The sequence below is a fragment of the Verminephrobacter eiseniae EF01-2 genome (assembly GCF_000015565.1).
GTDB lineage: Bacteria > Pseudomonadota > Gammaproteobacteria > Burkholderiales > Burkholderiaceae_C > Acidovorax > Acidovorax eiseniae.
The window spans coordinates 4883709-4941379 of sequence record NC_008786.1 but is presented as its reverse complement, the minus strand read 5'-3'; the positions used below and the strand labels follow the sequence as shown (position 1 = coordinate 4941379).

General features: G+C 68.0%; 45 protein-coding genes (2 of these 45 cut by a window edge). 29 read left to right on the top strand and 16 right to left on the bottom strand.

Annotated elements, in window-relative coordinates:
* The 7 genes from VEIS_RS21625 to ligA form a co-directional block, all read left to right on the top strand.
* A protein-coding gene (locus VEIS_RS21625; RefSeq protein WP_011812155.1) for a branched-chain amino acid ABC transporter permease crosses the window boundary here: on the top strand, positions 1–622 show its 3' portion. Its footprint begins 266 nt before the window's first position; only the last 622 of its 888 coding nucleotides appear in the window; its start codon lies off the left edge, out of view; its stop codon occupies positions 620–622.
* Positions 619–1395 (top strand): ABC transporter ATP-binding protein, encoded by a 777-nt coding sequence (locus VEIS_RS21620; RefSeq protein WP_011812154.1) that lies wholly within the window; start codon positions 619–621, stop codon positions 1393–1395. The genes VEIS_RS21625 and VEIS_RS21620 overlap by 4 nt, the downstream gene beginning before the upstream one ends.
* Positions 1392–2120, top strand: a complete 729-nt coding sequence (locus VEIS_RS21615) for an ABC transporter ATP-binding protein (protein ID WP_011812153.1) — start codon at positions 1392–1394, stop codon at positions 2118–2120. Before VEIS_RS21620 ends, VEIS_RS21615 begins: the two co-directional genes overlap by 4 nt.
* A 25-nt stretch (positions 2121–2145) precedes the next feature.
* Complete coding sequence (locus VEIS_RS21610) at positions 2146–3468, top strand: NAD(P)/FAD-dependent oxidoreductase (RefSeq protein ID WP_011812152.1); 1323 nt, start codon at positions 2146–2148, stop codon at positions 3466–3468.
* 370 nt (positions 3469–3838) lie between these two features.
* Positions 3839–7366 (top strand): chromosome segregation protein SMC, encoded by a 3528-nt coding sequence (gene smc, locus VEIS_RS21605; protein WP_011812151.1) that lies wholly within the window; start codon positions 3839–3841, stop codon positions 7364–7366.
* Positions 7367–7385: 19 nt separating this feature from the next.
* The gene (locus VEIS_RS21600) at positions 7386–8450 is read left to right on the top strand and encodes a cell division protein FtsZ (RefSeq protein WP_011812150.1); all 1065 of its coding nucleotides are present in this window, start codon (positions 7386–7388) and stop codon (positions 8448–8450) included.
* 53 nt (positions 8451–8503) lie between these two features.
* Complete coding sequence (gene ligA, locus VEIS_RS21595) at positions 8504–10546, top strand: NAD-dependent DNA ligase LigA (RefSeq protein WP_049773994.1); 2043 nt, start codon at positions 8504–8506, stop codon at positions 10544–10546.
* Between the two features lie 190 nt (positions 10547–10736).
* On the opposite strand, the gene VEIS_RS30850 is transcribed toward ligA, so the two are convergent.
* From VEIS_RS30850 to tsaB, 3 genes are all read right to left on the bottom strand, one after another.
* Complete coding sequence (locus tag VEIS_RS30850) at positions 10737–11675, bottom strand: uracil-DNA glycosylase family protein (RefSeq protein ID WP_041950263.1); 939 nt, start codon at positions 11673–11675, stop codon at positions 10737–10739.
* Positions 11676–11810: 135 nt separating this feature from the next.
* Positions 11811–12317: a ribosomal protein S18-alanine N-acetyltransferase gene (gene rimI / locus VEIS_RS21585; protein WP_083758767.1), complete on the bottom strand. Its 507-nt coding sequence runs from the start codon at positions 12315–12317 to the stop codon at positions 11811–11813.
* A 21-nt stretch (positions 12318–12338) separates the two neighbouring features.
* Positions 12339–13049 carry a tRNA (adenosine(37)-N6)-threonylcarbamoyltransferase complex dimerization subunit type 1 TsaB gene (gene tsaB / locus VEIS_RS21580; RefSeq protein WP_011812146.1) on the bottom strand — a complete coding sequence of 237 codons (711 nt, stop codon included), beginning with the start codon at positions 13047–13049 and terminating at the stop codon, positions 12339–12341.
* Positions 13050–13357: 308 nt separating this feature from the next.
* Between tsaB and VEIS_RS21575 the strand changes: the two genes are divergently transcribed.
* The 7 genes from VEIS_RS21575 to hisG all read left to right on the top strand — a co-directional run bounded on the left by VEIS_RS21575 (position 13358) and on the right by hisG (position 20904).
* The gene (locus VEIS_RS21575) at positions 13358–14563 is read left to right on the top strand and encodes an acetyl-CoA C-acetyltransferase (protein WP_011812145.1); all 1206 of its coding nucleotides are present in this window, start codon (positions 13358–13360) and stop codon (positions 14561–14563) included.
* Positions 14564–14580: 17 nt separating this feature from the next.
* The gene (locus VEIS_RS21570) at positions 14581–16746 is read left to right on the top strand and encodes a 3-hydroxyacyl-CoA dehydrogenase NAD-binding domain-containing protein (protein ID WP_011812144.1); all 2166 of its coding nucleotides are present in this window, start codon (positions 14581–14583) and stop codon (positions 16744–16746) included.
* Positions 16747–16827: 81 nt separating this feature from the next.
* Positions 16828–17775 carry an ABC transporter ATP-binding protein gene (locus VEIS_RS21565; protein ID WP_041951153.1) on the top strand — a complete coding sequence of 316 codons (948 nt, stop codon included), beginning with the start codon at positions 16828–16830 and terminating at the stop codon, positions 17773–17775.
* Positions 17772–18527 carry an ABC transporter permease gene (locus VEIS_RS21560; RefSeq protein ID WP_011812142.1) on the top strand — a complete coding sequence of 252 codons (756 nt, stop codon included), beginning with the start codon at positions 17772–17774 and terminating at the stop codon, positions 18525–18527. Before VEIS_RS21565 ends, VEIS_RS21560 begins: the two co-directional genes overlap by 4 nt.
* 19 nt (positions 18528–18546) lie before the next feature.
* A complete protein-coding gene (locus VEIS_RS21555) occupies positions 18547–18795 on the top strand; it encodes a BolA family protein (RefSeq protein WP_011812141.1) in 249 nt (82 codons plus the stop codon).
* Positions 18796–18874: 79 nt separating this feature from the next.
* On the top strand, positions 18875–20149 hold the full coding sequence (murA, locus tag VEIS_RS21550; protein WP_011812140.1) for a UDP-N-acetylglucosamine 1-carboxyvinyltransferase: 1275 nt from the start codon (positions 18875–18877) through the stop codon (positions 20147–20149).
* Between the two features lie 65 nt (positions 20150–20214).
* On the top strand, positions 20215–20904 hold the full coding sequence (gene hisG, locus VEIS_RS21545; RefSeq protein WP_041950262.1) for an ATP phosphoribosyltransferase: 690 nt from the start codon (positions 20215–20217) through the stop codon (positions 20902–20904).
* 188 nt (positions 20905–21092) lie between these two features.
* Here the strand turns inward: hisG and prpC are convergent, their stop codons facing one another.
* Genes prpC through VEIS_RS29975 form a run of 3 tightly spaced genes read right to left on the bottom strand, consistent with a single transcriptional unit; the run spans position 21093 to position 22632 of the window.
* Positions 21093–22247 (bottom strand): bifunctional 2-methylcitrate synthase/citrate synthase, encoded by a 1155-nt coding sequence (gene prpC / locus VEIS_RS21540; protein ID WP_011812138.1) that lies wholly within the window; start codon positions 22245–22247, stop codon positions 21093–21095.
* Positions 22244–22480, bottom strand: coding sequence for a hypothetical protein (locus VEIS_RS29980; RefSeq protein WP_198137912.1), 237 nt, complete (start codon positions 22478–22480; stop codon positions 22244–22246). Before VEIS_RS29980 ends, prpC begins: the two co-directional genes overlap by 4 nt.
* Before the next feature lie 5 nt (positions 22481–22485).
* Positions 22486–22632, bottom strand: a complete 147-nt coding sequence (locus VEIS_RS29975) for a hypothetical protein (RefSeq protein WP_198137911.1) — start codon at positions 22630–22632, stop codon at positions 22486–22488.
* 217 nt (positions 22633–22849) lie between these two features.
* Between VEIS_RS29975 and VEIS_RS21530 the strand changes: the two genes are divergently transcribed.
* On the top strand, positions 22850–24340 hold the full coding sequence (locus VEIS_RS21530) for a short-chain fatty acyl-CoA regulator family protein (RefSeq protein ID WP_083758691.1): 1491 nt from the start codon (positions 22850–22852) through the stop codon (positions 24338–24340).
* A gap of 28 nt (positions 24341–24368) precedes the next feature.
* On the opposite strand, the gene VEIS_RS21525 is transcribed toward VEIS_RS21530, so the two are convergent.
* A complete protein-coding gene (locus VEIS_RS21525) occupies positions 24369–25304 on the bottom strand; it encodes a LysR family transcriptional regulator (protein ID WP_011812136.1) in 936 nt (311 codons plus the stop codon).
* A 70-nt stretch (positions 25305–25374) separates the two neighbouring features.
* On the opposite strand from VEIS_RS21525, the gene metE reads away from it, so the two are divergent.
* The 4 genes from metE (at position 25375) to VEIS_RS21505 (ending at position 30289) form a co-directional block, all read left to right on the top strand.
* On the top strand, positions 25375–27744 hold the full coding sequence (metE, locus tag VEIS_RS21520) for a 5-methyltetrahydropteroyltriglutamate--homocysteine S-methyltransferase (protein WP_011812135.1): 2370 nt from the start codon (positions 25375–25377) through the stop codon (positions 27742–27744).
* Between the two features lie 170 nt (positions 27745–27914).
* Positions 27915–28691, top strand: a complete 777-nt coding sequence (locus VEIS_RS21515; protein ID WP_011812134.1) for an exodeoxyribonuclease III — start codon at positions 27915–27917, stop codon at positions 28689–28691.
* A gap of 94 nt (positions 28692–28785) precedes the next feature.
* Positions 28786–29043, top strand: a complete 258-nt coding sequence (locus VEIS_RS21510; RefSeq protein WP_049773992.1) for a tautomerase family protein — start codon at positions 28786–28788, stop codon at positions 29041–29043.
* Entirely contained in the window at positions 29036–30289 is a 1254-nt protein-coding gene (locus tag VEIS_RS21505) for an MFS transporter (protein ID WP_011812133.1), read from the top strand. Before VEIS_RS21510 ends, VEIS_RS21505 begins: the two co-directional genes overlap by 8 nt.
* A 335-nt stretch (positions 30290–30624) precedes the next feature.
* Here the strand turns inward: VEIS_RS21505 and VEIS_RS27110 are convergent, their stop codons facing one another.
* Positions 30625–30777 (bottom strand): hypothetical protein, encoded by a 153-nt coding sequence (locus VEIS_RS27110; protein WP_157048456.1) that lies wholly within the window; start codon positions 30775–30777, stop codon positions 30625–30627.
* 111 nt (positions 30778–30888) lie between these two features.
* Positions 30889–31362 (bottom strand): Lrp/AsnC ligand binding domain-containing protein, encoded by a 474-nt coding sequence (locus tag VEIS_RS21500; protein WP_011812131.1) that lies wholly within the window; start codon positions 31360–31362, stop codon positions 30889–30891.
* A 96-nt stretch (positions 31363–31458) separates the two neighbouring features.
* Between VEIS_RS21500 and putA the strand changes: the two genes are divergently transcribed.
* Entirely contained in the window at positions 31459–35391 is a 3933-nt protein-coding gene (gene putA, locus VEIS_RS21495) for a trifunctional transcriptional regulator/proline dehydrogenase/L-glutamate gamma-semialdehyde dehydrogenase (RefSeq protein ID WP_011812130.1), read from the top strand.
* A 149-nt stretch (positions 35392–35540) separates the two neighbouring features.
* Here putA and VEIS_RS30845 read toward each other — a convergent pair whose 3' ends face one another.
* From VEIS_RS30845 to VEIS_RS21475, 5 genes are all read right to left on the bottom strand, one after another.
* Positions 35541–36698: a Bug family tripartite tricarboxylate transporter substrate binding protein gene (locus VEIS_RS30845; protein ID WP_011812129.1), complete on the bottom strand. Its 1158-nt coding sequence runs from the start codon at positions 36696–36698 to the stop codon at positions 35541–35543.
* A gap of 85 nt (positions 36699–36783) precedes the next feature.
* Positions 36784–37572, bottom strand: a complete 789-nt coding sequence (locus VEIS_RS21485) for a class II aldolase/adducin family protein (protein WP_011812128.1) — start codon at positions 37570–37572, stop codon at positions 36784–36786.
* A 355-nt stretch (positions 37573–37927) separates the two neighbouring features.
* Positions 37928–39448: a CoA-acylating methylmalonate-semialdehyde dehydrogenase gene (locus VEIS_RS21480; RefSeq protein WP_041950261.1), complete on the bottom strand. Its 1521-nt coding sequence runs from the start codon at positions 39446–39448 to the stop codon at positions 37928–37930.
* Between the two features lie 63 nt (positions 39449–39511).
* A complete protein-coding gene (locus tag VEIS_RS29970) occupies positions 39512–39670 on the bottom strand; it encodes a hypothetical protein (RefSeq protein WP_198137910.1) in 159 nt (52 codons plus the stop codon).
* Complete coding sequence (locus VEIS_RS21475) at positions 39667–41028, bottom strand: aspartate aminotransferase family protein (RefSeq protein ID WP_011812125.1); 1362 nt, start codon at positions 41026–41028, stop codon at positions 39667–39669. Before VEIS_RS21475 ends, VEIS_RS29970 begins: the two co-directional genes overlap by 4 nt.
* An 80-nt stretch (positions 41029–41108) precedes the next feature.
* Between VEIS_RS21475 and VEIS_RS27105 the strand changes: the two genes are divergently transcribed.
* Together VEIS_RS27105 and VEIS_RS21470 are read left to right on the top strand one after the other, a co-directional pair.
* Complete coding sequence (locus VEIS_RS27105; protein ID WP_232287775.1) at positions 41109–41261, top strand: hypothetical protein; 153 nt, start codon at positions 41109–41111, stop codon at positions 41259–41261.
* 113 nt (positions 41262–41374) lie between these two features.
* Complete coding sequence (locus VEIS_RS21470) at positions 41375–42394, top strand: LysR family transcriptional regulator (RefSeq protein ID WP_232287774.1); 1020 nt, start codon at positions 41375–41377, stop codon at positions 42392–42394.
* Between the two features lie 7 nt (positions 42395–42401).
* On the opposite strand, the gene VEIS_RS27885 is transcribed toward VEIS_RS21470, so the two are convergent.
* Positions 42402–42698 (bottom strand): hypothetical protein, encoded by a 297-nt coding sequence (locus VEIS_RS27885; RefSeq protein WP_157048627.1) that lies wholly within the window; start codon positions 42696–42698, stop codon positions 42402–42404.
* Positions 42699–43015: 317 nt separating this feature from the next.
* Here VEIS_RS27885 and VEIS_RS21465 point away from each other — a divergent pair, with 317 nt between their 5' ends.
* From VEIS_RS21465 to VEIS_RS27880, 3 genes are all read left to right on the top strand, one after another.
* Complete coding sequence (locus VEIS_RS21465; RefSeq protein ID WP_011812123.1) at positions 43016–43459, top strand: helix-turn-helix domain-containing protein; 444 nt, start codon at positions 43016–43018, stop codon at positions 43457–43459.
* Between the two features lie 70 nt (positions 43460–43529).
* On the top strand, positions 43530–43682 hold the full coding sequence (locus VEIS_RS27100) for a hypothetical protein (protein WP_157048626.1): 153 nt from the start codon (positions 43530–43532) through the stop codon (positions 43680–43682).
* Positions 43648–44040: a hypothetical protein gene (locus VEIS_RS27880; protein ID WP_157048625.1), complete on the top strand. Its 393-nt coding sequence runs from the start codon at positions 43648–43650 to the stop codon at positions 44038–44040. The genes VEIS_RS27100 and VEIS_RS27880 overlap by 35 nt, the downstream gene beginning before the upstream one ends.
* Here the strand turns inward: VEIS_RS27880 and VEIS_RS21460 are convergent.
* Positions 43998–44255 (bottom strand): hypothetical protein, encoded by a 258-nt coding sequence (locus tag VEIS_RS21460; RefSeq protein WP_041950260.1) that lies wholly within the window; start codon positions 44253–44255, stop codon positions 43998–44000. The two genes, VEIS_RS27880 and VEIS_RS21460, sit on opposite strands and share 43 nt — an antisense overlap.
* Positions 44256–44390: 135 nt before the next feature.
* Between VEIS_RS21460 and VEIS_RS21455 the strand changes: the two genes are divergently transcribed.
* The 4 genes from VEIS_RS21455 to VEIS_RS21440 all read left to right on the top strand — a co-directional run.
* Positions 44391–45104 (top strand): riboflavin synthase, encoded by a 714-nt coding sequence (locus tag VEIS_RS21455; protein ID WP_011812122.1) that lies wholly within the window; start codon positions 44391–44393, stop codon positions 45102–45104.
* A gap of 629 nt (positions 45105–45733) precedes the next feature.
* Complete coding sequence (locus VEIS_RS31750; protein WP_011812121.1) at positions 45734–49033, top strand: SwmB domain-containing protein; 3300 nt, start codon at positions 45734–45736, stop codon at positions 49031–49033.
* 52 nt (positions 49034–49085) lie between these two features.
* The gene (locus VEIS_RS21445; protein ID WP_011812120.1) at positions 49086–49937 is read left to right on the top strand and encodes a hypothetical protein; all 852 of its coding nucleotides are present in this window, start codon (positions 49086–49088) and stop codon (positions 49935–49937) included.
* A gap of 592 nt (positions 49938–50529) precedes the next feature.
* Positions 50530–57671, top strand: the 5' portion of a protein-coding gene (locus tag VEIS_RS21440; protein WP_011812119.1) for a SwmB domain-containing protein. Its footprint extends 1249 nt past the window's final position; only the first 7142 of its 8391 coding nucleotides appear in the window; its start codon is at positions 50530–50532; its stop codon lies off the right edge, out of view.

The window sequence follows — 57671 nt, the reverse complement described above, 5'->3', positions numbered from 1 at the left end:
TGCCACGCTGGCGGTGGCCGAAATCCTGCGCACCGTGGCCCTCAACGAGGACTGGCTGACCGGCGGCGCCAATGGCATCAGCGCCATCCCGGGGCTGTTCGAGAACCAGCCGCGCCCGTGGAACGAACTGCTGTTCATGGCGCTGGTGCTGGGCCTCGTGGCGCTGCTGGCGTGGCTGTCGGCGCGGCTGGGCGATGGGCGTTTCGGCCGGGCCATCCGCCTGATGCGCGAGCAGCCGCAACTGGCCGCGTGCATGGGCTACGACCTGCAGTCGCTCAAGACGCGCACCGTCATGAGCGGCGCCGCCGTGACGGCGCTGGCCGGCAGCCTGTATGCGCTGCAAATGAACTTCGCCGGCCCCGAGTTCCTGCTGGCCGCCGAAACCTTCGTGCTGTGGACGATGCTGATGGTAGGCGGCATCGGCCGAACGGCGGGGGTGTTGCTGGGCGTGGTGCTGCTGCAGGCGGTCCATGCCTTCGTGCCGTTTGCGAAAGACATGCTGGGCTTCGATTCCGATCGCGCCGGCGCGCTGCGCCTGGGAATGATCGGCCTGATCCTGTTGGCTTGCCTGCTGCTGCGCCGCGAGGGCTTGCTGCCGGAAAAGCTCAGGGCCAGCGCATGAAGCCCCCCTTGCTGCAAGTGAGCGGCCTGGCCAAAGCCTTCGATGCCAACCAGGTGTTGCACGATCTGCAGTTCGCGATTGCCCCCGGCGAGATCGTCGGCCTGCTCGGGCCCAACGGCTCGGGCAAGAGCACGCTGCTCAACATCGTCAGCGGTTTCGAGCGGCCCGATGCCGGCGACATCCGGCTGGACGGCCGCTCCATCGCTGCGCTGCCGACCGACCGCATCGTCGCGCTGGGCATGGTGCGCACCTTCCAGTTGCCGGCCATGCCGCAAAAAATGTCGGTGCTGGAAGTGGCCATGGCGGCCGCCACCGGCGCGCATGGCGTGCTGGCGACGCTGCTGCGCAGTCCGGCAGCGCGCCGGGCCGAGCGCCAAGGCCACGACAAGGCCGTCGAACTTCTGGCCGCGCTGCTGCTGGCGCCGGTCAGCCATTTGCCGGCGGCAGCCATCTCGGGCGGCCAGAAAAAGCTGCTCGGCATCGTTTGCGCGCTGATGGCCGGGCCCCGCCTGCTGATGCTCGACGAACCGACGGCCGGGGTGCATCCCGATCTGCGCCGCGACATCGTGCAGGCGCTGCAAGGACTCCATGCGCGCGGCATGACCCTGGTCATCGTCGAGCATGACATGCACTTCATCCGCGAACTGTGCACACGCTGCATCGTTCTCGACCAAGGCCGCATCGTGGCCAGTTGCCGGCCCGACGAACTGGCGTCGAACGAGCGGGTGGTGCAAGCCTATCTGGGTGCCAGCGCCAAGGAGCCCGGCCGATGAACCGGGCCATCACCGTCGATCGGCTCAGAGCCGGCTACACCCGGGAGGTGGACATCCTCGACGGCATTTCGCTGCAAGTGCAGCGGGCGGAAATCGTCAGCTTGCTCGGCCCCAATGGCTGCGGCAAATCGACCCTGCTCAAAGCCATCGCCGGCTTTGTCCAGCCGCGCAGCGGCCAGGTGCTGCTGGAACGCAGGGATGTCTCGGCACTGCCGGCGCACGAGAAGATGCGCTCGTGCAGCCTGGGCTTCGTGCCGCAGACGGAGAACATCTTCAGCGCGCTGAGCGTGCGCGAGAACCTGCAGATCGGCGGCCATTACCTGGCCCCGGCAGCGCGGCTCGGGCGCATCGAGCGGCTGTGCTCGCTCTACCCGGTGCTGGCGCGCAAGCTCCGGGCGCCGGCGGCCTCCTTGTCCGGGGGCGAGCGGCAGATTCTGGCGCTGGCGCGCGCCCTGATGCCAAGCCCGAAAGTGCTGCTGCTCGACGAACCCTCCGCAGGGCTGGCGCCGATGGTCCTGCGCCAGGTGTTCGATGCCATCGTCGAGATCCGCGATGAGGAGCAGGTCAGCATCCTGATGGTCGAACAAAATGCGGTCGAGGCCCTGCGCATCTCGGACCGGGCCTACATCCTGGCGCTGGGCGCCGTGGCGCTCAGCGGCCGCGCAGATGAACTGCTGCACGACCCCAAGGTGCGCGACTTGTACCTCGGCGGGCGTGCCGCATGAGCCGCCAGCAAAAAGGATCGAACCCATGCCCACCGCCGCACCGATGCCCGCGCAGATAGCCGCCATGTCGCATGGCCTGTGGGGCCACAGCGCGGCGCCAGCGCCTGAAACACAGCCGCTGCAGCGCGACATCGCGGTCGATGTCGCCGTGGTCGGGGCGGGGTTCACCGGCTTGTCGACGGCACTGCATCTGCGCGAAGAAGGGGCCGCTGGCGTTGCCGTCCTCGAAGCGGCGGACATCGGCTTCGGCGCCTCCGGCCGCAACGTCGGGCTGGTCAACGCCGGCGCCTGGATTCCGCCCGACGAACTGCCGCGCCGGCTCGGCCAGACCTACGGTCGGCGCCTGTTGCAGACCCTGGGCGCCGGCCCCGATCTGGTGTTCGACATCATCGGGCGCCACCGCATCGACTGCGCCGCCGTGCGCCATGGGAACCTGCACTGCGCGCTCGGCGCCGGCGGCCTGGCCAACATCCGGGAACGCGCCCGCCAATGGACCGCCCATGGCGTGGCCGTGCGCCTGATCGATGCCGCCGAAACGGCCCGCCTGGTAGGCAGCGATGTGTACAGCGGCGCGCTGCTCGACCCCCGGACCGGCACCATCGAGCCGCTGGGCTATGTGCGCGGCCTGGCCCGCGCGGCCATCGCCAGCGGCGCCGCCGTCTACACGCAGACCGCCGTGACCGGGGCCAGGGCCGATGGCGCGCTCTGGCGCCTGTCCACCGCGCGCGGCCACAGCGTGACGGCGCGCCAAGTGGTCGTGGCCACCAATACCGCGCAGAGCCTGGCCCCCGATGCCTGGCCGCAGTTGCAGCAGGAACTGGCGCGCCTGCCCTATTTCAACGTCGCCACCGAGCCGCTGCCTCCGGCCAGCCGGCAAAAGATACTGCCCGGTGGCCATGGCGTCTGGGACACCGCCACCATCTTGTCCTCCTGGCGGCTCGACGCCGGCGGCCGCCTGGTCTGCGGCAGCGTCGGCGCGCTCACGCCGGGCGCCCGGAACGCCCATCTGCAATGGGCCCGGCGCGCCATCGCCCGGCAGTTTCCGGCGCTCGGCGGCATTGCCATCGAACACCAGTGGTACGGCTGGATCGACACCACGGCGCACCACCTGCCGCACCTGCACCGGCTGGCCGGCAATGTCTGGTCCTTGAGCGGCTACAACGGCCGGGGCATTGCGCCGGGAACCATCCTGGGGCGTGAACTGGCCTGGATGCTGCGCGGGAAAATACAGCCGCAAGACATGTCGCTGCCGGTGACGGCGCTCGGGCCGATCCGGTTCAAGCGCTTGCGCGAAACCTTCTACCAGAGCGGCGCTGCGGCGGCACATGCCGTGGGCCAGCGATGGTGACGCCGTGCAGCGACGCCGGACCTGGGCCGATGGCTGGGTGGCGCGCCTGCCGGCACCGGGGCCGATCGGCTGCAAGGCGCCCGGGCACCGGCTGGCCTCTTGGCACACGGCCCGGGGCGCGCTGGCACGCCGGCGGGTCTGCCAAGGGCCGCCGCAGCCCGGGCGTTGCTATCCAAATTGATAGCATCAAGTAAAGCAGGAACATGCGCCCGTGCGTGGTGTCAGCCATTTTCCGAAGCGCTGGCGGCGCACCCGGCTGCGCCGGGCGCAGGGGGCCGGCGCGGTATCATCCGAGCTTTGCCGTCCAACCCCCACCGGCGCCCCCGCCGGGGCGCTGCGCCTGTCCGGCGCCACCTCTGTCCGCTGACCCGTGCGTCTTACCTCGATCAAGCTGTCCGGATTCAAGTCGTTTGCCGAACCGACCACCTTCATGCTGCCCGGGCAGTTGGTGGGCGTGGTCGGGCCCAACGGCTGCGGCAAGTCCAACATCATGGACGCGGTGCGCTGGGTGCTGGGCGAGAGCAAGGCCAGCGAATTGCGCGGCGAGTCGATGCAGGACGTGATCTTCAACGGCACCACCACGCGCAAGCAGGCCAGCCGCGCCAGCGTCGAACTGGTGTTCGACAACTCCGACCACCGGGCCGGCGGCCAGTGGGGCCAGTACGGCGAGGTGGCCGTGCGCCGCGTGCTCACGCGGGACGGCGCCAGCAGCTATTACCTGAACAATCAGCCCGTGCGCCGCCGCGATGTGCAGGATGTGTTCCTGGGCACCGGCCTCGGGCCTCGGGCCTACGCCATCATTGGCCAGGGCACGATCAGCCGCATCATCGAATCGCGCCCGGAAGAACTGCGCTTGTTCCTCGAAGAGGCCGCCGGCGTGTCCAAGTACAAGGAGCGCCGGCGCGAGACGGAAAACCGCCTGGCAGACACGCGCGAGAACCTGACCCGCGTCGAGGACATCCTGCGCGAGTTGAACAGCAACCTGGACAAGCTGGAAAAACAGGCCGAGGTGGCCGCCAAGTACCAACGGCTGCAAACCCAGGCCCAGCTCCGGCAGCACCAGCAATGGTTTTTGAAGCGCGCCGAGGCCCAGGCCGAGCAGGCCAAGCTGCACCAGGACGGCTTGCAGGCCGCGAACGATCTGCAAGCGCGCATCGCCGAACTGCGCGCGGTCGAGTCCGATCTGGAGACGATCCGGCAGGCGCACTATGCCGCCGGCGACCAGGTCAACCAGGCCCAGGGGCGGCTGTATGAGGCCACGGCCGAAGTCGGGCGGCTCGAAGCCGAGATCCGCTACGTGGTCGAAGGCCGCCAGCGCGTGGAGCAGCGCCTGCTCACGCTGGCCGGGCAGATCGACCAATGGGCGGCACGCCGGCAGGAGAGCGAGACCGGACTGGAGCAACTCGCCGGCGCCGGCGCGGCGGCCCAGGAGCAGGCCGAACTGCTGGCCGCCCAACTCGAAGAGCAGGCCCTGCAGTTGCCCGGCCTGCAAGAAGCGCTGCACCAGGCGCAAAGCCGCGCCAGCGCGCAGCGCAGCGCCGTGGTGCAGGTGCAGCAGCAGATACAGGTGCTGGCCGCCGAGCAGCGCAGCATTGCCGAGCAAAGCCGCCAGCAGCAGGCCCGGCTCGAACGCCTGGGCGCCGACCGCAACGCCCTGGCCGTGCCCGACGAGGCGCGCCTGGGCAGCCTGCGCGCGCAACTGGAACAAGCCCGGGAACTGGCCGCCGCCAGCGAAGCCCGGCTGGCCGAACTGCAAGAGTGCGCGCCCCGGCTCGACGATGAGCGGCGCAGCCGCCAGCAGGCGGTGAACGGCGAGAACGCGCGCCAGGCCGAACTCTCGGCGCGCCTTTCGGCGCTGCAAGCGCTACAGGAAAAACTGATGACCGATGGCAAGCTGCGCCCCTGGCTGGCCAAGCATGGCCTGGACGGCCTGCCCGGCCTGTGGCGCCGCATCCACATCGAACCCGGCTGGGAAAACGCGCTCGAAGCCGCGCTGCGCGAGCGCCTGGGCGCGCTCGAAGTAGGGCGCCTGGACCTGGTGCGCGGCTTTCTGGGCGCCGGCGGCAGCGATGCGCCGCCGGCGCGCCTGGCCTTCTACAGCCCGCCGCCGGCAGGCGTGCCAGAACCGGACGCCGGGCAGCCACCGCGCCTGTCCGACCTGCTGCGCCTGTCCGACCCCGGCCTGCGCGCCGTGCTGGCCGGCTGGCTCCAGGGCTGCTACACCGCCGGCACGCTCGACGAAGCCCTGGCCCGGCGCAGCCAGCTACGACCGGGCGAGGCGGTTTTCGTGCCCGCAGGCCATGCCGTCAGCGCCCATAGCCTGGGCTTTTACGCGCCCGACACCGAGCAGTCCGGCCTGCTGGCCCGCGCGCAGGACATCGAGCAGTTGGACAAAGCGCTGCGCGCCCAGACGCTGATGGCCGAAGAAGCGCGCAGCGCGCTGGCGCGCGCCGAAGCCGCCTGCGCCGACACCGCGCAGCGCCTGGTGGCGGCGCGGCGCGAGGCCTCCGAAGCCCAGAGCCGGGCGCATGGGCTACAGGTCGAAACCCTGCACCTGGCCCAACGGGCCGAGCAGGCGCGCGCGCGCAGCGCGCAGATCGACGCCGATCTGGCCGAGGTCCAGGCCCGGCAGGCCGAACTGCAAGAGCGCAGCGCGAGCGCCGAGGCCCGCTTCGAGGAACTGGACATGCAATTGGCCGACAGCCAGGAGCGCGAGGCGCAACTGGGCGAGCGCGTGCTCGACGCCGAGCGCCAGCTTGGCGCCTGCCGCGAGCAGCAGCGCCAGCTCGAACGCCAGGCGCAAGAGGCCGGCTTCGCGCAGCGCAGCCTGGCGGCGCGGCGCGCCGAACTGAGCCGCGCCATCGACACGGCCGCGCAACAGGCCGCCAGCCTGAGCGACGAGCAGCACCGCGCCCAGGCCGAACTGGCGCAGTTGTCCGACGCCGCCGCCCGAGGCGGCCTGCAACAGGCGCTGGCCATGAAAATCGAGCGCGAACAAGCCTTGCTCACGCAACGCAGCACATATGACGAACTCACCCACCGGCTGCGTGCCAGCGACGAACGCCGGATGCAGCTCGAACACGCGCTGGCGCCGCTGCGCGAGCGCATCACCGAATTGCAACTCAAGGAACAGGCCGCGCGCCTGGGACTGGAGCAATACACCGCCTTGCTCGCCGACGCCCGGGCCGACCTGCAAGCCGTGGCCGCGTCGATCGCCGACGGCGCTGTGCGCCCGGGCGGCCTGCAAGGCGACATCGAGCGCCTGCAGCGCGAGATCGCCGCGCTCGGGGCGGTGAACCTGGCCGCGCTCGACGAGTTGCGCCTGGCGCACGAGCGCAAGAGCTTTCTCGACGCGCAGACGGCCGACCTGGGCGAGGCCATGCACACGCTGCAAGACGCGATTCGCAAGATCGACGGCGAAACGCGCCAACTGCTGTCGGGCACCTTCGACACCGTCAACGCCCACTTTGGCCGCATGTTTCCCGAACTGTTCGGCGGCGGGCAGGCCAGGCTGATCATCACCGGCGACGAAATCCTCGACTCGGGCGTGCAAGTGATGGCGCAGCCGCCCGGCAAAAAAAACCAGACCATCCACCTGCTGTCCGGCGGCGAAAAGGCATTGACCGCGATCGCACTGGTGTTTGCGATTTTTCAACTCAACCCGGCGCCGTTTTGCCTGCTCGACGAAGTCGACGCGCCGCTGGACGACGCCAACACCGAGCGCTATGCCAAACTGGTCACCCGCATGGGCCGTGAAACCCAGTTCCTGTTCATCAGCCACAACAAAATCGCCATGGAAATGGCCGAGCAACTGATCGGCGTGACCATGCAGGAACAGGGCGTATCGCGCATCGTGGCGGTGGACATGGAATCGGCGCTGTCACTGGCCGAGGTTTGAACCCGACGGAGCCCCTGCGATGAGCACATTGCAACTGAGTCTGAGCATCCTCGGCGCCCTGGTGCTGGCCCTGATCGTGGCCTACAACGCCTGGACCACGCGCCGCCACACCCCCCGGCGCGCGCAGGACGAGGCGCACGGCGGGCGCCGCGAACCCGGCTTCGCCGCCGGCGCCATGCCGCCTGCCGACCCCCTGGATGACCCTGCCGCCGATGCCCAAGCGGCCCGGCAATGGCCCGTGCCGGCCTTGCCCCCGGAGCGCCGCTACGGGCTCGACCCGTTGATCGACGTGATCGCGCCGCTACAGCCCGAGCACCCGGTCTCGGGCGCGGCCGCGCTGGCCGCGCTGCCGCCGACACGCCGCGCAGGCAGCAAGCCCTTTGCCATCGAGGGCCTGAACCAAACCACGCAGCAATGGGAGACCCCGGCGCCCGGCCAGCGCTACCAGAGCTTTCAGGCCGGGGTGCAGTTGACCAACCGCATGGGCGCGCTCAACGAAATCGAATTCTCGGAATTCGTGGTCAAGACCCAAGCCTTTGCCGACGCCATCAACGCCGCGCCCGACTTTCCCGACATGCTGCACGAAGTGGCGCGCGCGCGCGAACTCGACCAATTCGCCAGCGAGCATGACGCGCAACTGACCTTCATGCTGCGCGCGCGCGAAGCCGCCTGGAGCCCCGGCTACGTGCAGCAAAACGCCGCGCGCCTGGGCTTCGTGCCCGGCGCCATGCCGGGCCGGCTGGTGCTGCCCGCCAGCCAGCCGGGCGCGCCGCCCATGCTCACGCTCAGCTATGACACCCAGGCCGCGCTGGCCGACGACCCCGACCAGTCCGCCCTGCGCGACATCAGCCTGGGCCTGGACGTGGCCCAGATCGACCGCACCGAACAAGCCTTTGCACGCCTGCGCGACGTGGCCGCCGCGCTGTGCGAAGCCATGGACGGCGCACTGTGCGACCAGCATGGCCAGCCGCTGCCGGCAATGGCCATGGAGCCTATCGCCGCCGACCTGGAGCGGCTGTACGACCAACTCGACGGGCGCGATCTGTCCGCCGGCTCGGCACTGGCCCGGCGCCTGTTCAGTTGACACCGGAGGCGCCCGTGGCCGACCCCCTGGATCATTGCCCGGACCCGGCGCAGATGGACCCCGCGCAGGCGGACGCCAGGATCCGCGCACTGCGCGAGCAACTGGTTCACTGGGCCCACCAATACCATGTGCTGGACGCGCCCAGCGTGCCCGATGCCGAATACGACCGCGCATTCCAGGCCCTGCAGGCCCTGGAGGCCGCCCACCCGGCGCTGATCACCCCGGACTCGCCGACCCGGCGCGTGCAGGGCGCGGTGCTGCAAGGACTGACCCCGGTGCGCCACGCGCTGCCCATGCTCAGCATCCAGACCGAAACCGACACCGGGGCCGGCGGCGCGCAAGCCTTCGACGCCCGCGTGCGGCGCGAACTGGGACTGACCGACGCCGACCCGGCCATCGAATACGTGGTCGAACCCAAGTTCGACGGCCTGGCGATGGGCCTGCGCTACGAAAACCGCCGCCTGGTGCAGGCCGCCACCCGTGGCGATGGCGAGATCGGCGAAGACGTGACGCACAACATCCGCACCATCCGGCAGATACCGCTGGGCCTGCCCGACGACGCCCCTGCGCTGCTGGAAGTGCGCGGCGAGGTCTACATGCGCCGCGCCGACTTCGACGCGCTCAACCAGCGCCAGCGCGCGCAAAGCGGCAAAACCTTTGTCAACCCGCGCAACGCCGCGGCCGGCGCAGTGCGCCAGCTCGACGCCAACATCACCGCCCAGCGCCCGCTGCGCTTTTTTGCCTACGGCCTGGGCGCCGTCACCGCGCCGGGCGAAGGCGGCCCGGCATGGCGCACCCACTACGCGCTGCTGCAAACCCTCAAATCCTGGGGCTTCCCGGTCGCAGAGCAGGTCGGCATCGCGCATGGAGCAAGCCAACTGGCGGCATTGCATGAGCAGATCGGCGCCCGCCGCGACGCGCTGCCCTACGACATCGACGGCGTGGTCTACAAAGTCAACGCGCTGCAACTGCAACGCGACCTGGGCTTCAAAACCCGCGAACCGCGCTGGGCCGTGGCGCACAAATACCCGGCGCAAGAGATGCCCACGCGCGTCGAAGGCATAGAACTGCAAGTCGGCCGCACCGGCAAACTCACCCCCGTGGCCCGGCTCGCGCCGGTATTCGTCGGCGGGGTCACGGTGACCAACGCCACCTTGCACAACCTGTTCGAGATCCGCAAAAAACAGGTGCGCGTGGGCGACACCGTGACCGTGCGGCGGGCCGGCGACGTCATCCCCGAGGTGGTCGGCGTGCTGCCCGGCCAGCGGTCGGCCTACGTCGCCAACTTCCGCATGCCCGCCCACTGCCCCGTCTGCGGCAGCGCCGTGGTGCGCGAAAAAGGCGAGGCCAACCACCGCTGCACCGGCGGCCTGTTCTGCGCCGCCCAGCGCAAAGAAGCCCTGTTGCACTTTGCCGCGCGCCGCGCGCTGGACATCGAAGGGCTGGGCGACAAACTGGTAGACCAACTGGTCGACGCCGAACTGGTGCGCGGCCTGCCCGACCTGTACCGGCTGGACCTGGTCGCCCTCAGCGCGCTCGATCGCATGGCCGAAAAATCGGCGCAAAACCTGCTCGACGCACTGGAAAAATCGCGGCAAACCACCTTGCCGCGCTTCCTGTTCGGCCTGGGGCTGCGCCATGTCGGCGAAGCCACGGCCAAAGACCTGGCGCGCCACTTCGGCACGCTCGACGCCATCATGAACGCCAGCGTCGAGCAACTGCTGCAAGTCAGCGACATCGGCCCGGTGGTCGCGCAAAGCCTGCACTGCTTCTTCCAGCAGCCGCACAACCGCGAAGTGGTGGCGCAGCTACGCGCCTGCGGCCTGCGCTGGCCCGAAGGCGCGCCCCCCGAGCGCCCCGCCCAACGGCTGGCCGGCAAGAGCGTGGTTCTGACCGGCACCTTGCCCACCCTGGGCCGCGACGCCGCGCGCGACCTGCTCGAAGCCGCCGGCGCCAAAGTCACCGGCTCGGTCAGCAAAAAAACCAGCTACCTGATCGCCGGCGCCGAAGCCGGCAGCAAACTGGCCAAGGCCCGGGAACTGGGCATCCCCGTGCTGGACGAGGCCGGCATGCTGGCCTTGCTGGCCGGCGAGTGAAGCGCCACGGCGCGTTCGCGCCGGCAAAGCCCGCAGCGCAGCCGTCCGCCGGCTTGCCGGAGCACCCGCGCAGGATGCGGATGTGCCGTGCCAGCCCGGGCAAAGCCATGGGGGCGCCGCAGCCTTCGATCAGGTGCGGATGCAGAAACGGCGTGGCAGAGACGGCGTGGCAGAGACGGCGCCTGAAGCGTCAGCGCGCTGCGCCAGCGTTGCGCACCATGGCCAGGGCGCGGCACAGGTCGGCCCAGGCGGCGGCCTTGGTGTCCGGCGAGCGCAGCAGGAAGGCCGGGTCGTAGCTCACCACTGCCGGGCAAGCCGCCAACTGGTGCGGCCCGGCGCGCAAGCGCCCCAGCGGCTCGGTGCAGCCCAGCGCCGCGCGCGCCGCCACATGGCCCAGTACCAGCACCAGCGCCGGCTGCAGCGCTGCCACGGTGTCGGCCAGGGCGGCCGGGATGTCGGCGCTAGCCAGTGTCGCGTCACCGATCATCTGTCGGTCTGCGCTGGCCATCGAAGCGCATCGCGGCGTTGCATCGCTTGCCAATACGCTCGGTATGGGCTGCGCGATGTGCCTTGCGCTGCGCTCCGATGGCTGCGCGCAGCCTACGACATCTGATCGGTGACGCGACACTGGCTGGCCAGGCCCCGGGCGCTCCAGCGCCGCCAGGAACACGCGCGGGTGCCGGTGCAATTGCATGGCGCGCAGCATGTTGTCCAGCAGCCGTCCGGCAGCACCGCCCAGGGGTTCGGCGGGCGTCAGGCTTTCGGCCACGATCAGCCAGCCGCTGCCCAGGCCGGCAGGCGTTTGTGCCGGGTCCGCAGCGGGGTAGAGCGCTTGCGCGGCGTGCAGTTTCAGTGCCCCGAAGGTCAGTGCCACGGGGGTGGCACCTGCCGCAGGCGGGGCCGCTGCGTCGCCGTGCCGTGCCGGCGCCGGGGAAGTCCTGCGCCCGGCGCGGGGGCGTTCCGCCACCGGCGTGGCGGCTGCGGGGGGCTGCGCCGGCGCCGGCGCGGATGCAGCAGCGGTTGCGGCGACGGTCGCGGGCGCAGCCGCAGCTACTTGCGGCGGGTCCCAGACGGTGATCCCCATTTCTTGCAGCATGGCGCGCTGTCGCGCATCGAGGTGAAGGCTCATACGGACGGGCAAATGGTGGTGCGAACGGTGGTGCGAAGGAGGGTGGCGCTCGGGCGGATGGGGGTCGGGACGAGGGAGGGTCGAAGAAGGAGCCAGGGCGGATCGAAGGCGGAACACAGGCGGATCACAGGCAGATCACAGGGCCAGACTCATGATCATCGCATCCTCGCGCCAGCCGCCCTGGGCTGCCGGGTAGTAGCGCTTGCGCTCGCCGACGCAGCGAAACCCTTGTGCCTGGTAGACATGCTGGGCGCGCAGGTTGCTCACGCGCACCTCCAGCCAGAGCCACTGCGCGCCGCGTCTGCGCGCCCACAGGGTCAGCGCGTCGAGCAGCACCCGGGCCCAGCCCTGGCGCTGGAATGCGGGGGCGACGGTGATGTTCAGCAGATGCACCTCGTCGACCCCCATCATGGCCACGAAGTAGCCCAGCAGATGCTCGCCTGCCATCAGCACCTGGGCCTGGTAGCCCGAGGCGATGGCGTCGGTGAAGTTGCCGCGCGTCCAGGGGTTCGGGTAGGCGCTCTGTTCCACGGCCAGCACGGCATCGAGCCGGGCCAGCGTGAGCGCTTCGAAGCGCACTTCCAAACGCGCTTGCCGGCGCGCTGGCCGGGCGTTGGCAGGGGGTGTCGGCAGAGCGCTCATGCTTTCGTCCATGCGCCATCGTCATATGCCGTCCTGGTGGGCGGCACGCAGGGCGGCCCGTTCGGCCGTGGTGTGCGCCACTTTATCGCGGATATAGCGCGGCAGGGCGGCGCTGGCGGGCACGCCGCCACCGGCCGCGATCGCGCCGGGCGCCAGGCGCAGCAGGGCCGGGGCCGTGGGCAACGCCAGCACATGGCAGGCGGCGGGCGCCAGCCGTTGGCCATAGCGCTCGCGCGCATTGCCGGCCACGGTCCAGCCGGCGGGCGGCTGCACGGATTCGGGCGCGCCCAGGCCGAAGTCGGGTTCGGCGCGCCAGCGGCCGTCGCCGGGCAGCCACTCGCAGCGCGCATGGTAGACCTCGTCCATGCGCGCATCGAGCACCGCCACCACCCGGGTGCAGCCGTATCGTTGGCGCGCTTCTTCGGCCACGGCAAGCAGGGTGTCCACGGGCAGCACGGGCAGGCCCAGGCCCCCGCGTGCGCCATACGCCAGCCCTTGGGCCACGGCGCAGGCGGTGCGCAGGCCGGTGAACGAACCGGGGCCACGGCCAAAGACCAGCGCGTCGAGCCTGTCGAACGACAGTCCCGCTTGCGCCATCAGGCGGAGCACCTGCGGAATCAGCAAGACCGAGGCCCGCGCACCGCCGGGGCCGGTGTGCTGCCAGACATCTGCGCCATGCTGCACGGCGATGGAAAGGGTGTCGGTGCTGGTGTCGAAGGCGAGCAGATTCATGGGGCCTGGGTGTTTGCACGGGTTGCACGGCGGCATGCGAGGACGAGGGGCGCTGGCGGCCCCCGGCTTGGGCGCCGCCAGCCCGACAGGATACCGGCGATCGGTTGCCGCCCGCCGCCCGCCGCCCGTCGTCATGGTGCCCGTCGCCATGGTGCCCGGCCTCGATGCACGACCGCCGGTGCCGGCGCTGCACCGGATCGGCTGATTCGACGCCTGCGCGCACCGCAGAAAAGCGCAGCGTCCCGGTGGGGGCGCCGGACAGCGGCGGTGTGTATGGGTACCATAGCGGCTCAAAAGGAGACGAAGCGATGACGCAAGCCTATGTGTTCGACGCCCTGCGCACCCCGCGCGGCAAGGGCAAGAAGGACGGCCGCCTGCACGAAGTCAAACCCATCGATCTGCTCGCGGGTCTGTTGCACGCGCTGCAGGCGCGCCAGCGCTTCGATACGGCGGCGGTCGACGATGTGGTCATGGGCATCGTCTCGCCGGTGGGCGAACAAGGGTCCGTGCTGCCCAAGGTGGCTGCGCTCAAGGCCGGCTGGGATTTTCGCTGCGCCGGCGTGCAGATCAACCGCTTTTGCGCATCGGGCCTGGAAGCCGTGAATCTGGCCGCGCAAAAAGTGCGCTCGGGCTGGGAAGACCTGGTGGTGGCCGGCGGCGTGGAATGCATGAGCCGCGTGCCGCTAGGCTCGGACGGCGGCGCCTGGGCGCAGGACCCCGAGACCAACCTGGCCACGCTGTTCGTGCCCCAGGGCATCGGCGCCGATCTGATCGCCACGCTCGACGGCTTGCGCCGCGCCGATGTCGATGCCTTTGCGCTCGAGTCGCAGCGCCGCGCCAGCGCCGCGCGCGCGGCCGGGTATTTCGCGCATTCGGTGGTGCCGGTGCGCGACTTCCTGGGCCAGACCATCCTGGACGAAGACGAATTCATCAAGCCCCAGACCACGCTCGAAGGTCTGGCCGCGCTCAAACCCTCGTTCGAGATCCTGGGCGGCATGGGCTTCGACGCCGTGGCGCTGCAACGCTACCCGCAGGTCGAGCGCATCGCGCATGTGCACCACGCGGGCAACTCCTCGGGCATCGTCGATGGCGCGGCCGCCGTGCTGATCGGCAACGAGGCCGCCGCCAAGGCGCATGGCCTGACGCCGCGCGCGCGCATCGTCGCCACGGCGCTCAGCGGTGCCGACCCCAGCATCATGCTCACCGGCCCGATGCCGGCCACGCGCAAGGTGCTGGCGCGCGCCGGCATGACGCTGGCGCAGATCGACCTGTTCGAGGTCAACGAAGCCTTTGCCGCCGTGCCCATGCGCTTCATGCGCGAGTTGGGCGTGCCGCACGACAAGCTCAACGTGAACGGCGGCGCGATCGCCATGGGCCACCCGCTGGGCGCCACCGGCGCGATGCTGCTGGGCACCCTGATCGACGAGTTGCACCGCCGCAGCCAACGCTACGGCCTGGTCACCCTGTGCGTGGGTGGCGGCATGGGCATTGCCACCATCGTCGAACGCCTGTGAACCGGAGACAAAAAGACATGCAAACCATACGCTACGAACTGATCGCCGCCGCCGGCGGCCAAGTCGCGCAAATCACCTTCGACCAGGCCGGCTCCAGTGTCAACACCATGTGCCGCCAGTGGCAGGAAGAACTGGGCCAGGTCACGGCCTTGGTGCTGGCCGACCGTGATCGCCTGGGCGCCGCGCTCAAGGGCCTGGTGCTGGCATCGGCCAAATCCAGCTTCTTTGCCGGGGCCGACCTGAAGGCGACGATGCGCCTGACCCCGGCCGATGCGCCCGCCGCCTTTGGCGAGATCGAGCGCATGAAAAAACACTTCCGCACCCTGGAGACGCTGGGCATTCCGGTCGTCGCCTGCCTGAACGGCGCCGCGCTCGGCGGCGGTTGGGAAGTGGCGCTGATCGCGCATTACCGCATCGCCGTGGACGACGCCAACATCCGCCTGGGCCTGCCCGAGGTCACGCTCGGCCTGATGCCTGGCGCCACCGGCGTGACCAAGATGACGCGCCTGCTGGGCCTGATGGGCGCGCAGCCCTATCTGCTCGAAGGCCGGCTCCTGTCCCCCGCCGAGGCGCTGCAACTGCAGTTGGTGCATGAGCTCGTGGCCACGCCCGAGCAACTCTTGCCCGCCGCGCTGGCCTGCATCGCCGCCCACCCGCAGTCGGCGCAACCGTGGGACGGCAAGAACTACGCAATGCCCGGCGGCAGCCCCGCCAGCCCGGCGCTGGCCAACGCGCTGGCCGTGGCGCCGGCGCAGTTGAAAAAGACCACGCGCGGCCGCCACCCCGCGCCCGAGGCCGTGCTGGCCGCGATGGTCGAAGGCGCCCTGGTGGACTACGACACGGCGTTGCGCATCGAAAGCCGCTATCTGGCCCGGCTGATGACCGGGCCTGTGGCGCGCAACATGATCAACACCTTCTTCTTCGACCTGAACGCGATCCGCAGCGGCAAGTCGCGCCCCGCAGGCAGCCCGCGCTTCCAGCCCGCCAAGGTCGGCATCCTTGGCGCCGGCATGATGGGCGCGGGCATCGCCTGGGCCCAGGCCAGCCGTGGCATTGCCACCGTCTTGCAAGACCTGAGCCTGGAAAAGGCCGACGGCGGCAAAGCCTACAGCGCCCGGCTCGCGCAGGCGCGCGTCGGCCAGGGCCGCATGACGCCGCAGGCACAGCAGGCCCTGCTGGCGCGCATCACCGCCACGGCCGATGTGGCCGACCTGGCCGGCTGCGAACTGATCATCGAAGCCGTGTTCGAGAACCGCGCGCTCAAGGCCCAGGTCACGCGCGCGGCCGAGCCGCAGCTCGCACCCGGCGGTTTTTTCGCCAGCAACACCTCGACCCTGCCGATCACCGGCCTGGCCCAGGCCAGCGCCCGGCCCGGGAAGTTCATCGGCATCCACTTCTTCAGCCCGGTGGACAAGATGAAACTGGTCGAAATCATCCGCGGCCAGGCCACCGACGACGACACCGTGGCGCGCGCGTTCGACTATGTGCAGGCCCTGGGCAAGGTGCCGATCGTGGTCAACGACGCGCGCGGCTTCTACACCAGCCGCACCTTCGGCACGATGGTCATGGAAGGCGCGGCCATGCTCGGCGAGGGCCTGCCCGCCCCGGTGATCGAAAACGCCGCGCTGCAAGCCGGCCTGCCGGTAGGCCCGCTGGCCCTGCTCGACGAAACCGCGCTCACGCTCAGCGTCCATGTCCTCGAGCAGACCCGCGCCGACCACGCCGCCGCAGGCACGGGCTACAGCGCCACGCCCGGCGAGTCGTTGGTCGAACGCATGGTCAAGGAACTGCGGCGCCCCGGCCGCGCCGGTGGCGGCGGCTTCTACGACTACCCCGCAGGCGCGAAAAAGCAGCTCTGGCCCGAGTTGCGCCGTTTGTTCGAGAAACCGGGCCTGGCCTGGAGCGTGCCGGAGATTCAAGACCGCCTGCTCTACCGCCAGGCCATCGAGACCGCGCGCTGCCTGGCCGAAGGCGTGCTCACCAGCGTGTCCGACGCCAACATCGGCTCGATCTTCGGCATCGGTTTTCCGGCCTGGACCGGCGGGGCCATGCAATTCATCTACGGCACCGGCATCGAGCCTTTCCTGCGCCGCGCGCAGGAACTGGCGCAGCGGCATGGGGCCGGGTTTGCGGTGGATGCGCCACTGCGGCAGGTCATCGAGAGGCACCAACCGGTGTATTGACGCGGCGCAGCCGGGGCCCCGGGTCGAATGGGCACCGGCGCGCGGCGGCCCGTGGGTCATGGCTTTAGAATGGCAGGCTTCATGCCCGCAGTTTCATTTCAAGGCGTCTCCAAAACCTTTGCCACGCCCAAAGGGCCTTTTCAGGCACTGAGCCAGGTCAGCCTGGACATAGGGCAAGGCGAATTCTTCGGATTGTTGGGCCCGAACGGGGCCGGCAAAACCACCCTCATCAGCATTCTGGCAGGGCTGGCGCGCGCCAGCAGTGGCCGGGTGCTGGTGCAGGGCCTGGATGTGCAGGCCGACTTCGCCGAGGCCCGGCGCCGGCTGGGCGTGGTGCCGCAGGAACTGGTGTTCGACCCGTTCTTCAATGTGCGCGAATCGCTGCGCATACAGTCGGGGTACTTTGGCGTCAAGAACAACGAGGCCTGGATCGACGAACTGCTGGTCAGCCTGGGCTTGGCCGACCGGGCCGACGCCAATATGCGGCAGTTGTCCGGCGGCATGAAGCGGCGCGTGCTGGTGGCCCAGGCCCTGGTGCACAAGCCGCCCATCATCGTGCTCGACGAGCCTACGGCCGGCGTCGATGTGGAACTGCGCCAGACGCTGTGGCAGTTCATCGCCCGGCTGAACCGGCAAGGGCATACCGTGCTGCTGACCACCCATTACCTGGAAGAGGCCGAAGCCCTGTGCGGCCGCATCGCCATGCTCAAGGCCGGGCAGGTGGTGGCGTTGGACAGCACTTCGCAATTGCTCACGGCGGCCTCGGGCAGCATGCTGCAATTCAAGACCGACATCGCGTTGCCGCCGGCGCTGGCCCGCCTGGCGCGGGTGACCGGGCGCGTCGTGCAGTTGCCCGCGCAGGATGCGGCCGACATCGAAAGCCATCTGGCGGCGCTGCGCCTGGCGGAGGTGGCGCTGCAAGACCTGGAGATCCGCCGCCCGGACCTGGAAGATGTGTTCCTGCAGGTGATGGCCGGCCACTCCCGATCCAACCTGACTGGCCTGGCCGGCACGGGAGCGCCGCAATGACCGGCTGGCAAACCCTTTTCTGCAAGGAAGTGCTGCGCTTTTGGAAGGTCAGCTTCCAGACCGTGGCCGCGCCGGTGCTGACCGCCGTGCTGTACCTGCTGATCTTTGGCCATGTGCTCGAAGATCATGTGAAGGTCTACCAGCGCATCAGCTACACCGCCTTCCTGGTGCCCGGCCTGGTGATGATGAGCGTGCTGCAAAACGCTTTTGCCAATAGTTCGTCGAGCCTCGTCCAGAGCAAGATCATGGGCAGCCTGGTGTTCTTGCTGCTCACGCCGCTGTCGCACCGGGCCTGGTTCGTGGCCTATGTGGGCTCGTCGATCGTGCGCGGGCTGGTGGTCGGGCTGGGGGTGTTCATCGTCACGCTGGCGTTTGCGGTTCCCGAATTCGCCGCGCCGCTGTGGATCATCGTTTTTGCGTTGCTCGGGGCGGCGCTGCTGGCCACCCTGGGGCTGATCGCCGGCCTGTGGGCGGACAAGTTCGACCAGATGGCGGCGTTCCAGAACTTCATCATCATGCCGATGACCTTTTTGTCGGGCGTGTTCTATTCGATACAGTCGCTGCCGCCGTTCTGGCAGACGGTCAGCCACCTGAACCCGTTCTTCTACATGATCGACGGCTTTCGTTACGGCTTTTTTGGCCAGAGCGACGTTTCGCCCTGGCTCAGTCTGGCCATCGTCGGCGCAGCCTGGCTGGCCGTGGCTGCATTGGCCATGCAGTTGCTGCGCACCGGCTACAAAATCCGCCACTGACCCATCGCCCACCACCACCATGACCGCTGAAGAACTGCGCCAGCGCATCGCCGCAGGCTTGGCCTGCACGCACATCACGCTCACCGGCGATGGCCGCCACTGGTATGCCAGCATCGTCTCGCCCGAGTTCGAGGGCCTGCGCGCCATCGCGCGCCACCAGCGCGTCTACGCCACGCTGGGCACGAGCATGCAGACCGACGAAGTGCATGCGCTGTCGATGAAAACCTATACCCCGGCGGAATGGGCCGTCCAGGGGCAGCAGCCATGATCGGCCGCCCGTTGCCGGCCGGTGGCGCAAGCAGGACATGCGCCGGCGGCGCAGTCCTGCCGGTTTGCGGGGGCGCGGCATGGACCGGCTCCTGATCCGTGGCGGGCGCCGCCTGCATGGCGAGGTGCCGGTTTCCGGCGCCAAGAACGCGGCCCTGCCGCAACTGTGCGCCGCGCTGCTCAGCGCCGAGCCGGTGACCCTGCTGAACATGCCCCGGTTGCAGGATGTGAGCACCATGCTGCGCCTGCTGCACCACATGGGCGTGGGGGTCGAGCGCTCGGACGACGGCCCGCTGCGCATCGATGCCGGCGCGCTCCATACCCCCGAAGCCCCCTACGAGTTGGTCAAGACCATGCGCGCCTCGGTGCTGGTCCTGGGCCCGCTGCTGGCGCGCCGGGGCGCGGCCAAGGTGTCGCTGCCCGGTGGCTGCGCGATCGGCTCGCGCCCGGTGGACCAGCATATCAAGGGCCTGACCGCCATGGGGGCGGACATCGTGGTCGAGCATGGCGACATGATCGCCAGGCTGTCCGCAGGCCGCAGGCGCCTGAAGGGCGCCCATATCGCCACCGACATGATCACCGTCACCGGCACGGAAAACTTCCTGATGGCCGCCACGCTGGCCGAGGGCGAGACGGTGCTGGAGAACGCGGCCCAGGAGCCCGAGATCGCCGACCTGGCCGAGATGCTGATCGCCATGGGGGCGCAGATCGAAGGCCACGGCAGCAGCCGCATCCGCATCCAGGGCGTGGACCGGCTGCACGGCTGCAGCCACCGCGTGGTGGCCGACCGTATCGAGGCCGGCACCTTTTTGTGCGCCGTGGCGGCCACCGGCGGCGATGTGCTGCTGCGCCATGGCCGCGCCGACCACCTGGACGCGGTGATCGAAAAGCTGCGCGCCGCCGGCGCCGATGTGCAGGCGCTCGCGGACGGCATCCGCGTGCAAAGCCCGGGCGGCGCCAAGCTCAAGGCCCAGGGCTTTCGCACCACCGAATACCCGGGCTTTCCCACCGACATGCAGGCCCAGTTCATGGCCCTCGATTGCATCGCCCAAGGCACGGCCACGGTGACCGAGACGATTTTCGAAAACCGCTTCATGCATGTCGATGAACTGCTGCGCCTGGGCGCCCGGATCCAGGTGGACGGCAAGGTGGCGGTGATCGAAGGCCAGCCCCGCCTGTCCGGCGCCACGGTGATGGCCACCGACCTGCGCGCATCGGCCTGCCTGGTGATTGCCGGCTTGGTGGCCGAGGGCCAGACGGCGGTCGAGCGCATCTACCACCTGGACCGGGGCTACGACTGCATGGAGGCGAAACTGCACGGCATAGGCGCCGATATCGAAAGAGTGCCGGCATGAGAGCCGCCCGGCCGCCCGAGGGCGCTCCTACCGCAGCCGAAGACGCAGGTGTTCCAGTGCGCGGCATGATCACCCTGGCGCTGTCCAAGGGCCGCATCTTCGACGAGACCCGGCCCCTGCTGGCAGCGGCCGGCATCGAGGTGCAGGGCGATCCGGACCGATCGCGCAAGCTCATCTTGCCCACCAACCGGCCCGATGTGCGCGTGGTGCTGGTGCGCGCCACCGATGTGCCCACCTATGTGCAATACGGCGGCGCCGACATCGGCGTGGCGGGCAAGGACCAGTTGATCGAGCATGGCGGCCAGGGCCTGTACCAGCCGCTCGACCTGGGCATCGCCCGGTGCCGCGTCAGCGTCGCGGTGCGCCAGGACTTTGACTACGCGCTGGCCGTCCGGCAGGGCGCGCGCCTGAAGTTGGCCACCAAGTACAGCAACATCGCGCGCGATTTTTTTGCCGGCAAGGGCGTGCATGTGGACATGGTCAAGCTCTACGGCAGCATGGAACTGGCCCCGCTCACCGGGCTGGCCGATGCCATCGTCGATCTGGTCTCCAGCGGCAACACCCTCCGGGCCAACCAGTTGCTGGAGGTCGAGCGCATCATGGACATCAGCGCCTGCCTGGTGGTCAACCAGGCCGCGCTCAAGCTCCGGCAGGCGGCGCTGCGCCAGATCATCGATGCGTTCGCTGCGGCACTCGTGACCACGGCGGCGACTGCGGGGCAAAGCCGTGCCGCAACGTCGCAAGAAGCGCCGTAGAAAGCGCCGTAAAAAGCGCTGCAAGAAGCACCACAAAAAGCGCCGGGGCAGGGCGGGTGAGCGCCCGATGCCGCTGCTCATGGCCGTCGTTTTCCGCCGGCTTTTGTGTGCAGCCGGGGCCTGGCCCGCGACGCGCGATCGGCCGGCGCCCGGTGTGCACGGAGCCGGCCCGGGGCCTGCCTGGCGGCTCACTTGCGCTCCTGGATGGGCAGGAACGCCAGGTTCTCTGGCCCGGTGTAGTGGGCGCCGGGGCGGATGATCTTGTCGTCGATGCGCTGCTCGATGATGTGGGCCGCCCAGCCGCTGGTGCGCGCGATCACGAACAAGGGCGTGAACATGGCCGTCGGCACGCCCATCATGTGGTAGCTGACGGCGCTGAACCAGTCGAGGTTGGGGAACATCTTCCTGGCCTGCCACATCACCGACTCCAGCCGCTCGGCAATGTCGAACATCCTGGTCGAGCCGGCCCGTTGCGCCAGCGCCCGGGCCACGCCTTTGATGACCGCGCTGCGCGGGTCGCTGACGGTGTAGACCGGGTGGCCGAAGCCGGTCACCACTTCCTTGGCCGCCACGCGGCGGCGGATGTCGGCCTCGGCCTGATCGGGGTCGTCGTAGCGCTTTTGGATCTCGAACGCCATCTCGTTGGCGCCGCCGTGCTTGGGGCCGCGCAGTGCGCCGATGGCGCCGACGATGGCCGAGTGCATGTCGCTGCCGGTGCCGGCGATCACGCGCGCGGCGAAGGTCGAGGCGTTGAACTCGTGCTCGGCGTACAGGTTCAGCGAGGTGTGCATCGCGCGTTCCCACGCGGCACAGGGCTTGCTGCCGTGCAGCAGGTGCAGGAAATGCGCGCCGATGGAGTCGTCGTCGGTCTCCGGCTCGATGCGCCTGCCCTGGGTGGACCAGTGGTACCAGTACAGCAGCATGGAGCCGAGCGAGGCCAGCAGCCGGTCGGCGATGTCGCGCGCGCCCGGCGCGTGGTGCCCGTCCTTTTCCGGCAGCGCGCAGCCCAGCGCCGACACGCCGCTGCGCAGCACGTCCATCGGGTGCGCGCTGGCAGGGATTTGTTCCAGCGCCGACTTGACGCTGGCGGGCACGCCGCGCATGGCCCGGAGCCTGGCTTTGTAGGTGCGCAACCCGGCAACGGTGGGCAGCTTGCCGTGCACCAGCAGGTGGGCGATCTCCTCGAATTCGCAGACCTCGGCGATGTCCAGGATGTCGTAGCCGCGGTAGTGCAGGTCGCAGCCGGTGCGGCCCACGCTGCACAGCGCGGTGTTGCCGGCGGTGACGCCCGAAAGGGCGACGGATTTTTTCGGCTTCGCGCCGGCGCGGGTCATGTCGTTCATCGTGGCTCCTTGAAAGTCGTGTGGCGCCTGGGCCGCCCGTGGGCATCCAGCGCCAGCATCCCGAAACGGGCGTCCAGGGCCTGCCTCGTGGCACCCCTGGCCAGGGTCTCGGCCCGGCCCTGGAACGGCACCGTCATGGAACTGCGGCCGCAGCGCTCGATGCATGCCGTCGGCTCCAGCGCTGCGCCCAGGCGCACCGGGCTGCGCACCGGGCTGCGAGCGGCCATGGCCATGGCCATCACCACCGCGCCGCGCCACGCCACCCCACCCCACGCGCATGCCGGCGGGCGGCCACGAAGGCGGCTTCGGACAGCAGGTTCAGCGCATGGCCCGCGAACCGCGGGCCGTAATGGTGGGCCTGGTCGGGCAAGATCACTTCCAGCATCTGCGCCAGCGTTGCGCTGGCCGGATGCGCTGGCCGGATGCGCTGCGCGGCAAAGGCCGATCGGTGCGGTGGGTGGCGTCATGCTTTGCAATGTACGCAGCAAGAGCGCCCGGTGGAAGGACTGAATTGGCGAATGAAAGCAAGGCCAATGGGGCCAGTTTGCAAATCCTGCAAATCGCCTGGGGCGCGGCCAGGGCGCCGTTGTACAGTCTGCGCGATGAGAAAAACCTTCATCGGCGTTCGTTTGCGGCGCCTGCGCGAAGAGCGCGGGATGAACCAGGCCGCGCTGGCGCATGCGCTGGAACTGTCGCCCAGCTACCTCAACCAGTTGGAGCAGAACCAGCGGCCGCTGACGGTCGCGGTCTTGCTCAAGATCAACCGCATGTTCGGGCTGGACGTGCAGATGTTTTCAGACGATGACGAGGCGCGCCTGATATCCGATCTGCGCGAGGTGCTGGCACATGCCGCCGCGCCCGACACCGTGTCGCTGGCCGAGGTCAGGGAGCTGGCCGCAGGCATGCCCGCCGTGGCCCGCACCCTGATCCGCATGCATGGGCGCCAGCGCGAAGCGCTGGCGCGGATCGAGGACATGGCCCTGCGGCTGGGCGACGAGCGCAGCGGCCTGCCCGGCATCCCGCCGATGCCCTACGAAGAAGTGCGCGACTTTTTCACGGCGCGGCAGAACCATATCGGCGAACTGGACGAGGCCGCCGAACGCATGGCGGCCGAGTGGGCCGGCAGCGAATCAGTCGCCCAAGGGCTGGAGCGCCGGTTGCAGCAGCGCCATGCCGTGCGCGTGGTGCAGACCGACCCGGACAGCGGGGACACCGTGCAGCGCTGCTACGACCCGCAGCGCCGGCTGCTGCAACTGTCGGCCAGCCTGGATGCCGGGCAGGCCGCTTTCCAGATGGCCACGCAACTGGCCTTTCTGGAAATGAGCGACATGCTGCACCGACTTTCAGCCAGCGCAGACCTGTCGTGCGAGCCGGCGCGCGCGCTGGCGCGCATAGGGCTGGCGAACTATTTCGCCGGCGCCCTGTTGCTGCCGTACACCCGCTTTCTGGAGGCGGCCGAGGCGTGGCGCTACGACATCGATCGGCTGGGCCGGCGCTTCGGGGTCGGCTTTGAGACCGTGTGCCACCGCCTGAGCACCTTGCAGCGCCCGTCAGCGCGCGCCGTGCCGTTTTTTTTCGTCCGGGTGGACCGTGCCGGCAATATCTCCAAGCGCCAGTCGGCCACGCATTTCCACTTTTCCAGGGCGGGCGGCACCTGTCCGCTGTGGAACGTCTACGAGGCTTTCGCACAGCCGGGCCGCATCCTGACCCAGTTGGCGCGCATGCCCGATGGCCGCGCCTACCTGTGGGTGGCGCGCAGCGTGTCGAGCGCGCAAGAAGGCTACGGCCAACCGGGCAAGACCTTTGCCATCGGCCTGGGTTGCGATATCCAACATGCGCCGCGCCTGGTCTACGCCAAGGGCCTGGACCTGAAGGACCCGCAGGTGCCCACGCCGATCGGCATGGGCTGCAAGGTCTGTGAACGCGAGGCCTGCCCGCAGCGGGCCTTTCCGTTCATCGGCCGGCAGATCGACATCGATGAGAACCGGCGGACGCTGACGCCCTACCCGGTGCAGAACCGGGCGGGGAGTGGCGCCAATGGCGTAAGTAGCGCCAATGGCCCGAGTGGCCCGAGTGGCGCCAATGGCCCGTGACCCGGCATGAAAAACCGCGCTGGCGCCACTACAGCAATTCGATCTCCGGCAGGCTGGTAAAGCAGCTGTGCCGGGTGCTGTGCACAAAGTCCGCCAGCCAGCTCTGGCCTGATGTGGCGGCGCTGCAGGCCAGGTGCAACTCGCCGGTAAGCCTTGCGCTGCCCGTGGTCCTTATCGGTCTGGCGCTGACATAGCCGCGCTCCAGATAGCCTTGAACCGCCCACAGCGGCAGCGCGGCAATGCCGCGTCCGCTGGCCACCAGTTGCAGCATCGCAATGGTCAGTTCGGTGGTGCGCCGCTGTGCCGGCTGCACGCCCGCAGGCTGCAACACCTGGCGCACGATGTCCAGCATTTCGTCAGGCACCGGGTAGGTGATCAGGGTCTGATCGGCAAAGTGCTCTGCCGCGAGGTGGCTGTGCCTGGTCAGCGCATGGCCGTTGGCCAGCAGCGCCACGATCTCGAAGCGAAACAGCGCGTGGTAGTCCACCGTCTCGGCCGGGTCCCGTTCGGAGACGATCGCGACCTCGGCACGGCCTTGCAGCACCAGCGCAATCGGGTCGGCATGAAAGCCCGAGACGATGTCCAGTTCGACCTCGGGCCAGCGCTGGCGAAAAGCATCCATCGCCGGCATCAGCCAGTCAAAGCAGGTGTGGCATTCGACGACGATGCGCAACTGCCCCGACTTGCCCGAGGACAGCCGCGCCAGGTCGCGCTCGGCAGCCTCGACCAGGGGCAGCGCAGCGTCGGCCAGTTCGAGCAGGCGCAGGCCCGCATGGCTGAACTGCGGCGGCACGGACTTGCGCTCGAACAACGCGGCGCCGAAATGATCTTCCAGCAGCTTGATCTGGTGCGATAGCGCCGATTGCGTGAGGTTGAGCAGTTGCGCCGCGCGCACCAGGCTTCCCGTGGCGCGCAAAGCGGCCAGCGTGCGCAGATGGCGCATTTCCAGTACCGATAAAACCATGAATACTATTCAAGTTGAAAGGCAAAATATTTCGTTTGAATAATAACAGGGCAGCCGGGATCATCGGGCAATGACCTGCACACATATCCTTGGCTTTCCGCGCATCGGCGCGCGGCGCGAACTCAAGTTCGCTCTTGAAAAACACTGGCGCGGCGAGATCGATGCGTCTGCGCTGGAGGCCACGGGCGCAGACCTGCGCGCGCGCCATTGGCAGGCCCAGCGCGCGGCGGGCCTGGACTTCGTGACGGTGGGCGACTTTGCCTACTACGACCATGTGGCCAACCACATACAGCTTCTGGGCTGCGAGCCTGCGCGCTTCGGGTTCGAGGCCGGCGCGGCGGAACTGTCGCGGTATTTCACGATGGCGCGCGGCGTTGCGGCACAGGCCGGCCAGGCCCATGGCGCCCATGGCGCCCATCGCGTGCACGGCGCCGAAGGCACGCGCGCCCTCGAAATGACCAAGTGGTTCGACACCAACTACCACTATCTCGTCCCCGAGTTCGACGCGGCGACGCAGTTTCACCTGAACTCCACGCGCCTGTTCGATGAAGTGGCGCAGGCCCTGGCCCTGGGCCACCCGGTCAAGGCCGTGTTGCTCGGGCCGCTGAGCTTCCTCTGGCTGGGCAAGGAAAAGCAGGCCGGCCGGGACCGGTTCACGCGGCTCGAAGCGCTGCTGCCCGTGTATGGGCAGGTGCTGGCCCGTCTGAAGGCGCAGGGCGTGGCCTGGGTGCAGATGGACGAGCCGGTGCTGGGCCTGGATCTGCCCGATGTCTGGCGCCATGCGTTCGAGCGCGCCTACTGGCAACTGGCCCGCAGCGCACCCCGGTTGATGCTGGCAACCTACTTTTCGCCGCTCGCCGAAAACCTGCGCATGGCGTGCCAATTGCCCGTCGCCGGACTGCATGTCGATGCGGTGCGCGCCCCGGAGGAACTACCGGGCGTCGTCGATTGGTTGCCGGCGCACAAAGTGCTGTCCGTCGGCATCGTCGATGGCCGCAACATCTGGCGCAACGACCTGGACGCGGCGCTCGAGCGCCTGCGGACGGTGCGCGACAAACACCAGGGCGAACTCTGGATAGCGCCGTCGTGCTCGCTGCTGCATGTGCCATCGAGCCTGGACGCAGAGCCGCAGTTGGACGCCGAGATCAAGTCCTGGCTCGCCTGCGCCAGCGAAAAACTCGACGAACTGCGCGTGCTGCGCGCGGCCCTGGACACCGGCGCCGCGTCGGTGCAGGCCGAACTGCGGGCCGCCCGCGCCGCGCTGGCAGCGCGCCGGGCCAGCCCCCGGGTGAACCGCGCGGATGTGGCCCTGCGCGTGGCCCGGACGGCGCGCGGCGATGACCAGCGCAGATCGCCCTTTGCCCGGCGGCAAGCCGTGCAGCGCGCCCGCCATGCGCTGCCGGCGCTGCCCACCACCACCATCGGCTCCTTCCCGCAAACCGCTGACATCCGTGCCGCGCGCGCGGCCTTCAAACGCGGCGACCTGGACATCGGCAGCTACCGCGCGAAGATGCGCGCGGCCATCGCCTTGGCCGTTCGCAAGCAGGAAGAACTGGGCATCGACGTATTGGTGCACGGCGAAGCCGAGCGCAACGACATGGTCGAGTACTTCGGCGAGCAACTCGATGGCTTCGCGTTCACGGCCAACGGCTGGGTTCAGTCTTACGGCTCACGCTGCGTCAAGCCGCCGGTGATCTACGGCGACGTGGCGCGGCCGGCGCCGATGACGCTCGAATGGACGAGCTACGCCCAAAGCCTGACCCAACGGCCGATGAAGGGCATGTTGACCGGCCCGAACACCCTTCTCCAATGGTCCTTCGTGCGCGACGACCAGCCGCGCAGCGTGACGGCAGAGCAGATTGCCTGGGCCATGCGCGACGAGGTGCTGGACCTGGAAGCGGCCGGCATCGGCATCATCCAGATCGACGAGCCGGCCCTGCGCGAGGGCCTGCCGCTGCGCCGCTCGGGCTGGAAGACCTACCTGGCCGGAGCGGCCCGCGCCTTCCGGATCAGCGCCAGCGGGGTCGGCGACCAGACGCAGATTCACACGCACATGTGCTACTGCGAGTTCAACGACATCCTGCCCGAGATCGCCGCGCTGGATGCCGACGTGATCACCATCGAAACCAGCCGCTCGGACATGGAACTGCTGCGCGGCTTCGGGGATTTCAAATACCCCAACGAGATCGGGCCGGGCGTCTACGACATCCATTCGCCGCGCGTGCCCGGCACCGACGAGATGCTGCGGCTGATGCGCAAGGCGGCTGCGGCAATACCGGTTCGGAACCTCTGGATCAACCCTGACTGCGGACTGAAAACCCGCACCTGGCCGGAGACCGAGGCGGCGTTGGCGCACATGGTCGCGGCGGCCCGCATCCTGCGTGCCGAAACGGCGCCCAAGGAGCCGGCGGACCGACGTGGAGACGGTCGAACCGGCTGAGCCTGTCGAGCCTGGCCGGGCAGCGGGTCATTCGGGCCAGCGACCATCGGGATGGAACCGGCAAAATGCGGCCTGCATGTGTCGGGCTGGCCGGTGCAGGCCCCGGAAGTCCCTGCCGGGGGCCGCATCTGCAACCGGCAATCAACGCCACCCGAACCGTCAGGCCCGTCATGAAAATCGCCACCTGGAATGTCAACTCCCTGTCCGTGCGCCTGCCCCAGGTGCTGGCCTGGCTGGCCGCCAACCCGGTGGACGCGCTGTGCTTGCAGGAGCTCAAGCTCAGCGACGACAAATTTCCGCACGCGGCGCTGCAAGCGGCCGGCTACGACGCGGTTGCGCTGGGCCAGAAAACCTACAACGGCGTCGCCATCCTGAGCCGCCACCGGCTGAACGCAGTGGTGCGCAACATCCCGGACTTCGGCGACGAGCAGGCCCGCGTCATCGCCGCCACGCTGGACAGCCCCCTGGGGCCATTGCGCCTGCTCAACGGCTATTTCGTGAACGGGCAGGAGCCAGGCTCGGAAAAATTCGCCTACAAACTGCGCTGGCTGCAAGCGCTGCAAGACATGGTGCGCGCCGAACTGGCCGCGCACCCGCGCCTGGTGCTGGCAGGCGACTTCAATGTCGCGCCGCAAGACCGCGACTCCTACGACCCCGAGGGCCTGCGCGAAACCATCCACCACACCAGCGCAGAGCGCGCGCATTTCCAGGCGCTGCTGGCGCTGGGGCTGGCGGACGCGTTCCGCATGTTCGAGCAGCCGGGAAAAAGCTACTCCTGGTGGGACTACCGCATGTTGGGATTTCAGAAAAACCGGGGGCTGCGCATCGACCACATCCTGGTCAGCGCAGCGCTACGCCCGGCCGTGAGCGCCTGCATGATCGACCGCGCCCCGCGCAAAAACCCGCAACCGAGCGACCACGCGCCGGTGGTGCTCACGGTGGGCTGATGGCCGGGTGCGCCGCCGGTAAATCACGGTCCATGCTGCGGTGTTCATGACCTCTGGCTGGCACCCGAGAAACCCTTTCCCTGGGAAAATCACCATGCCACATGTGAATATCAAGCATTTTCCCTTGCCATCGAGCGAACCAGGTAAGGTCACATCGACACGCACCATCACCGATGCCGTGCAACAAGCGTTCGGATGCAGCGAGGGCGCCATCTCCATCGCACTCGAAGCGGTGTCCCCGGACGTCCGGGATGAGCGAGTCCATCGCCCGGAGATCGATGGCCGCAGGCAACTGCTCTGCGAAATTCCGGACTACGACACCTTGAATCAGGAAGGCCGCGATCATGCGTGAGACCTGTACAGCCGCCGCGCCAAGCGCTGCCGCCGACCGGCTTCCAATGGGGGGCCTGTTGGCCCTCGCGATGACCGGCTTCATCGCGGTACTTACCGAAAACATGCCGGCCGGACTACTGCCAGAGATCAGTCGTGGGATGGGAGTGTCGGAGGCACTCGCCGGCCAATTGGTGACGCTCTACGCATTGGGGGCTGTGGTTGCGGCGATTCCCCTCATGGTGGCGACTCGCGGGTGGTCGCGAAGGTCGCTGCTGCTGCTGGCCATTGGCGGCTTCTTCGTTTTCAATACGGTGACGGCGTTGTCCGATCACTACGTCTTGACGCTGGCCGCACGTTTCGTCGCAGGTATCGCAGCAGGCCTGGCCTGGGGTCTGCTGGCAAGTTATGCGCGTCGCATGGTCAAGCACAGCTTGCAAGGACGTGCACTTGCCGTCGCGATGGTCGGGCCACCCTTGGCGCTCTGCCTCGGCGTGCCTTTGGGCACTTGGCTCGGGACCGTGATGCAGTGGCGGTTCATCTTCGGGATCATATCGGGGCTGGCACTGTTGCTGATGGTGTGGGTCGTGGCGGTGGTGCCGAACTACCCTGGGCAATCTGCCCAGCAGCGCCAATCCGTGCGGGCAATCTTTGTGACGCCGGGATTGCGTCCGATCCTGTTTACGATTCTCGCATGGGTGCTGGCGCACAATGTTCTGTACACCTACATCGCCCCGTTCCTTGCCAGCGTCGCAATGGGCGATCGTGTCGACATCGTGCTTCTGGTGTTTGGCATCTCGGCCATGCTTGGAATTTGGCTCATCGGGATGTTCATCGACCGCTATCTACGCGCTCTGGTCTTGCTCAGCATGGCCGCCTTCGTCGCATCGGGCATTGCGCTAGGGACATCCGATGCAAGCGCACCGCTCGTGTTTGTCGCAGTCGCCATGTGGGGAATGACACTCGGTGGCGCGTCTACCTTGCTGCAAACGGCGGTAGGCGATGTGGCGGGCGACGGTGCCGACGTAGCACAATCGATGCTGGTCACCGTGTGGAACCTGGCGGTGGCAGGCGGCGGCTTCGTTGGCGGTGTGCTGCTGGAAAGCGCAGGACCTCGAGCGCTCCCCTGGGTGCTTGCCGCGCTGGCGTTTGTCGGCTTCTTCGCCGTCTTGCAGGCACGAGCGCGCAGTTTTCGGCCCGGTAGACGCGCAGTGCAAATGGCTTTGGCGGACGGAACGCACCCATTCGATTCAGGGAATCTGAAATGAGTCCGGCGTCACAAAGAGCAAAGAGATCAAAGATTTCTGTCTACGGCACGCTTTCTCGCCCAGGCATTGCCCTGTCCGAATGAAGGTCGGAATCGTCGTACCCTCAACCAACATGTCGGCGCACCCCGGGATGGAGTCCATGCGGCCCCACGGGGTGACCCACCAGATAAGAAAGTGCCGCGCAGTCAGGCGATGGCGCAGGTGACAGAGGGTCAGTCGGAACCGTCGAGCGCTGCTGGAAGGTCGGGGATAGGAGTTCGGCCGATCGAGCGGCTGAAGCGGCGCATGCGGGAGGAGGGGGTTCAGGGCTTGCCGAGCAAGAGGCTAGTGTCGTGTCACCGATCAGATGTCGTAGGCTGCGCGCAGCCATCGGAGCGCAGCGCAAGGCGCATCGCGCAGCCCATACCGAGCTGTATTGGCAAGCGATGCAACGCCGCGATGCGCTTCGATGGCCAGCGCGGACCGACAGATGATCGGTGACGCGACACCAGGGCGGGCGTCGGCGAACATCAGGCGATGTGCTGGCGCAGGTCGTCGCCTCGATCGGGGAGCACTGCGCCGACTGGGGCGCCGATCGGCCGCTCAGTCTCCCCGACCCCTCAGCGCAGCGGCAAATGGCTGCTGTGCTTGACCTCTTCCATCACCGCATAAGTGCGCGTCTCGCGCACACCCGGCAGTTGCCAGAGCACCGCGCCGGCGAACAGGCGGTAGGCGTTCATGTCGGCAGAGCGGGTCTTGAGCAGGTAGTCGAACCCGCCCGCCACCATGTGGCATTCCATGATCTCGGGGTGCACCTGCACGGCGGCTTTGAACTGCTCGAACACATTCGGCGTGGTGCGGTCCAGCAGCACCTCGACGAACACCAGCATGCCCGCGCCCAGCATCGAGGGGTTCAGCCGCGCTGAATAGCCTTCGATGATGCCCGCGCGCGCCAGGCGCTGCACGCGCGCCAGCACGGCCGTGGGCGACAGGGCCACGGCCTCGGCCAGCTTGAGGTTGGCGATGCGGCCGTCTTCTTGCAGGATGGACAGGATCTTGCGGTCGATCCGGTCCAGGTCGGTGGGTTTGCTCATCGAAACTGGTGAATTTCTCTATGCGGCCGGTGATTTTCAGCCATTCATTCGGCGCAAGTCCAGGGATCATCGCATCGGGCTTACCGAAAGACCGCCATGCCGCCTGCTTTGCCTTCGACCGCTTTCGCCCCGCGCACAGCGCCGGACTGCCCGCTGCGCGCGGCCATCACCGCCGCCTGCCGGCTTGCGGAACCCGAGGCCCTGGCCCCGCTGCTGGCCCAGGCCCGCCTGCCCCCGGAGCAGGCGGCAGCGGCCGGGCAGTTGGCGCTGCGCATGGCGGGCACGCTGCGCCAGCGCAACAATGCCACGGGCCGCGCGGGCATCGTGCCGGGGCTGCTACAGGAGTTTGCGCTGTCTTCGCAGGAGGGGGTGGCGCTGATGTGTCTGGCCGAGGCGCTGCTGCGCATTCCCGACCGGGCCACGCGCGCGGCGCTGATCCGCGACAAGATCAGCCGCGGCCAATGGGATGCGCATCTGGGCCAAAGCCCGTCGTTGTTCGTCAACGCCGCCACCTGGGGTTTGCTGATCACCGGCCGGCTGGTGGCCATGCACAGCGAAGACAGTCTGGGCGCGGCGCTGGGCCGGCTGATCGCCAAGGGCGGCGAGCCGCTGATCCACAAGGGCGTGGACATGGCCATGCGCATGTTGGGCGAGCAGTTCGTCTGCGGCGAAACCATCGACGCGGCCCTGCACCAGGCCCGCGCGCTGCAGGCCCGGGGCTTTCGCCATTCCTTTGACATGCTGGGCGAGGCCGCGCTGACCGCCGCCGACGCCCGGCGCTACTACGCCCTGTATGAGCAGGCCATCCACGCCATCGGCAAAGCCTCCAACGGGCGCGGCATCTACGAAGGCCCGGGCATCTCGATCAAGCTCTCGGCGCTGCACCCGCGCTACAGCCGCGCGCAGTGGGGCCGCGTGATGGACGAGCTCTACCCGCTGGTGCTGCGCCTGGGCATGCTGGCCCGCGACTACGACATCGGCCTGAACATCGACGCCGAAGAGGCCGACCGGCTGGAGCTTTCGCTCGACCTGCTGGAGCGCCTGTGCGGCGAACCCGCGCTGGCCGGCTGGAACGGCATCGGCTTTGTCGTCCAGGCCTACCAAAAGCGCTGCCCGTTCGTCATCGATTGGCTGATCGCGCTGGCCCGCCGCACGCAGCGGCGCCTGATGGTGCGGCTGGTCAAAGGCGCTTACTGGGACAGCGAGATCAAGCGCGCCCAGGTCGATGGGCTGGCGGACTACCCGGTCTACACGCGCAAGGTGCACACCGACATCTCGTACCTCGCCTGCGCACGCCAACTGCTGGCCGCGCCCGAAGCCATCTACCCCCAGTACGCCACGCACAACGCCGAAACCCTGGCCAGCATCTACCAGTTGGCAGGCCACGGCGCCGGTGACGGCAGGGATGACGGCGCGGCGCAGTACGAATTCCAATGCCTGCACGGCATGGGCGAGCCTTTGTACGAGCAAGTGGTAGGCCCCGTCGCGGCCGGCAAGCTGGGCCGCCCGTGCCGCATCTACGCCCCGGTCGGCACCCATGAAACACTGCTCGCCTACTTGGTGCGCCGCCTGCTGGAAAACGGCGCCAACACCTCGTTCGTGAACCGCATTGCCGACCAGGGCATAGCCCTCGAAGACCTGGTGCGCAGCCCCGTGCAGCGGGTCGAGCAGGCCGCCCGCGAGCAAGGCATGGCCGGCCTGCCCCACCCCCGCATCGTGCTGCCGCAAGACCTGTACGGCGCGCAGCGCGCCAATTCGCTCGGGCTGGATCTGGCCGACGAAAACACCCTGGCCCGATTGGCCAGCGCGCTGCAAGCCAGCGCCAGCCAGACATGGAGCGCCGCTCCGATGCTGGCCACGGACCCCGCAGACCCCACGGCCGCAGCCGTGACCCCCTGCGGCGCGACCGCGCCCGTGTCCCACGGCGGTGCATCTGCGCCGGCAACGCCGTCCAGCGCGACCGCGCCGCTGGCGCCGGCAGGTGCCAGCGTGCGCAACCCCGCCGACCAGCGCGATGTGGTCGGCCAGGTGCAAGAGGCCAGCGCCGCCGCGACCGGGCAGGCCCTGCACTGCGCGCAGCAGGCCGCAGCCGCCTGGGCGGCCACGCCAGCGGCCGAGCGCGCCGCCCGGCTGCGGTGTGCCGCCGATCTGTTGCAGCAGCGCATGCCGCTGCTGCTCGGTCTGCTGGTGCGCGAGGCCGGCAAAAGTTGCCACAGCGCCATCGCCGAAGTGCGCGAGGCCGTGGACTTTCTGCGCTACTACGCAGCGCAGGTCGAGGCCTGGTTCGACGACGCCACGCACCTGCCGCTCGGCCCGGTGGTCTGCATCAGCCCCTGGAACTTCCCGCTGGCCATCTTCACCGGCCAGGTGGCCGCCGCGCTGGCCGCAGGCAACCCGGTGCTGGCCAAGCCTGCCGAACAGACGCCGCTGATCGCCGCCGAAGCCGTGCGCATTCTGTGGCAGGCCGGCATACCACGCGGCGCGGTGCAGCTACTGCCCGGCCCGGGCGACACCGTAGGCGCCCGCCTGGTGGCCGACGCGCGCGTGCAGGGCGTGATGTTCACCGGCTCCACCGAGGTGGCGCGCACACTGCAACGCCAGTTGGCCGGGCGGCTCGATGCCACAGGCCGCCCGGTGACGCTGATTGCCGAGACCGGCGGGCAGAACGCGATGATCGTCGACTCGTCGGCCCTGGTCGAGCAGGTGGTCGGCGATGTGCTGGTCTCGGCCTTCGACAGCGCCGGCCAGCGCTGCTCGGCGCTGCGCGTGCTGTGCGTGCAGCAAGAGGTCGCCGACCGCGTGCTGACGATGCTGCAAGGCGCGATGGACGAACTGTGCATCGGCAACCCCGGCGCATTGCAGGTGGATATGGGCCCGGTGATCGACGCGCAAGCCCGGGCCGGCATCCTGGCGCACATTCAGGCACTGCGGGCCAAGGGCCAGCGCGTGTTCCAGCCCGGCCGCAGCCCGGCCAACGACACCACCCATGGCCACTTCGTGCCGCCCACGCTGATCGAGATAAACCACATCGGCCAGTTGCAGGCGGAGGTCTTCGGCCCGGTGCTGCACCTGCTGCGCTACGCGCGCCAAGACCTGGAGCAACTGCTCGACCAAATCAACGCCACCGGCTATGGCCTGACCCTGGGCCTGCACAGCCGCATCGACGAGACCATGGCGCGCGTGCTCGAACGCAGCCATGCCGGCAACATCTACGTGAACCGCAACATGGTCGGCGCCGTGGTCGGCGTGCAGCCCTTTGGCGGCGAAGGCCTGTCCGGCACCGGCCCCAAGGCCGGCGGGCCGCTGTACCTGCTGCGGCTGCTGGCGCAGCACCCGGTTCAGGCGCCGGCCCGGATACTCGGCCCGGCCGACCACGGCGCGAGCGCCGACAGCGCCCGCCAGCGGCTGCTGGCGCCGCTGCGCCAGTTGGAGCGCTGGGCGCAGGCGCAAGGCCGCGACACGCTGGCCGACAGTTGCCGCCGCTTCGCAGAGCAAACCCCAAGCGGCAGCACCCGCACCCTGCCCGGCCCCACCGGTGAGCGCAACCTCTACACCCTGGTGCCGCGCCGCCATGTGCTGTGCCTGGCCCCGACCGACGAGGATTTGCTGACACAAACCGCCGCCGTGCTGGCCACCGGGGGCATGGCGCTGTGGCCAGGCAGCCAGCAGCGCAGCATCCATGGTTCCTTGCCCGCGCAGGTGCAGGCGCGCATCCAATGGGTGGACGAGGCGCTGGAGGACGACAGCATCGAACTGTCCGCCGTGCTGCACCATGGCGGCGTGGCTGCGGTCGCGGGGGCCGGGACAGCGCCGCACGCGGAATCTGAAGCATCGTTGCGCGCAGAATCTGAAACAGCGCTGCGCGCTGTGTGCGCAGCCCTGGCCCGGCGCTCCGGCCCCATCGTGGGCCTGACGGCGCTGCCTGCGGGCGCCACCGATGTGCCGCTGGAGCGCCTGCTGCTCGAACGCTCGGTGAGCGTGAACACCGCAGCCGCAGGCGGCAACGCCAGCCTGATGACGATGGGTTGAGGCGAGGCCCATCGATGCAACGCGCCCGCAGGCCCGCCAGGGCGCTCATTCCATTGCTGAACCATCCGTGCACTTCGTCGGCACCGCTCGCCGTGCATCTGTGCTGCCTGCGCTGCGCCTGCGCGTTCACGAACGATTGGGAAATGGAATCACTCGATGGCAGCGCCGGTGGCCCGCACCACGGCCTTCCACTTGGCATATTCCTTGTGCGTGAACTGCCCGAACTGCTCGGGCGAGCCGCCCACCGGGTCGGCGCCTTCGCGGATCATCTGTGCTTGCAGCGCCGGCAGCGTCTCGTTGACCGCCTGGTTCAGCGTGGCGATGACGGATTGCGGCGTGTCTTTGGGCGCGAACAGGCCAAACCATGAGCCGGCCTCGAAGCCGGGAAAGCCCTTCTCCGCCACGGTCGGCAGATCGGGCAGCGAACGCGAGCGCCTGGCGCTGGTGACCGCCAGCGCATTGAGTTTGCCCGCCCGGATATGCGCGATGACCGACGGTATCGTCGCGAACATGAACTGTATGCGCCCCGCGAGCAGGTCATTGAGCGCGTCCGCGCCCTTGTACGGCACATGCGTGGCCGGCGTGTCGATGCGCTCGGTCAGCATGAAGCCCGACAGGTGCGACGAGGTGCCCACGCCCGTGGAACCGTAGTTCAGTCGGCCCGGATTGGCCTTCAGGTAAGCGACGAAATCCCCTAGTGTCGCGTCACCGGTCAGATGTCGTAGGCTGCGCGCAGCCATCGGAGCGCAGCGCAAGGCGCATCGCGCAGCCAATACCAAGCGTATTGGCAAGCGATGCAACGCCGCGATGCGCTTCGATGGCCAGCGCGGACCGACAGATGATCGGTGACGCGACACTAGCGTGCTGGCCGGCAGCGACGGATGCAGCACCAGCACGTTCGGCACGTCGGCAATCTGCACCACGGGCACCAGGTCGGTCAGCGGATCATGGCCCAGCCTTTTGTAGAGCGTCTGGTTGATCGCGATCGGGCCCACCGAGCCGACCAGCAGCGTGTAGCCATCGGCCGGCGCCCGCACCACGTATTCGGTGCCGATGTTGCCGCCCGCGCCGGGGCGGCTTTCCACCACGAACGACTGCTTCAGGCGCTGGCTCAGTTGCTGGCTCACGCTGCGTGCCAAGGTGTCGGTGGTGCCGCCTGCGGTGAAGGCCACCACCAGATGCACCGGCCGGTTGGGGTAGCCGGGGTCTGCGCTGGCGCTGTGCGCCGGCGCCGCCAGCGCGAGGCCGGCGGCCAGCGCGAGGCCGATGCCCGGGCGCCGGGGCGATCGGCGGGGAAGTCCGTGCATGGCGTCTCTCCTGCGTGCTGCGTGCTGCGGTGTTGCGGTGCTGCGCTGGACTTTCTGCTCCCTGCGGACACAGGCCGGCGCGCCTTCAGTCGCGGTAGCCCGGGTCCAGTCGGTCGAGCTTGCGCAGCAGCGCCGGCCATTCCATCACGCCATAGGGACGGCGCGTGCCGGGCTGGTAGTTGTTCCAGGTCTGGTGCAGCACATCGGCCGGCACCGTGCGCAGCGGTGTGCCGCAGGCCATCGCCGCCAGTTGCGCGCGGCAGGCCAGTTCCAGCCGGTGCATCCAGTTGAACGCCTCGCCCACGGTGCGGCCCACCGTCAGCGCGCCGTGGTTGCGCAGGATCAGCGCCTCGCCGGCGCCCAGATCGGCGACCAGCGAAGCCTGCTCGGCGGTGTCCAGCACCACGCCCTGGTAGTCGTGGTAGCCGATCTTCAGAAAGCGCATTGCCGTCTGCGTCAGCGGCAGCAGGCCGCATTCGAGCGTCGACACCGCCATCGAGGCCCAGCTATGGGTGTGGATCACGCAGGCCACGTCCGCACGGGCGTGGTGGACGGCGCTGTGGATCACGTAGCCGGCCTGGTTGATGCCGTAGCCGAGCGCGCCGAAATCCGGCTGCGACAGGATCTTGCCGTCGCAGTCCACCTTGATCAGGCAACTGGCGCTGATTTCCTCGTACATCATGCCGTAGGGGTTGATCAGGAATGCGTTTTCCTCGTCGGGCACGCGCGCGGAGATGTGGTTGGCCATCATGTCGGCCATGCCGTACCAATGCACCAGCCGGTAGCAGGCGGCCAGGTCGACGCGGGTCTGCCACTCGGCCTGGCTGCACTGCCCGCGCATCGAGGGGATGTCGAGCATTCCGGGTAGGCCCATGGCCGCGCTCCTTTTTATCTTTCAGGCAACGGGTGTCGAACGCGGTGGCCGCCGGCGGCCCGTTTGTCTCGTGTCGCCCGGCAACCAGCCCAGGCCCCCGGCAATGCCTTGGGCGGCAGGCAGAACGCCGGATGCGGCACCGGGGGTTGCGCGGCAGACAGCGGCCAGGCCTGCGCCACGCCGACGCCACGCTGACGCCGTGCCGACGTGGCCCCGAGCACACCATGAAGCCGCAAGAAGTGCAATGGTGAAAACGCCGCCGCACTGCCCTGATGGCATCCGGCATGCCCGTGCCCGAACGCACCACCCTCGGCCCAGGTGGGTCCCGCCCCGCCCGGCATATCGAAGGCCATGCTCAGCGGCTGCTCGGAAAGCTGAACACCGCCCCTTCGCGCACGCCCGCCGAGGGCCAGCGCTGGGTGATGGTCTTGCGCTTGGTGTAGAAGCGCACGGCGTCGGGGCCGTAGGCGTGCAGGTCGCCGAACAGGCTGCGCTTGAAGCCGCCGAACGAGTGGTAGGCCACGGGCACGGGCAGGGGCACGTTCACGCCCACCATGCCGACCTGTATGTGGTCGCTGAAGTAGCGCGCGGCTTCGCCGTCGCGGGTGAAGATGCAGGTGCCGTTGCCGTATTCGTGGGCGTCGATCAGGTCCATGGCCTCTTGCAGCGTTTGCACGCGCACCACGCCGAGCACGGGGCCGAAGATTTCTTCTTGGTAGATCTTCATGCCGGGCTTGACATGGTCAAACAGGCAGGCGCCCAGGAAGTAGCCGTTTTCGTGGCCGGCGGCCACCTGCACGCCACGGCCGTCGACCACCAGCGTGGCGCCTTCGGCGACGCCGCTGTCGACATAGGCTTTGACTTTCTCGAAATGCTGCCGGGTGACCAGCGGGCCCATGTCGTTGCCGCTGTCGGTGCCGGGGCCGACTTTCATCTTGGCGATCTCGGTCTTGATGCCTGCCACCACGGCGTCGCCGACCGCATCCCCGACGGCGACCAGCAGCGGGATGGCCATGCAGCGCTCGCCGCAGGAGCCGTAGGCGGCGCCCATCAGCGCGTTGACGGCGTTGCCGACATCGGCGTCGGGCATCAGCACGGCGTGGTTCTTGGCGCCGCCCAGGGCCTGCACGCGCTTGCCATGGGCGCAGCCGGTGGCGTAGATGTATTCGGCGATCGGGGTGGAGCCGACAAAGCTCACGGCCTTGACGCGCGCGTCGGTCAGCAAGGTGTCGACCGCTTCCTTGTCGCCATTGACCACGTTCAGCACGCCGGGGGGCAGGCCCGCCTCCAGCGCCAGCCGGGCGATGAACAGCGCGCACGAGGGGTCGCGCTCGGAGGGCTTGAGCACGAAGGTGTTGCCGCAGGCCAGCGCCATGGGCCACATCCACAGCGGCACCATGGCCGGGAAGTTGAACGGCGTGATGCCGGCCGTCACGCCCAGCGCCTGGAATTCGCTCCACGAATCGATGGCCGGGCCGACGTTGCGGCTGTGCTCGCCCTTGAGCAGTTCGGGGGCGTAGCTGGCGTATTCGACGTTTTCGATGCCGCGCTGCAACTCGCCATGCGCGTCGGCCAGCACCTTGCCATGCTCGGCGGTGATCAGGGCCGCGATCTGCGCGGCGTTGTCTTCCAGCAGCCCCTTGAGCCGCGACATCACGCGCGCGCGTTTGAGCACCGGCGTGTTGCGCCAGGCCGGAAAGGCGGCCTGCGCCGAGGCGATGGCGGCCAGCACCGTGGCCTTGCTGGCCAGCGCCACGCTGGTGCGCGACAGCCCGGTGGCGGGGTCGAACACCGGCTGCGTGCGGGCGCTGTCGGCCAGTATCTGGCCGTCGATCAGGTGGCCGATGGTGTGGGTGACGGTGGGGTCTTGTTGCATGGTGACGATGGGTATTGAAAGCGGCCGCCGGCGCATGTGTTGCACGCGCCGGCGGCCATCGGTTCAGGGTCTGGCAGGCGCCTGAGCGGGTGTGCCGGGCGTGCGCGCTGGAGCACCTTCGGCTGCGGAATGAGCGCCTTCGGGCGGCCGGGCGACGCGCACTGGGATACCTTCGCCTTCGGCTACGGTATGAGCGCCTTCGGGCGGCCGGGCGGCGCTCATGCCGTTTCGGTCAGCGCATCGCCGAGGGCGTTGACCAGGCGGTCGATCTCGGCCTTTTCGCTGATGAACGGTGGCGCCAGTTGGATGGTGTCGGCGCCGTAGCGCACATAAAAGCCCTTTCTCCAGCAGTTCATCGCAATCTCGTAGGGCCGCCTGGCCGGCTCGCCCGGCGCCGGCGCGATCGTCAGACCCGCTGCCAGGCTGAAGTTGCGGATGTCCAGCACATGTTTGGCGCCCTTGAGGCTGTGCACGGCTTGCTCGAAGTGCGGGGCCAGCGCCTGCACGCGGCCGATCATGTCTTCCTTTTGCAGCAGGTCGAGCGCCGCAATGCCGGCGGCGCAGGACACGGGGTGGGCCGAGTAGGTGTAGCCATGCGGAAACTCCAGCATGTAGTCGGGGCCGCCTGCGGCCATGAAGCTGTCGTAGATCTCCTTGCTCGCCACCACGCCGCCCAGCGGCTGCACGCCGTTGGTGATCTGCTTGGCGAAGTTCAGCAGGTCGGGCGTCACGCCGAAAGCCTCGGCGCCGGTCCAGGCGCCGGAGCGGCCAAAGCCGCTGATCACTTCGTCAAAAATCAGCAGGATGCCGTTTTGCGTGCAGATATCGCGCAGCCGCTGCAGGTAGCCCACGGGCGGGACCAGCACCCCGGCGGAGCCGGCAAATGGCTCGACGATCACGGCGGCAATGTTCGATGCATCGTGCAGCGCAATCATGTCGAGCAGGCGGTCGGCCAGTTCCTTGCCCGTGGGCGGCTGGCCCTTGTGGAAGGAGCCTGCGGGCGGCTGGGTATGGGGCAGGTGGTCGGCCTCGATGGTCTGGCCGAACAGCTTGCGGTTGGCCCCTATGCCGCCGACCGAGATGCCGCCGAAGTTCACGCCGTGGTAGCCCTTTTCGCGGCCGATCAGGCGCGTCTTGTGGCCCTGGCCCTTGGCGCGCCAGTAGGCGCGGGCCATTTTCAGCGAGGTGTCGGCCGCTTCCGAGCCTGAACTGGTGAAGAACACATAGTCCAGCCCTGCCGGCGTCAGCGCCTTGATGCGGTTGGCCAGCTCGAACGACAGCGGGTGGCCGAACTGGAATGCCGGCGCGTAGTCGAGCCGGAGCGCCTGTTTGCCTATCGCATCGGCGATCTCGCGGCGGCCATGGCCCAGGCCCGCGCACCACAGGCCCGACAGGCCGTCGAAAATCTTGCGCCCTTCGGCGTCGGTGTAGTAGGCGCCGCTGCCGGCAACGATCATGCGCGGCTGGGCCTTGAACTGGCGGTTGGCCGTGTAGGGCATCCAGTGCGCATCGAGCCACTGGGCGTCCATGCGCGGGCCTTCGGCGCCGGCGGCGGGTTTTTCGAGATTCACGAAGCTCATGGAATATCTCCTGTACAAGCCAAACGGGATGGAAAGCAGGGCCGTCCCGGTCATCGCTGTCCACGGCGGGATGGGGCCTGGTGTCGCGTCACCGATCATCTGTCGGTCTGCGCTGGCCATCGAAGCGCATCGCGGCGTTGCATCGCTTGCCAATACAGCTCGGTATGGGCTGCGCGATGCGCCTTGCGCTGCGCTCCGATGGCTGCGCGCAGCCTGCGACATCTGATCGGTGACGCGACACCAAGCCATTGTTGCGCCGCGCTTTGATCTCTCCAATAATCCAATGTCAATGTTTACTTGACGATTCATGCAAGCAAAGGCCGCGCTGCCCAGCCCCGCACCCGCCATGACCACCATGACCACGCCAGCGGCCGCCCCGGCCCGGCACCGCGCCGTGCTGGGCCAGCTCAGCGACATGGACCTGCGCCTGTTGCAGGTCTTCAAGAGCGTGGTCGAATGTGGCGGCATGTCGGCCGCCGAACTGGAACTCAATATCGGCACCAGCACCGTCAGCCGCCACATGAAAGACCTGGAAACCCGGCTCGGCCTGACGCTGTGCCGCCGTGGGCGGGCCGGTTTTGCGCTCACCGCCGAAGGCCAGCGGGTGTATGACGAGACCCTGCGGCTGCTGGCCTCGGTGCACAGCTTTCGCGCCAGCATCGACGACATCCATTCGCGCATGGGCGGGCAACTGGCGCTGGCCATTTTCGACAAGACCGCCAGCAACCCGGCAGCGCGCATCGGCCAGGCCATTGCCGCCTTCGCCGCCACGGCGCCGGATGTACAACTGCAACTGCATGTAGGCTCGATCAACGCGATCGAGCGCGGCGTCATCGACGGCAGCTACCAGGTGGGCATCATCCCCGCGCACCGCAGCTCGCAAAGCCTGGCCTATAGCGACCTGTTTGCCGAGACCATGCTGCTGTATGGCGGCGCGGGCCATCCGCTGTGCGCCGCCGCGACCCCCCCGGCCGACTGGCAGGCACTGCGCAACTACCCGTTTGCCGGGCTGGGCTACCACTCGCCGAACATGGCGCTGAGCCACCAGGCCCGGCTGCAACGCGCGGCCACCGGGTTTGACCAGGAGTCGATCGCCACGCTGATCCTGTCGGGCCGCTTCCTCGGCTTTCTGCCCGACCACTATGCCGAGGCGTTCGAGCGCCAAGGCCGCATGCAGGCCGTGAACCCGGCGCTGTTTCGCTACGACTGCCAGTTCGTCAGCCTGATGCGCCGCTCGCCCGCACCCACTCGGGCGGCCCAGGCGTTTGCCCAATGTTTGCAGCAGGCGCACCGGGCTGTAAGCCCGCCGGCAGGCCAGGCCGCAAGCCCGCCGGTGATTCAGGCCGCAGGCCCGCCGGCAGGCTAGTGTCGCGTCACGGATCAGATGTCGTAGGCTGCGCGCAGCCATCGGAGCGCAGCGCAAGGCGCAGCGCGCAGCCCATACCGAGCGTATTGGCAAGCGATGCAACGCCGCGATGCGCTTCGATGGCCAGCGCAGACCGACAGATGATCGGTGACGCGACACTAGGCCGGCTGAGGCGTTCGGAGCGGTGGTGGCGGACGGACGCCGGTTCGATTCCGTCTTTGTCGTCTTTGTCACTGGAATGGCAATGCAGCGGGAATGAGTGGGAATGGGCGGGTCGCCCGCCAAACCCAGGTTGAACTGCCATCGGGAGGTGCTTGCAGCCGCTGCCGCCCGATGGCCGCCAAGCGGTAGCGTTGCAGGCGACTGGCACATGCCGACTGGTCCGGCTATTCGGTGTCCGAGGACGCCTTTACCTTCACCTTCACGCGCAGGCATGGCGCAGGCATGCTCGTCGCCGCTGCCTGAGCGCAGCCAGGCCCGGGCACCCCTTGCGCGCATCTGCGCCACCGCTGGCAGCACCGCCGCAACCCGCCGGGCCTGCCGGCACTGGCGCGCAGCCCCGCAAACAACGAAACATGGGTAAACTCCCGCCACCGCCCATCGATGCCTGGAGACATGGCCATGCGCCAGACCGAACTGCACCTGACCGACGAAGACCGCGCTGCGGTGGACGAAATACGCCGCAAGGGGCGGCACCATGCGCGCGAGGTCAATCGCGCGCATGTGCTGCACAGCCTCGATCGTGGTGTCCCGGAGGCCCAGATCATGGCCGTGCTTGGACTGGGGCGCACCGCCGTATGGCGCACGCGCCTGGCCTATCTGCAAGGTGGAATCGATCTGGCGGTGTTCGATCTGGCGCGCCCCGGCCGGCCGCGCCAGTACGGCACGGACGACGAAGCGCGGGTGATGGCGCTGGCATGCTCGGCGCCTCCTGCGGGCCAAAAGCGCTGGACGCTGGCGCAGCTCGAATGCGCCGCGCGCCAAGAGCCTGGCCTGGGCCGCATGGGCCGGGAAACCGTGCGGCGCATATTGAGAAAAACGACGGCAAACCCCGGCGCAGGTTGATGCGCTGCCCCGGCGCGCCGACGGAGCGCCGGCCGGCAGCGCTGGCACGACGGGCGGCGCTGGCACGCTGGTGTCGCGTCACCGATCATCTGTCGGTCTGCGCTGGCCATCGAAGCGCATCGCGGCGTTGCATCGCTTGCCAATACAGCTCGGTATGGGCTGCGCGCTGCGCCTTGCGCTGCGCTCCGATGGCTGCGCGCAGCCTACGACATCTGATCCGTGACGCGACACTAGTGTCGCGTCACGGATCATCTGTCGGTCTGCGCTGGCCATCGAAGCGCATCGCGGCGTTGCATCGCTTGCCAATACGCTCGGTATTGGCTGCGCGCTGCGCCTTGCGCTGCGCTCCGATGGCTGCGCGCAGCCTACGACATCTGATCCGTGACGCGACACTAGACCGATGCGGCCGGCCGGGCCGGTGGCCGGCATCGGCGGGAAGCACATCGGCCCGTCGGGCAGGGCCATGCGCCGGACCGGCGCATGGCCAGCCGGGAGCTGGCGGCGCCTGGCGCCGAGCCATCGGGCGCACATGCCGTCGTCAGGACGCGGATCGGGGGATGGGGCGGCATTGCGTTTCATGATTTACAGGCCAAAGCACCAGGCCATCGGCGCCGGTGGCGCGCAGCATTTTTTGCCGCCGATCGCCATGGCGGCCCGCCACCGCCACCACCGCCACCACCGCCACCATCGCCACCATCGCCACCACCACCGCCACCACCACCACCACCACCACCACCACCACCACCACCACCGCCACCGCCACCGCCACCGCCACTGCCACCGCCAGATGTGCCATGCAGCGTGGCACGAAAGGCACGAAAGGCACGAAAAGTACGACAAGCCGGCGCAAAGCCGCCCGGCGGCCAATGGCACAATCGGCGCCAGCCCTGCGGCAACGCCCGCTGCCCTTGGCGGAAACCGCGCCAACACCATGTTCACAGGCATCGTCCAAGCCATCGCCCGCATCGCCGCCATCCACGACAGCACGGACCTGCGGCGCCTGACCCTCGAATTTCCGGCCGGTTTTTGCCAAGACCTGGGCCTGGGCGCCAGCGTGTCGGTCGATGGCGTATGCCTGACGGTCAGCGCGCGGCCCACGCCGACATCGGCCATGTTCGATCTGGTACGGCAAAGCCTGAACGTGACCACGCTGGGCGGCTATGCGCAGGGCGAGCGCGTGAACGTCGAGCGCGCGGCCCGGTATGGCGCAGAGATCGGCGGGCACCCGCTGTCAGGCCATATCGACTTTGCGGCCACACTCATCGACAGGCGCGCCTCGGACGACAACCTGGTCTGGCGTGTGGCCATTGCGCCCGACATGCGCAAATACATCTTTGCCAAGGGCTATGTCGCCGTCCATGGCGCCAGCCTCACGGTGTCTGAAGTCAACCGCGCCGAAGGCTGGTTCGAGGTCTGGCTGATCCCCGAAACCCGCCGCGCCACCGTGTTGGCCGACAAGCGGGTCGGCGACCGCCTGAACATCGAAATCGAGCGCAGCACCCAGGTGATGGTGGATACCGTGCGCGCAGCCGTGCACGAAAGCCTGGGCCGCCTGCAACCGCTGCTGCAAGCACTGCTGCAAGAAAAAGGCCTGGCGCTCGAAGACTTCGTGCCGCCGCCCACGCCGCCCACGCCGCCGCGCTGAAATCCGTCGGCCCCTGCGGCCACCCACCCACCGGCCCCTCGACCTGATCGGCCGCGCGCCAGCCTTTGCCCACCGGTTCGTTGGGCAAGCCCGGCATTGCAAGATGATGTATCAGGATTGCAACGGCGATACAGAAAACTAATGACGCAAGCAACGTCTGTACCACTTTGTGATTGTTGCTCCGCAGACGGTTTTTCATCGCAACAATCCGCGTACCAATCGACTGGGCCGACCCGCTTTCCACCCGCCACGGCGGGCCATGCGCCACAGCCCGGTCATTGACAAGGGAGGTACGAACGATCCGGGCGCCACTGGCCCATGAGCGCAAGTACCCATGGAGGGAGCGTGCGCCAGCCCACACCGGGCAGGCGCACGAGAGCATCAATCAGCACAGAGAAAGGATTGGAACGCAGCCAACGTTTGCAGCGTCGATGGGTCCGTCTCTGGTGCGCCATGGCACGGCCAAGCGATGCTGACACGCGGGATGCGTCCAGACAAACACCATGGCCACATCTGACAAAAGTTCCGCCCCGCTCGTCGCCAGCACATCCGGCGCCACACTGCCCGTCACCACACTGCCCGTCACCACTACGCAGGGCCATCGCGCAGTCAGTAGTTTCACTCCGACAATGACAATCGATGTGGTGGACGGCGGACAGGACGCCGGCACGTCCGGCGCCAGCACGCAGGGCAATCGCGCAGTCAGCTTCGCTCCGACAATGACAATCGATGTGGACGGCGGACTGGACCAAACGGCCCCGGTGCTGAGCACCGGCGCTGACGCCCCGAAGGTCAGCGGCGACAAGTTGGTGCTCCGCTACAGCGAAGCGAACCTACTGGGCACGGCCCACCCCGATCCGGCTGCGCACGCCTTTGCGGTGACGGTCAATGGCAGGACCAACCCCGTCACCGACGTCGCCGTCGATTCCCAGACCAAGACCGTCACGCTGACGCTGACCCGCCCCGTGACCGGCGGCGAGGATGTGAGCGTCACCTACACCAAGCCCACTGACAGCAGCAAGGCCATACAGGACGCGGCCGGCAACATCGCCGACGACATCACTGCGCCGCTCCGTGTGAACAGCGGAACAGACACCACGGCCCCGACACTGGTCGCCGATACCGTGGCCCCGCCGCGTATCGGCGGCGGTGGCAAGGAACTGGTGCTCACCTACGAAGACGCGAACTACCTGAAAGCTGTCCAGGTGCCCAAGACAGCCTTTGCGGTGCTCGTCAATGGCACGCCCAACGATGTCACCGCAGTCAAGGTGGATGGCGGGCAGGACAAGACCGTCACACTGATGCTGAGCCGCTCCGTGCCCTCCGGTGCGGAGGTGAGCATCGCCTACACCCCGCCCGGGGAGAGCACCCAGGCCATACAGGACAGGCAGGGCAATCCCGCAGCCGGCATCGTTGAGCCGATGCATGTGGACAGCGGACGGGACCAAACGGCCCCGATGCTGGTCTTCGGCGGCATCTCGACGGTCAGCGGCGACAAGTTGGTGCTCGGCTACAGCGAAGCGAACCTACTGGGCACGGCCCACCCCGATCCGGCTGAGGCTGCGCGCGCCTTTGCGGTGACGGTCAATGGCAGGACCAACCCCGTCACCGGCGTCGCCGTCGATTCCCAGGACAAGACGGTCACGCTGACGCTGACCCGTCCCGTGACCGGCGGCGAGGATGTGAGAGTCGCCTACACCAAGCCCGCTGACAGCAGCAAGGCCATACAGGACGCGGCCGGCAACTTCGCCAAAGACATCACTGCGCCGTTCCCTGTGGACAGCGGAAGAGACACCACGGCCCCGACACTGGTCACCGATACCGTGGCCCCGCCGCGTATCGGCGGCGGCAAGGAACTGGTGCTCACCTACGAAGAAGCGAACTACCTGAAAGCTGTCCAGGTGCCCAAGACAGCCTTTGCGGTGCTCGTCAATGGCACGCCCAACGATGTCACCGCAGTCAAGGTGGATGACGGGCAGGACAAGACCGTCACACTGACGCTGAGCCGCTCCGTGCCCTCCGGTGCGGATGTGAGCATCGCCTACACCCCGCCCGGGGAGAGCACCGAGGCCATACAGGACTGGCAGGGCAATCCCGCAGCCGGCATCCGTGAGCCGATGCATGTGGACAGCGGACGGGACCAAACGGCCCCGGTGCTGGTCTTCGGCGGCATCTCGACGGTCAGCGGCGACAAGTTGGTGCTCAGCTACGACGAAGATAACAACCTGGACACAGTCCACAAGGCGCTGGCTGGATCCTTTACGGTGCTCGTCGACGGATCGCCCAACCCCGTCACCGAGGTCAGCGTGGCAAACGCACCGGCCAAGACGGTCACGCTGACGCTGACCAAGGCCGTGGCCAGAGGTGTGCCGGTGACCGTCGCCTACCAGGCCACAGCCGACAACGCGATACAGGACATGGCAGGCAACCGGGCACTGGACATCACTGAGCCGATGATCCATGTGGACAACGGGGAAGCCCCAACGGACCCGGCACAGACCGCTGGCACATCCGGCACCGGCACACCCGGCACCACGGCGCATGACGCCGGCACATCCGGCGTCATCACAACGGGCGCCACGCCGCCCGATGCCAGCACGTCCGGCACCGGTACACCCGGCACCACTGCGCCCGACGCAGGCACACCAGGCGTCGTCACAACGGGCGTCACGCTGCACGACTCCGGCACACCCGGCACCGGCACACCCGGCACCGGCACATCCGGCACCGGCACACTTGGCACCGGCACATCCGGCACCGGCACATCCGGCACCGGCACACTTGGCACCGGCACATCCGGCACCGGCACATCCGGCACCGGCACACCTGGCACCGGCACACCTGGCACTGGCACACCTGGCACCGGCACACCTGGCACCGGCACGCCCGGCACCAGCACACCTGGCACCGGCACATCCGGCACCACTGCGCCCGACACCGGCACACCCGGCGTCATCACAACGGACACCACGACGCACGACGCCGGCACGCCCGGCACCGGCACCGGCACACCCGGCACTACTGCGCCCGACGCCAGCGTCCCCGGCGTCATCACAACGGGCGCCACTGCGCCCGACGCCGGCACGCCCGGAGCCAGCGCATCAGGCGCCACGCCGCACGACACCGGCACGCCCGGTGCCGGCACCACGACGCCCGGCACCGGCACACCCGGCACTACTGCGCCCGACGCCAGCGCCCCGTCCCCGTCGGAGAACAACGCCACCCCGTCCCCACCGTCGGACAGCACTCCATCCTCCGGCAGCCCATCGACAGCCGACGTGCTGGACATCGTCAGCCAGTTCAGCATGGTCGGAAACCAAGCCAATGACCAGACCCCTGCGACCCCCGTGGCCCCCGTGGCCGGCGACCGCAACGCAGACGGCGTTCTGGACCGCACGCAGCCTGCGGTGCACTCGATCAGCGTCACGCCCAACGCCAACGCCCCCGGCAGCCTGGCAGACGCGCCATCCGGCCTGGTCACGCTGGTCAACGACAGCCAGGACGGCAAGGTGCGCCCCGGCAGCCAGGAACGCATCACCAGCCTGGAGCAGAAAGACGCGCCCGCCCAACTGCCGAAGGGAATGGAGATGCCCATCGGCCTGCTGCACGCGCAAGTGACGCAGGCCGTGGACAGCGGCCATCCGGCAAGCCTGAGCCTGTTCGTCGCCCTGGCGCTGAACGTCAACGAACTGTGGGTGCAGGACAACGGCACCGGCGTCTGGACGAACCTGGCCAGCGCACCCTACGGCGGCAAGACGGTGCTGGCAGACGGCCAGCTCAGGCTGGACATCCATATCGATGACGGCGGGCCGTTCGATGCGGACGGCAAGGTCGACGGCGTGGTCAGCGTCGTGGGGGCAGCGGCGCATATGCCGCTGTCCATCGTCGGACAGGCGCCCGACGTGGCGCAGCACGGGTTCTGGTTCTGACGCCGGCCGTGGATGGAAAAGACTTCTTCGACAACGAGCAGGGAGAAAAACCATGACGACGACACTGACGCCCCGGCCCGTCTTGCCGGCCGCCCCATTGCCGGCTGCCCCCTTGCTGGCCGCCCTGACCCTTGCCGCCGCCTCGATGCTGGCGGCATGTGGTGGCGGCAGCGGTGGTGATGATGGAACCGCAGGCCCGATCCAAGGCAAGAACACGGTCGATCCGGCCCAACTCCAGGGGCGCTGGGGCAGCGCTCTCGGAGGGAGAGACCCAATGACGGCCGTGGTCGTGCCCGACAGCGCCGATCAGGCCAGCGCCTGGATACTGAGCCACGATGCCCTGACGCTGGTCAAACTGACGCTGCACAGCGACGGCAATGCCAGCGGCATGTCGTATGCGCTGGACGAAAGCGATGCCACGGGCCAGGCGCAGACCGGCCAGGTGACCGCCAGGCTGGCGGAAAACCCGCCGCAGATGGCGCTCACGGGCCTGAATGCGCGCGCGGCAGCGAATGCGGCGGCCGGCGCGAATGCGGGCGTCGTGGCGTTCGACCAAAGCGATGCGATGAGCACGCCAGCGGTGCAGACGGACGCAGCCGGCGCCTGGCGCGCGAGCGCAGGCAATGGGAGCCGGCTGATCGACTGGACGGTATCCAACAGCGGGCAACTGACGGGCAGCCACACGAGCACCGGCTGCACCTATGACGGAAGCCTGCTGGCCATGACCAGCGGCAACAGCTTCAACGCGCAGTTCAACCAAAGCTGCCCGGGGGTCGGGGCCGGGGCGGCGCAAACCATTGCATTCAGCGGCATCGCGACAGTCAACCCGTCAAAGAACCGGATGACCGTCGTCGGCACCAGCGCCGACGACGCCCATGCGGTGGCGATCCTGTTCCAGAAGTAAGCGCGACCGGCGCCGGGGCCGAGCACCGGCCCGGCGCTGGTGGCCTATCTGCCTGAGTGCTGCCCGATGCCGGCCCTGGCATCCGCCAACCGGCCCAACACCAGGCCCAACACCGGCCCAACACCGGCCCCATCGGCCCCATCGGCCGCACCCCCTTGCGGCCTTGCGCAAAGCCCCGGGCTGCCCGCAACGCGGTTGGCCAGGGTCTTGGCGGCGATACAAAAACCTGCTGCAAAGCAACAGCTGTGCTGCTTTGTGACGGCGGCTCCGCAGACGGTTTTTCATCGCAACAATCCGCATACCAAGCGACTGGGCCGACCCGCTTTCCACCCGCCACGGCGGGACATGCGCCACAGCCCGGTCACTGGTCAGGGAGGTACGAACGATCCGGGCGCCACTGGCCCCTGAGCGCAAGTAACCATGGAGGGAGCGTGCGCCAGCCCACGCCGGGCCGGCGCACGAAACGACAACCAACACAGGGAAAGGACTGGAACGCCGCCAGTGCTTGCGCAGTCGCCATCGATCCGGGGTTCTGCTGCGCCGTAGCGCGGCCGATGGGCACTGACACACGGGATGCGTCCAGACAAGCACCATGGCCACCACCAATAGTGTCCTCAACGCCACGCTGTCCAGTTACCAACTCACCGCTGGTGTACCCGTCACCCTCACCATGACATTCGATCAGGATGTCCTCTATTTCGATCCTGGCGCCATCAAAGCCTCCATTGGCAAGGTGGGTGAGCCCACGTACAAGTCCAAGTCTGAACTCAAAATCTGGACCGCCACTTACACGCCTGCGGCCCACGAAATTAGCGTCACCCACTTCATCAGAGTGGAACTGTCCAAGGTGCACAACGTCAGAGGCACCGAGATCGGTAACACCTTCGTCAGAACCGCTGGCTTCACTGTGGCCCCGGCGCCGTTGACGCCGACGCTGATCCCCGACGGACCTGCCGCCCCCAAGGTCACTGACAACCAAATGGTGCTCAGCTACGTCGGAGGCGCTGGCCTGGACGATACCGCCTCGTTGACGACCAACGCCGGCTTTACCGTGAGCAGCGCCAGCCTCGGCAGCGCAGCCATCAGCGTCAACAGCGCCAGCGTGAATGCAGCAAACAAGACCATCACGCTGACCCTCAGCCGTGCCGTGGCCAACCTTGAGCAGGTGCGCGTCAGCTACACCAAGCCCGACAACGGCAATGGCGTGCAAGACAAGACGGGCCACGTCGCTGCCAACTTCACGGACCAGGCCGTGATCAACAACACACCAGACACCACGCCCCCGGTGCTGATCACCAGAGGCGCTGACGCCCCGAAGGTCAGCGGCAACCAATTGCTGCTCAGCTACGACGAAGCCAACAGCCTGGACTCTGGAGTCCTCATGGGCAGCGGCGGCTTTACCGTGACCAGCGCCACTGGCGCCCCCATCAACGTCAACAGAGCCAGCGTCGATGCGGCAAGCAAAACCGTCACGCTGACCCTCAACCGTGCGGTGGGCAACGGCGAGCAGGTGAGCATCAGCTACGCCATGCCCCCCAGCTCCTCCTTCAAAGTCGTGCAAGACGCCGCCGGCAACAAAGCGGCCATCTTCACGGGCCAGTCCGTGATCAACACCGCCGACACCACGCCCCCGGTGCTGATCACCAGCGCTACCGCCCCGAATGTCAACGGCGATCGAATGGTGCTCAGCTACACCGATGTCAACATCTTGGACGACACCGCCCTGCCTGGCAGCGCCGGCTTTACCGTGACCAGCGCCAGCCCCGGCAGCGCAGCCATCAGCGTCAACGGCGCCAGCGTGAATGCGGCAAACAAGACCGTCACGCTGACGCTCAGCCGACCCGTGGACAACGGCGAGCAAGTCAGCGTCAGCTACACCAAGCCCACCAGCGGCAATGTCGTGAAAGACGCCGCCGGCAACGCCGCTGCCAGCTTTACGGGCCAAGCCGTGAACAACGAGACACCGGACACCACGCCCCCGGTGCTGATCACCACCGGCACTTCCGTCCCCAAGGTCAACGGCACGCAATTGGTGCTCAGCTACACCGAAGCCAATAGCCTGGACCCTGCCGCCCTGCCTGGCAACGCCGGCTTTACCGTGACCAGCGCCAGCCCCGACAGCGCAGCCATCAGCGTCAGCAGGGCCAGCGTGAATGCAGCAAACAAGACCATCACGCTGACGCTCAGCCGCCCCGTGGACAACGGCGAGCAGGTCAGCGTCAGTTACACCAAACCGACCAGCGGCAATGTCGTGCAAGACGCCGCCGGCAACGACGCTGCCAGTTTCACGGGCCACACCGTAAACAACGAGACACCAGACACCACGCCCCCGGTGCTGATCACCACCGGCACTTTCGTCCCCAAGGTCAACGGCACCCAACTGGTGCTCAGCTACACCGAAGCCAATAGCCTGGACCCTACCGCCCTGCCTGGCAACGCCGGCTTTACCGTGACCAGCGCCAGCCCCGGCAGCACCCCCATCACCGTCAACGGCGCCAGCGTCAATGCAGCAAACAAGACCGTCACGCTGACCCTCAGCCGTGCCGTGGAAAACCTCGAGCAGGTCAGCGTCAGCTACACCAAGCCCACCAGCGGCAATGTCGTGCAAGACGCCGCCGGCAACGACGCTGCCAACTTCACGGACGAAACCGTAAACAACGAGACACCGGACACCACGCCACCGGTGCTGATCATCACCAGCACTTCCGCCCCCAAGGTCAACGGCACCCAACTGGTGCTCAGCTACACCGAAGCCAATAGCCTGGACCCTACCGCCCTGACGGGCAGCGCCGGCTTTACCGTGACCAGCGCCAGCCCCGACAGCACCCCCATCAGCGTCAACAGCGCCAGCGTGAATGCGGCAAACAAAACCGTCACGCTGACGCTCAGCCGACCCGTGGCCAACGGCGAGCAGGTCAGCGTCAGTTACACCAAACCGACCAGCGGCAATGTCGTGCAAGACGCCGCCGGCAACGACGCGGCCAACTTCACGGGCCACACCGTAAACAACGAGACACCAGACACCACGCCCCCGGTGCTGATCACCACCGGCACTTTCGTCCCCAAGGTCAACGGCACCCAACTGGTGCTCAGCTACACCGAAGCCAATAGCCTGGACCCTGCCGCCCTGACTGGCAGCGCTGGCTTTACCGTGACCAGCGCCAGCCCCGGCAGCACCCCCATCACCGTCAACGGCGCCAGCGTCAATGCAGCAAACAAGACCGTCACGCTGACCCTCAGCCGCCCGGTAGACAACCTCGAGCAGGTCAGCGTCAGTTACACCAAGCCCACCAGCGGCAATGTCGTGCAAGACGCCGCCGGCAACGACGCGGCCAACTTCACGGACGAAACCGTAAACAACGAGACACCAGACACCACGCCACCGGCGCTGATCACCAGCGGCGATGCCGCCCCCAAGGTCAACGGCACCCAACTGGTGCTCAGCTACACCGAAGCCAATAGCCTGGACCCTGCCACCCTGACTGGCAGCGCCGGCTTTACCGTGACCAGCGCCAGCCCCGGCAGCACCCCCATCACCGTCGACAGCGCCAGCGTGAATGCGGCAAACAAGACCATCACGCTGACGCTCAGCCGACCCGTGGCCAACGGCGAGCAGGTCAGCGTCAGCTACGCCAAACCGACCAGCGGCAATGTCGTGCAAGACGCCGCCGGCAACGACGCGGCCAACTTCACGGGCCAGACCGTAAACAACGAGACACCGGACACCACGCCACCGGCGCTGATCACCAGCGGCGATGCCACCCCCAAGGTCAACGGCACCCAACTGGTGCTCAGCTACACCGAAGCCAATAGCCTGGACCCTGCCGCCCTGACTGGCAGCGCCGGCTTTACCGTGACCAGCGCCAGCCGCGGCAGCGCAGCCATCAGCGTCAGCAGCGCCAGCGTGAATGCGGCAAACAAGACCGTCACGCTGACCCTCAGCCGTGCCGTGGAAAACCTGGAGCAGGTCAGTGTCAGCTACACCAAGCCCGCCACCGGCAATGTCGTACAGGACGCCGCCGGCAACGACGCTATTGACTTCACGGACCAGACCGTAAACAACGAGACACCGGACACTACGCCCCCGGTGCTGATCACCACCGGCACTTCCGCGCCCAAGGTCAACGGCAATCAAATAGTGCTCAGCTATACCGAAGCCAATAGCTTGGACCCTGCCGCCCTGGCAGGCAGCGGCGGCTTTGCCGTGTCCAGCGCCAGCTTCAGCATCACCCCCATCAGTGTCAACAGCGCCAGCGTGGATGCGGCAAACAAGACCGTCACACTGACCCTCAGCCGTGCCGTGGAAAACCGCGAGTCTGTGAGCGTCGGCTACACCAAGCCCACCACCGGCAATGGCGTGCAGGACGCCGCCGGCAACGCCGCTGCCAACTTCACGGTCGTGACCGTACACAACAACCCCCCGCGGCCCCCCAGTCTGATCGTCGGTGGCCCTGGTGCCCCCAAGGTCAACGGTCGTGAACTGGTGCTCAGCTACTACTTAGAAGCCAATAGCCTGGACCCTGCCGCCCTGACTGGCAGCGCCGGCTTTACCGTGACCAGCGTCACCGGCACCCCCATCACCGTCATCAGTGCCATCGTCAATGCGGCAAACAAGACCATCACGCTGACCCTCAGCCGTGCCGTGGAAAACCTGGAGCAGGTCGGCGTCAGCTACACCAAGCCCACCACCGGCAATGTCGTGCAAGACGCCTTCGGCAACAAAGCGAACGACTTCACGGGCCGGGCCGTGGACAACAAGACACCAGACACCACGCCCCCGGCGCTGATCATCACCGGCACTTTCGCCCCCAAGGTCAACGCTCGTGAACTGGTGCTCAGCTACACCGAAGCCAATAGCCTGGACCCTGCCGCCCTGACTGGCAGCGCCGGCTTTACCGTGACCAGCGCCAGCCCCGACAGCGCAGCCATCAGCGTCAGCAGCGCCAGCGTGAATGCGGCAAACAAGACCGTCACGCTGACCCTCAGCCGCCCGGTGGACAACCTCGAGCAGGTCAGCGTCAGTTACACCAAACCCACCAGCGGCAATGTCGTGCAAGACGCCGCCGGCAACGACGCGGCCAACTTCACGGACGAAACCGTAAACAACGAGACACCGGACACCACGCCACCGGCGCTGATCACCAACGGCGATGCCGCGCCCAAGGTCAACGGTCGTGAACTGGTGCTCAGCTACACCGAAGCCAATAGCCTGGACCCTGCCGCCCTGACGGGCAGCGCCGGTTTTACCGTGACCAGCGCCAGCCCCGACAGCGCAGCCATCAGCGTCAGCAGCGCCAGCGTGAATGCGGCAAACAAGACCGTCACGCTGACCCTCAGCCGCCCGGTGGACAACCTCGAGCAGGTCAGCGTCAGCTACGCCAAACCCGGCAACGGCAATGTCGTGCAAGACGCCGCCGGCAACGACGCGGCCAACTTCACGGACCAGTCCGTGACCAATGCGACACCGGACACCACGCCCCCGGTGCTGATCTTCTCCTTCCCTACCACTCCGAGCATCGACGGCAATCAAATGGTGCTCCGCTACACCGATGTCAACATCTTGGACGACACCGCCCTGGTAGGCAGCGGCGGCTTTACCGTGACCAGCGCCAGCTTCAGCAGCACCCCCATCAGTGTCAACAGCGCCAGTGTGGATGCGGCAAACAAGACCGTCACACTGACCCTCAGCCGTGCCGCGGAAAGATACGAGCGGTTGAGCGTCAGCTACACCAAGCCCACCACCGGCAATGGCGTGCAGGACGCCGCCGGCAACGCCGCTGCCAACTTCACGGGCGTGACCGTACACAACAACTCCTCGCCCCCCAGGCTGAACACCACCGGCGTTGACGCCCCCGTGGTCAACGGTCGGGAGTTGATCCTCTACTACTCGTTTTCCCTCGGAGACGTCAAAGCCCTGGACCCTGCAGCACTGACGGGCAACGCCGGTTTTACCGTGACCAGCACCAGCCCCGGCAGCACCCCCATCACCGTCAACAGCGCCAGCGTGAATGCGGCAAACAAAACCATCACGCTGACCCTCAGCCGACCCGTGGAAAACCTCGAGCAGGTCAGCGTCAGCTACACCAAGCCCACCACCGGCAATGTCGTGCAAGACGCCTTCGGCAACAAAGCGGACGACTTCACGGGCCAGGCCGTGAACAACAAGACACCAGACACCACGCCCCCGGTGCTGATCATCACCGGCAATACCGCCCCCAAGGTCAACGGCACCCAACTGGTGCTCAGCTACACCGAAGCCAATAGCCTGGACCCTGCCGCCCTGACGGGCAGCGCCGGTTTTACCGTGACCAGCGTCACTGGCACCCCCATCACCGTCACCGGTGCCATCGTCAATGCTGCAAACAAAACCGTCACGCTGACGCTCAGTCGTGCCGTGGAAAACCTGGAGCAGGTCAGCGTCAGCTACACCAAGCCCGCCACCGGCAATGTCGTGCAAGATGCCGCCGGCAACGACGCGGCCAACTTCACAGACCAGTCCGTAAACAACGAGACACCGGACACCACACCACCGGCGCTGATCACCACCGGCGATGCCGCCCCCAAGGTCAACGGCACCCAACTGGTGCTCAGCTACACAGAAGCCAATAGCCTGAACCCTGCCGCCCTGACGGGCAACGCCGGTTTTACCGTGACCAGCACCAGCCCCGGCAGCACCCCCATCACCGTCGACAGCGCCAGCGTGAATGCGGCAAACAAGACCATCACGCTGACCCTCAGCCGCCCGGTGGATAACGGCGAGCAGGTCAGCGTCAGTTACACCAAGCCGACCAGCGGCAATGTCGTGCAGGACACAGCCGGCAACGACGCGGCCAGCTTCACGGGCCAAGCCGTAAACAGCGAGACATCGGACACCACGCCCCTGGCGCTGATCACCACCGGCACTTCCGCCCCCAAGGTCAACGGCCCCCAACTGGTGCTCAGCTACACCGGAGCCAATAGCCTGGACCCTGCCGCCCTGACGGGCAATGCCGGTTTTACCGTGACCAGCACCAGCCCCGGCAGCACCCCCATCACCGTCGACAGCGCCAGCGTGAATGCGGCAAACAAGACCATCACGCTGACCCTCAGCCGCCCGGTGGATAACGGCGAGCAGGTCAGCGTCAGTTACACCAAGCCGACCAGCGGCAATGTCGTGCAGGACACAGCCGGCAACGACGCGGCCAGCTTCACGGGCCAAGCCGTAAACACCGAGACACCGGACACCACGCCCCCGGCGCTGATCACCACCGGCACTTCCGCGCCGAAGGTCAACGGTCGTGAACTGGTGCTCAGCTACAGCGGAGCCAATAGCCTGAATCCTGCCGCCCTGACGGGCGACGCCGGCTTTACCGTGACCAGCACCAGCCCCGGCAGCACCCCCATCACCGTCGACAGCGCCAGCGTGAATGCGGCAAACAAGACCATCACGCTGACGCTCAGCCGACCCGTGGACAACGGCGAGCAGGTCAGCGTCAGTTACACCAAGCCGACCAGTGGCAATGTCGTGCAGGACACAGCCGGCAACGACGCGGCCAGCTTCACGGGCCAAGCCGTAAACAGCGAGACATCGGACACCACGCCCCTGGCGCTGATCACCACCGGCACTTCCGCCCCCAAGGTCAACGCTCGTGAACTGGTGCTCAGCTACACCGGAGCCAATAGCCTGGACCCTGCCGCCCTGACGGGCGACGCCGGCTTTACCGTGACCAGCACCAGCCCCGGCAGCACCCCCAT

What these genes read in the sequence shown, in the direction of transcription:
- VEIS_RS21620 (WP_011812154.1), top strand. Translation starts at nt 619, where the DNA reads ATGAAGCCCCCCTTGCTGCAAGTGAGCGGCCTGGCCAAAGCCTTCGAT.
- VEIS_RS21615 (WP_011812153.1), top strand. Translation starts at nt 1,392, where the DNA reads ATGAACCGGGCCATCACCGTCGATCGGCTCAGAGCCGGCTACACCCGG.
- VEIS_RS21610 (WP_011812152.1), top strand. Translation starts at nt 2,146, where the DNA reads ATGCCCACCGCCGCACCGATGCCCGCGCAGATAGCCGCCATGTCGCAT.
- VEIS_RS21600 (WP_011812150.1), top strand. Translation starts at nt 7,386, where the DNA reads ATGAGCACATTGCAACTGAGTCTGAGCATCCTCGGCGCCCTGGTGCTG.
- ligA (WP_049773994.1), top strand. Translation starts at nt 8,504, where the DNA reads ATGGACCCCGCGCAGGCGGACGCCAGGATCCGCGCACTGCGCGAGCAA.
- VEIS_RS30850 (WP_041950263.1), bottom strand. Translation starts at nt 11,675, where the DNA reads ATGAGCCTTCACCTCGATGCGCGACAGCGCGCCATGCTGCAAGAAATG.
- rimI (WP_083758767.1), bottom strand. Translation starts at nt 12,317, where the DNA reads ATGAGCGCTCTGCCGACACCCCCTGCCAACGCCCGGCCAGCGCGCCGG.
- tsaB (WP_011812146.1), bottom strand. Translation starts at nt 13,049, where the DNA reads ATGAATCTGCTCGCCTTCGACACCAGCACCGACACCCTTTCCATCGCC.
- VEIS_RS21575 (WP_011812145.1), top strand. Translation starts at nt 13,358, where the DNA reads ATGACGCAAGCCTATGTGTTCGACGCCCTGCGCACCCCGCGCGGCAAG.
- VEIS_RS21570 (WP_011812144.1), top strand. Translation starts at nt 14,581, where the DNA reads ATGCAAACCATACGCTACGAACTGATCGCCGCCGCCGGCGGCCAAGTC.
- VEIS_RS21565 (WP_041951153.1), top strand. Translation starts at nt 16,828, where the DNA reads ATGCCCGCAGTTTCATTTCAAGGCGTCTCCAAAACCTTTGCCACGCCC.
- VEIS_RS21560 (WP_011812142.1), top strand. Translation starts at nt 17,772, where the DNA reads ATGACCGGCTGGCAAACCCTTTTCTGCAAGGAAGTGCTGCGCTTTTGG.
- VEIS_RS21555 (WP_011812141.1), top strand. Translation starts at nt 18,547, where the DNA reads ATGACCGCTGAAGAACTGCGCCAGCGCATCGCCGCAGGCTTGGCCTGC.
- murA (WP_011812140.1), top strand. Translation starts at nt 18,875, where the DNA reads ATGGACCGGCTCCTGATCCGTGGCGGGCGCCGCCTGCATGGCGAGGTG.
- hisG (WP_041950262.1), top strand. Translation starts at nt 20,215, where the DNA reads ATGATCACCCTGGCGCTGTCCAAGGGCCGCATCTTCGACGAGACCCGG.
- prpC (WP_011812138.1), bottom strand. Translation starts at nt 22,247, where the DNA reads ATGAACGACATGACCCGCGCCGGCGCGAAGCCGAAAAAATCCGTCGCC.
- VEIS_RS29980 (WP_198137912.1), bottom strand. Translation starts at nt 22,480, where the DNA reads ATGGCCATGGCCGCTCGCAGCCCGGTGCGCAGCCCGGTGCGCCTGGGC.
- VEIS_RS29975 (WP_198137911.1), bottom strand. Translation starts at nt 22,632, where the DNA reads ATGCTGGAAGTGATCTTGCCCGACCAGGCCCACCATTACGGCCCGCGG.
- VEIS_RS21530 (WP_083758691.1), top strand. Translation starts at nt 22,850, where the DNA reads ATGAGAAAAACCTTCATCGGCGTTCGTTTGCGGCGCCTGCGCGAAGAG.
- VEIS_RS21525 (WP_011812136.1), bottom strand. Translation starts at nt 25,304, where the DNA reads ATGGTTTTATCGGTACTGGAAATGCGCCATCTGCGCACGCTGGCCGCT.
- metE (WP_011812135.1), top strand. Translation starts at nt 25,375, where the DNA reads ATGACCTGCACACATATCCTTGGCTTTCCGCGCATCGGCGCGCGGCGC.
- VEIS_RS21515 (WP_011812134.1), top strand. Translation starts at nt 27,915, where the DNA reads ATGAAAATCGCCACCTGGAATGTCAACTCCCTGTCCGTGCGCCTGCCC.
- VEIS_RS21510 (WP_049773992.1), top strand. Translation starts at nt 28,786, where the DNA reads ATGCCACATGTGAATATCAAGCATTTTCCCTTGCCATCGAGCGAACCA.
- VEIS_RS21505 (WP_011812133.1), top strand. Translation starts at nt 29,036, where the DNA reads ATGCGTGAGACCTGTACAGCCGCCGCGCCAAGCGCTGCCGCCGACCGG.
- VEIS_RS21500 (WP_011812131.1), bottom strand. Translation starts at nt 31,362, where the DNA reads ATGAGCAAACCCACCGACCTGGACCGGATCGACCGCAAGATCCTGTCC.
- putA (WP_011812130.1), top strand. Translation starts at nt 31,459, where the DNA reads ATGCCGCCTGCTTTGCCTTCGACCGCTTTCGCCCCGCGCACAGCGCCG.
- VEIS_RS30845 (WP_011812129.1), bottom strand. Translation starts at nt 36,698, where the DNA reads ATGCACGGACTTCCCCGCCGATCGCCCCGGCGCCCGGGCATCGGCCTC.
- VEIS_RS21485 (WP_011812128.1), bottom strand. Translation starts at nt 37,572, where the DNA reads ATGGGCCTACCCGGAATGCTCGACATCCCCTCGATGCGCGGGCAGTGC.
- VEIS_RS21480 (WP_041950261.1), bottom strand. Translation starts at nt 39,448, where the DNA reads ATGCAACAAGACCCCACCGTCACCCACACCATCGGCCACCTGATCGAC.
- VEIS_RS29970 (WP_198137910.1), bottom strand. Translation starts at nt 39,670, where the DNA reads ATGAGCGCCGCCCGGCCGCCCGAAGGCGCTCATACCGTAGCCGAAGGC.
- VEIS_RS21475 (WP_011812125.1), bottom strand. Translation starts at nt 41,028, where the DNA reads ATGAGCTTCGTGAATCTCGAAAAACCCGCCGCCGGCGCCGAAGGCCCG.
- VEIS_RS21470 (WP_232287774.1), top strand. Translation starts at nt 41,375, where the DNA reads ATGACCACCATGACCACGCCAGCGGCCGCCCCGGCCCGGCACCGCGCC.
- VEIS_RS27885 (WP_157048627.1), bottom strand. Translation starts at nt 42,698, where the DNA reads ATGGCAGTTCAACCTGGGTTTGGCGGGCGACCCGCCCATTCCCACTCA.
- VEIS_RS21465 (WP_011812123.1), top strand. Translation starts at nt 43,016, where the DNA reads ATGCGCCAGACCGAACTGCACCTGACCGACGAAGACCGCGCTGCGGTG.
- VEIS_RS27880 (WP_157048625.1), top strand. Translation starts at nt 43,648, where the DNA reads ATGGCTGCGCGCAGCCTACGACATCTGATCCGTGACGCGACACTAGTG.
- VEIS_RS21460 (WP_041950260.1), bottom strand. Translation starts at nt 44,255, where the DNA reads ATGGCACATCTGGCGGTGGCAGTGGCGGTGGCGGTGGCGGTGGCGGTG.
- VEIS_RS21455 (WP_011812122.1), top strand. Translation starts at nt 44,391, where the DNA reads ATGTTCACAGGCATCGTCCAAGCCATCGCCCGCATCGCCGCCATCCAC.
- VEIS_RS31750 (WP_011812121.1), top strand. Translation starts at nt 45,734, where the DNA reads ATGACAATCGATGTGGTGGACGGCGGACAGGACGCCGGCACGTCCGGC.
- VEIS_RS21445 (WP_011812120.1), top strand. Translation starts at nt 49,086, where the DNA reads ATGACGACGACACTGACGCCCCGGCCCGTCTTGCCGGCCGCCCCATTG.